Source organism: Campylobacter sp. RKI_CA19_01122 (assembly GCF_025771325.1).
GTDB classification, from domain to species: Bacteria; Campylobacterota; Campylobacteria; order Campylobacterales; family Campylobacteraceae; genus Campylobacter_D; species Campylobacter_D lari_D.
In genome coordinates this window covers 1-57,671 of record NZ_JAKMPZ010000010.1, presented here as the reverse complement: position 1 = coordinate 57,671, position 57,671 = coordinate 1, and the positions used below count along the sequence as shown (strand labels likewise).

At 28.9% G+C, this 57,671-nt stretch carries 56 protein-coding genes and 1 pseudogene (1 of these 57 running past the window's edge); 23 read left to right on the top strand and 34 right to left on the bottom strand.

Annotation, left to right across the window (positions count from 1 at the left end; genetic code table 11):
- The 7 genes in view from L8U37_RS06600 to L8U37_RS06570 are tightly spaced (at most 41 nt apart) and all read right to left on the bottom strand, a layout consistent with a single transcriptional unit that may run on beyond the window.
- Positions 1–117, bottom strand: partial view of a TlyA family RNA methyltransferase gene (locus L8U37_RS06600; RefSeq protein ID WP_263728871.1) — the beginning only. Its footprint begins 606 nt before the window's first position; 117 of the gene's 723 nt are visible here — the first part of the coding sequence; it begins with the start codon at positions 115–117; its stop codon lies off the left edge, out of view.
- Entirely contained in the window at positions 107–2,062 is a 1,956-nt protein-coding gene (ligA, locus tag L8U37_RS06595) for an NAD-dependent DNA ligase LigA (protein WP_263728868.1), read from the bottom strand. Before ligA ends, L8U37_RS06600 begins: the two co-directional genes overlap by 11 nt.
- A gap of 2 nt (positions 2,063–2,064) precedes the next feature.
- Positions 2,065–3,207: a dihydropteroate synthase gene (gene folP / locus L8U37_RS06590; protein WP_263728866.1), complete on the bottom strand. Its 1,143-nt coding sequence runs from the start codon at positions 3,205–3,207 to the stop codon at positions 2,065–2,067.
- Entirely contained in the window at positions 3,194–3,805 is a 612-nt protein-coding gene (locus L8U37_RS06585; RefSeq protein WP_318529656.1) for a DNA polymerase III subunit delta', read from the bottom strand. Before L8U37_RS06585 ends, folP begins: the two co-directional genes overlap by 14 nt.
- A gap of 41 nt (positions 3,806–3,846) precedes the next feature.
- Positions 3,847–4,383 carry a HobA family DNA replication regulator gene (locus tag L8U37_RS06580; protein ID WP_263728863.1) on the bottom strand — a complete coding sequence of 179 codons (537 nt, stop codon included), beginning with the start codon at positions 4,381–4,383 and terminating at the stop codon, positions 3,847–3,849.
- Positions 4,384–5,586, bottom strand: coding sequence for an aspartate kinase (locus tag L8U37_RS06575; RefSeq protein WP_263728862.1), 1,203 nt, complete (start codon positions 5,584–5,586; stop codon positions 4,384–4,386).
- Positions 5,586–6,056: an RNA pyrophosphohydrolase gene (locus tag L8U37_RS06570; protein WP_133319199.1), complete on the bottom strand. Its 471-nt coding sequence runs from the start codon at positions 6,054–6,056 to the stop codon at positions 5,586–5,588. The genes L8U37_RS06575 and L8U37_RS06570 overlap by 1 nt, the downstream gene beginning before the upstream one ends.
- 80 nt (positions 6,057–6,136) lie before the next feature.
- Here L8U37_RS06570 and hemW point away from each other — a divergent pair, with 80 nt between their 5' ends.
- Positions 6,137–7,186 (top strand): radical SAM family heme chaperone HemW, encoded by a 1,050-nt coding sequence (gene hemW, locus L8U37_RS06565; protein WP_263728861.1) that lies wholly within the window; start codon positions 6,137–6,139, stop codon positions 7,184–7,186.
- Here hemW and L8U37_RS06560 read toward each other — a convergent pair.
- Together L8U37_RS06560 and L8U37_RS06555 are read right to left on the bottom strand one after the other, a co-directional pair.
- Entirely contained in the window at positions 7,183–7,500 is a 318-nt protein-coding gene (locus tag L8U37_RS06560) for an ArsR/SmtB family transcription factor (RefSeq protein WP_133319201.1), read from the bottom strand. The genes hemW and L8U37_RS06560 overlap by 4 nt on opposite strands.
- A gap of 8 nt (positions 7,501–7,508) precedes the next feature.
- The gene (locus L8U37_RS06555) at positions 7,509–8,489 is read right to left on the bottom strand and encodes a permease (RefSeq protein ID WP_263728860.1); all 981 of its coding nucleotides are present in this window, start codon (positions 8,487–8,489) and stop codon (positions 7,509–7,511) included.
- Positions 8,490–8,643: 154 nt separating this feature from the next.
- On the opposite strand from L8U37_RS06555, the gene tatB reads away from it, so the two are divergent.
- The 3 genes from tatB to queA are packed head-to-tail and all read left to right on the top strand — an operon-like array spanning position 8,644 to position 10,794.
- Complete coding sequence (gene tatB / locus L8U37_RS06550) at positions 8,644–9,036, top strand: Sec-independent protein translocase protein TatB (RefSeq protein WP_133319203.1); 393 nt, start codon at positions 8,644–8,646, stop codon at positions 9,034–9,036.
- A gap of 2 nt (positions 9,037–9,038) precedes the next feature.
- Entirely contained in the window at positions 9,039–9,779 is a 741-nt protein-coding gene (gene tatC / locus L8U37_RS06545) for a twin-arginine translocase subunit TatC (protein WP_133319204.1), read from the top strand.
- Positions 9,766–10,794 (top strand): tRNA preQ1(34) S-adenosylmethionine ribosyltransferase-isomerase QueA, encoded by a 1,029-nt coding sequence (gene queA / locus L8U37_RS06540; protein ID WP_133319205.1) that lies wholly within the window; start codon positions 9,766–9,768, stop codon positions 10,792–10,794. Before tatC ends, queA begins: the two co-directional genes overlap by 14 nt.
- Here queA and mrdA read toward each other — a convergent pair.
- The 12 genes from mrdA to L8U37_RS06480 all read right to left on the bottom strand — a co-directional run bounded on the left by mrdA (position 10,787) and on the right by L8U37_RS06480 (position 21,492).
- Positions 10,787–12,613: a penicillin-binding protein 2 gene (mrdA, locus tag L8U37_RS06535; RefSeq protein ID WP_133319206.1), complete on the bottom strand. Its 1,827-nt coding sequence runs from the start codon at positions 12,611–12,613 to the stop codon at positions 10,787–10,789. The genes queA and mrdA overlap by 8 nt on opposite strands.
- Before the next feature lies 1 nt (position 12,614).
- On the bottom strand, positions 12,615–13,106 hold the full coding sequence (locus L8U37_RS06530) for a hypothetical protein (RefSeq protein ID WP_133319207.1): 492 nt from the start codon (positions 13,104–13,106) through the stop codon (positions 12,615–12,617).
- Positions 13,096–13,695 carry a ribosome biogenesis GTP-binding protein YihA/YsxC gene (yihA, locus tag L8U37_RS06525; RefSeq protein WP_263728858.1) on the bottom strand — a complete coding sequence of 200 codons (600 nt, stop codon included), beginning with the start codon at positions 13,693–13,695 and terminating at the stop codon, positions 13,096–13,098. Before yihA ends, L8U37_RS06530 begins: the two co-directional genes overlap by 11 nt.
- Positions 13,692–14,150, bottom strand: coding sequence for a lipopolysaccharide transport periplasmic protein LptA (lptA, locus tag L8U37_RS06520; RefSeq protein WP_263662395.1), 459 nt, complete (start codon positions 14,148–14,150; stop codon positions 13,692–13,694). The genes yihA and lptA overlap by 4 nt, the downstream gene beginning before the upstream one ends.
- Complete coding sequence (locus L8U37_RS06515) at positions 14,132–14,638, bottom strand: hypothetical protein (RefSeq protein WP_220566660.1); 507 nt, start codon at positions 14,636–14,638, stop codon at positions 14,132–14,134. The genes lptA and L8U37_RS06515 overlap by 19 nt, the downstream gene beginning before the upstream one ends.
- Positions 14,629–15,117: an HAD hydrolase family protein gene (locus L8U37_RS06510; RefSeq protein WP_133319211.1), complete on the bottom strand. Its 489-nt coding sequence runs from the start codon at positions 15,115–15,117 to the stop codon at positions 14,629–14,631. Before L8U37_RS06510 ends, L8U37_RS06515 begins: the two co-directional genes overlap by 10 nt.
- 4 nt (positions 15,118–15,121) lie before the next feature.
- Positions 15,122–15,961 carry a septal ring lytic transglycosylase RlpA family protein gene (locus L8U37_RS06505; RefSeq protein ID WP_133319212.1) on the bottom strand — a complete coding sequence of 280 codons (840 nt, stop codon included), beginning with the start codon at positions 15,959–15,961 and terminating at the stop codon, positions 15,122–15,124.
- Positions 15,897–17,048 carry a lytic transglycosylase domain-containing protein gene (locus L8U37_RS06500; protein WP_133319213.1) on the bottom strand — a complete coding sequence of 384 codons (1,152 nt, stop codon included), beginning with the start codon at positions 17,046–17,048 and terminating at the stop codon, positions 15,897–15,899. Before L8U37_RS06500 ends, L8U37_RS06505 begins: the two co-directional genes overlap by 65 nt.
- Positions 17,048–17,845 (bottom strand): TatD family hydrolase, encoded by a 798-nt coding sequence (locus L8U37_RS06495; RefSeq protein ID WP_220566657.1) that lies wholly within the window; start codon positions 17,843–17,845, stop codon positions 17,048–17,050. The genes L8U37_RS06500 and L8U37_RS06495 overlap by 1 nt, the downstream gene beginning before the upstream one ends.
- Positions 17,836–19,080, bottom strand: coding sequence for a diguanylate cyclase (locus L8U37_RS06490; protein WP_133319215.1), 1,245 nt, complete (start codon positions 19,078–19,080; stop codon positions 17,836–17,838). Before L8U37_RS06490 ends, L8U37_RS06495 begins: the two co-directional genes overlap by 10 nt.
- A 67-nt stretch (positions 19,081–19,147) precedes the next feature.
- Positions 19,148–20,662: an AAA family ATPase gene (locus tag L8U37_RS06485; protein ID WP_263728857.1), complete on the bottom strand. Its 1,515-nt coding sequence runs from the start codon at positions 20,660–20,662 to the stop codon at positions 19,148–19,150.
- On the bottom strand, positions 20,662–21,492 hold the full coding sequence (locus L8U37_RS06480) for an NAD(+)/NADH kinase (RefSeq protein ID WP_263728855.1): 831 nt from the start codon (positions 21,490–21,492) through the stop codon (positions 20,662–20,664). The genes L8U37_RS06485 and L8U37_RS06480 overlap by 1 nt, the downstream gene beginning before the upstream one ends.
- Before the next feature lie 85 nt (positions 21,493–21,577).
- Between L8U37_RS06480 and aspS the strand changes: the two genes are divergently transcribed.
- From aspS to L8U37_RS06435, 9 genes and pseudogenes are all read left to right on the top strand, one after another.
- Positions 21,578–23,329 (top strand): aspartate--tRNA ligase, encoded by a 1,752-nt coding sequence (gene aspS, locus L8U37_RS06475; RefSeq protein WP_133319218.1) that lies wholly within the window; start codon positions 21,578–21,580, stop codon positions 23,327–23,329.
- Positions 23,326–23,898 carry an adenylate kinase gene (locus tag L8U37_RS06470; RefSeq protein WP_220566653.1) on the top strand — a complete coding sequence of 191 codons (573 nt, stop codon included), beginning with the start codon at positions 23,326–23,328 and terminating at the stop codon, positions 23,896–23,898. Before aspS ends, L8U37_RS06470 begins: the two co-directional genes overlap by 4 nt.
- Before the next feature lie 10 nt (positions 23,899–23,908).
- The gene (gene ppa / locus L8U37_RS06465) at positions 23,909–24,427 is read left to right on the top strand and encodes an inorganic diphosphatase (RefSeq protein WP_263664866.1); all 519 of its coding nucleotides are present in this window, start codon (positions 23,909–23,911) and stop codon (positions 24,425–24,427) included.
- Positions 24,428–24,463: 36 nt separating this feature from the next.
- Entirely contained in the window at positions 24,464–25,498 is a 1,035-nt protein-coding gene (locus L8U37_RS06460; protein ID WP_263728854.1) for a hypothetical protein, read from the top strand.
- Positions 25,499–25,576: 78 nt separating this feature from the next.
- A complete protein-coding gene (locus L8U37_RS06455) occupies positions 25,577–28,189 on the top strand; it encodes a valine--tRNA ligase (RefSeq protein ID WP_263728853.1) in 2,613 nt (870 codons plus the stop codon).
- A gap of 3 nt (positions 28,190–28,192) precedes the next feature.
- Positions 28,193–29,149, top strand: coding sequence for a methionine ABC transporter ATP-binding protein (locus L8U37_RS06450; RefSeq protein ID WP_263661301.1), 957 nt, complete (start codon positions 28,193–28,195; stop codon positions 29,147–29,149).
- 2 nt (positions 29,150–29,151) lie between these two features.
- A pseudogene (locus L8U37_RS06445) lies at positions 29,152–29,808 on the top strand (methionine ABC transporter permease); the annotation flags it as partial.
- A 9-nt stretch (positions 29,809–29,817) separates the two neighbouring features.
- Entirely contained in the window at positions 29,818–31,023 is a 1,206-nt protein-coding gene (locus L8U37_RS06440) for a glycosyltransferase (protein ID WP_263661300.1), read from the top strand.
- 71 nt (positions 31,024–31,094) lie between these two features.
- A complete protein-coding gene (locus L8U37_RS06435) occupies positions 31,095–31,865 on the top strand; it encodes a MetQ/NlpA family ABC transporter substrate-binding protein (RefSeq protein WP_133319226.1) in 771 nt (256 codons plus the stop codon).
- 31 nt (positions 31,866–31,896) lie between these two features.
- On the opposite strand, the gene L8U37_RS06430 is transcribed toward L8U37_RS06435, so the two are convergent.
- Both L8U37_RS06430 and pta read right to left on the bottom strand, forming a co-directional pair.
- The gene (locus tag L8U37_RS06430; RefSeq protein WP_263671581.1) at positions 31,897–33,078 is read right to left on the bottom strand and encodes an acetate kinase; all 1,182 of its coding nucleotides are present in this window, start codon (positions 33,076–33,078) and stop codon (positions 31,897–31,899) included.
- Between the two features lie 8 nt (positions 33,079–33,086).
- Positions 33,087–34,556 (bottom strand): phosphate acetyltransferase, encoded by a 1,470-nt coding sequence (gene pta, locus L8U37_RS06425; RefSeq protein ID WP_318529655.1) that lies wholly within the window; start codon positions 34,554–34,556, stop codon positions 33,087–33,089.
- Between the two features lie 85 nt (positions 34,557–34,641).
- Here pta and flgH point away from each other — a divergent pair, with 85 nt between their 5' ends.
- Entirely contained in the window at positions 34,642–35,343 is a 702-nt protein-coding gene (gene flgH / locus L8U37_RS06420; RefSeq protein ID WP_133319229.1) for a flagellar basal body L-ring protein FlgH, read from the top strand.
- Between the two features lie 14 nt (positions 35,344–35,357).
- Here the strand turns inward: flgH and L8U37_RS06415 are convergent, their stop codons facing one another.
- From L8U37_RS06415 to L8U37_RS06390, 6 genes are read right to left on the bottom strand one after another with little or no spacing between them, the layout of a single operon-like run.
- Positions 35,358–36,758, bottom strand: a complete 1,401-nt coding sequence (locus tag L8U37_RS06415) for a Mur ligase family protein (protein WP_263728851.1) — start codon at positions 36,756–36,758, stop codon at positions 35,358–35,360.
- The gene (locus L8U37_RS06410; protein ID WP_263728850.1) at positions 36,751–37,494 is read right to left on the bottom strand and encodes an alpha/beta fold hydrolase; all 744 of its coding nucleotides are present in this window, start codon (positions 37,492–37,494) and stop codon (positions 36,751–36,753) included. Before L8U37_RS06410 ends, L8U37_RS06415 begins: the two co-directional genes overlap by 8 nt.
- Before the next feature lie 2 nt (positions 37,495–37,496).
- Positions 37,497–37,712: a type II toxin-antitoxin system Phd/YefM family antitoxin gene (locus L8U37_RS06405; RefSeq protein WP_087699049.1), complete on the bottom strand. Its 216-nt coding sequence runs from the start codon at positions 37,710–37,712 to the stop codon at positions 37,497–37,499.
- Between the two features lie 2 nt (positions 37,713–37,714).
- Positions 37,715–38,755, bottom strand: coding sequence for a D-alanine--D-alanine ligase (locus tag L8U37_RS06400; protein WP_263728849.1), 1,041 nt, complete (start codon positions 38,753–38,755; stop codon positions 37,715–37,717).
- Between the two features lie 16 nt (positions 38,756–38,771).
- Complete coding sequence (gene ruvA / locus L8U37_RS06395) at positions 38,772–39,323, bottom strand: Holliday junction branch migration protein RuvA (protein WP_263728848.1); 552 nt, start codon at positions 39,321–39,323, stop codon at positions 38,772–38,774.
- Entirely contained in the window at positions 39,320–41,176 is a 1,857-nt protein-coding gene (locus tag L8U37_RS06390) for a FapA family protein (RefSeq protein ID WP_263728847.1), read from the bottom strand. The genes ruvA and L8U37_RS06390 overlap by 4 nt, the downstream gene beginning before the upstream one ends.
- A gap of 124 nt (positions 41,177–41,300) precedes the next feature.
- Between L8U37_RS06390 and murJ the strand changes: the two genes are divergently transcribed.
- From murJ to rseP, 9 genes are read left to right on the top strand one after another with little or no spacing between them, the layout of a single operon-like run.
- Positions 41,301–42,755, top strand: coding sequence for a murein biosynthesis integral membrane protein MurJ (gene murJ, locus L8U37_RS06385; protein WP_263728846.1), 1,455 nt, complete (start codon positions 41,301–41,303; stop codon positions 42,753–42,755).
- On the top strand, positions 42,755–44,137 hold the full coding sequence (cysS, locus tag L8U37_RS06380) for a cysteine--tRNA ligase (RefSeq protein WP_263728845.1): 1,383 nt from the start codon (positions 42,755–42,757) through the stop codon (positions 44,135–44,137). Before murJ ends, cysS begins: the two co-directional genes overlap by 1 nt.
- Positions 44,130–45,893, top strand: coding sequence for an ABC transporter ATP-binding protein (locus L8U37_RS06375; RefSeq protein ID WP_263728870.1), 1,764 nt, complete (start codon positions 44,130–44,132; stop codon positions 45,891–45,893). Before cysS ends, L8U37_RS06375 begins: the two co-directional genes overlap by 8 nt.
- 51 nt (positions 45,894–45,944) lie before the next feature.
- A complete protein-coding gene (locus L8U37_RS06370; RefSeq protein ID WP_133319237.1) occupies positions 45,945–47,003 on the top strand; it encodes a quinone-dependent dihydroorotate dehydrogenase in 1,059 nt (352 codons plus the stop codon).
- Positions 47,000–48,253, top strand: a complete 1,254-nt coding sequence (locus tag L8U37_RS06365) for a M16 family metallopeptidase (RefSeq protein WP_263728844.1) — start codon at positions 47,000–47,002, stop codon at positions 48,251–48,253. Before L8U37_RS06370 ends, L8U37_RS06365 begins: the two co-directional genes overlap by 4 nt.
- On the top strand, positions 48,243–49,139 hold the full coding sequence (gene dapA, locus L8U37_RS06360) for a 4-hydroxy-tetrahydrodipicolinate synthase (protein WP_133319239.1): 897 nt from the start codon (positions 48,243–48,245) through the stop codon (positions 49,137–49,139). Before L8U37_RS06365 ends, dapA begins: the two co-directional genes overlap by 11 nt.
- Positions 49,139–49,918, top strand: a complete 780-nt coding sequence (locus L8U37_RS06355) for an enoyl-ACP reductase (protein WP_087689753.1) — start codon at positions 49,139–49,141, stop codon at positions 49,916–49,918. The genes dapA and L8U37_RS06355 overlap by 1 nt, the downstream gene beginning before the upstream one ends.
- 38 nt (positions 49,919–49,956) lie before the next feature.
- Positions 49,957–50,487 (top strand): CDP-diacylglycerol--glycerol-3-phosphate 3-phosphatidyltransferase, encoded by a 531-nt coding sequence (gene pgsA, locus L8U37_RS06350; RefSeq protein ID WP_263673177.1) that lies wholly within the window; start codon positions 49,957–49,959, stop codon positions 50,485–50,487.
- Between the two features lies 1 nt (position 50,488).
- Positions 50,489–51,595: an RIP metalloprotease RseP gene (gene rseP, locus L8U37_RS06345; RefSeq protein ID WP_263728843.1), complete on the top strand. Its 1,107-nt coding sequence runs from the start codon at positions 50,489–50,491 to the stop codon at positions 51,593–51,595.
- Here rseP and L8U37_RS06340 read toward each other — a convergent pair.
- The 5 genes from L8U37_RS06340 to L8U37_RS06320 form a co-directional block, all read right to left on the bottom strand.
- Complete coding sequence (locus tag L8U37_RS06340) at positions 51,592–52,422, bottom strand: hypothetical protein (RefSeq protein ID WP_220566632.1); 831 nt, start codon at positions 52,420–52,422, stop codon at positions 51,592–51,594. The genes rseP and L8U37_RS06340 overlap by 4 nt on opposite strands.
- Before the next feature lie 11 nt (positions 52,423–52,433).
- A complete protein-coding gene (locus L8U37_RS08245; RefSeq protein ID WP_259443340.1) occupies positions 52,434–53,231 on the bottom strand; it encodes a methyl-accepting chemotaxis protein in 798 nt (265 codons plus the stop codon).
- Between the two features lie 550 nt (positions 53,232–53,781).
- A complete protein-coding gene (locus L8U37_RS06330) occupies positions 53,782–54,288 on the bottom strand; it encodes a PAS domain-containing protein (protein ID WP_220566630.1) in 507 nt (168 codons plus the stop codon).
- 59 nt (positions 54,289–54,347) lie between these two features.
- The gene (mnmC, locus tag L8U37_RS06325; protein ID WP_263728841.1) at positions 54,348–56,183 is read right to left on the bottom strand and encodes a bifunctional tRNA (5-methylaminomethyl-2-thiouridine)(34)-methyltransferase MnmD/FAD-dependent 5-carboxymethylaminomethyl-2-thiouridine(34) oxidoreductase MnmC; all 1,836 of its coding nucleotides are present in this window, start codon (positions 56,181–56,183) and stop codon (positions 54,348–54,350) included.
- Positions 56,180–57,671: N-acetylmuramoyl-L-alanine amidase family protein (locus L8U37_RS06320; RefSeq protein ID WP_263728840.1), on the bottom strand; the 1,492-nt coding region annotated here is incomplete at its 5' end. The genes mnmC and L8U37_RS06320, both read right to left, overlap by 4 nt.

Below are 57,671 nucleotides of genomic sequence, written 5' to 3'. Positions count from 1 at the left end.
TTTAAAAGAGGTTTTTTTAAACTCGCCATTGAGTAAAATTTGCTTGTTTTCTATAAACTCACAAGCTTTGTTGCGAGAAATGTTTAACTTTGCACTTACAAAAACATCATACCTCATCATCACCGCCTAAAAGAGCGTTAAACTCAGCTTCATTGATGCACTTAACTCCTAAACTTTGAGCCTTTTCAAGCTTTGAGCCTGCTTCACTTCCATATAATACAAAGTCAGTTTTCTTAGACACACTTGAACTTACCTTTGCTCCAAAGCTTTCGATTAGTTCTTTAAAATGATCGCGTGATTTGCTTAAAGTGCCTGTGATAACAAAGGTTTTATTAGAAATATTATCATTTATAATAAGCTCTTTTTTCTCATCTTCTAAATGCAAAATTTCATAAAAATGCTTAATGCGATTTGCATTGACATGGGTAAATTCTTCTAAGCTTTTAGCCATTTGTTCGCCAAAGCCTTCTAAATTTGCATAAGCTTCATAGCTTTGCATAAACCATTCAAAGCCAAAAGATTGAGCTAATTTTTTAGCTGCTACTTCTCCGATATGCTCTATACCCAAAGCAGTGATAAACCTTGATAAGGGGCATTTTTTTGCATTTTCAATAGCACTTAGAAGATTGTTGATTTTTTTTTCTTTAAAACCTTCTAAGCCTTCAAAATCGCTGTATTTTAAGAAAAATATACTTTCTATATTAGTGATTTTTCCTTCTTTAAATAAAAGCTCGACGATATTTTCTCCAAGGCCGTCTATATTTAAACACTTTTTAGATACAAAATGTATGATAGAATTTACAAGTCTTGCTTTACAATCTAAGTTTTGACATTTTAAAAAAGCACCCTCATCTAAAAGCTCACTTAAACACTCAGGACAAAGAGTTGGTTTAGCAATCTTACTTTCTAAACCATCACGCCTTTGAGTAAAAACTTTAGTGATTTTAGGTATGACATCGCCACTTCTTATCACACTTACGCTATCGCCTATCATCACTCCAAGTCTAGCTATCTCATCAAAATTATGTAAGGTTGCAGACTTTACGATAACCCCATCTAAATTTACAGGCTCTAAAACCGCCACAGGGGTAATCACCCCACTTCTTCCAACTTGTAAATTAACCCCAAGTAATGTTGTAGTTTTTTCCAAAGCAGGAAATTTAAACGCGGCCATAAATTTTGGAAATTTCACTGTATAACCCAAAAGCTTACAATGAGCTAAATCATCTACCCTTACAACCATACCATCCATCATCATAGGCTTTTGATCTCTTTTTTCTAAAAGCTCGTGGTATTTTTCCAAAACCCCATCTAAAGATTTCACACAAAAAACAAAATCATCTTTTAAAAAACCAAGACTTCTTATAAATTCCATCACTTCAGAGTGCTTGCTAAATTCTAAAGAATTCTCCCCCACTCCCCAAGGATAAAATTTTAAATTTCTTTCTTTTGTAATGCTTGTATCAAGCTGTCTTAAAGAGCCACTTGCTGCGTTGCGTGGGTTTGCAAATAAGCTCAAGCCATCTTTAGCTCTTTTTTCATTGATTTTTTCAAAATCTTCTTTTAAAATTACCACTTCGCCACGAATTTCTATCTTGTCTTTATAAGGAATTTTTTGAGGTATGTTTGATATTTCTTTTACATTTAAAGTAATATCCTCGCCTACTTCTCCATCACCCCTTGTAGCACCGCTGATTAAAATACCATTTTCATAAGTAAGATTTAAACTCGCTCCATCAAATTTAGGTTCTATGAAAAAATCAAACTCACATTTAGCTCTTTTTGCCCAAGCTCTAAGCTCAGCTTCATCAAAAACATCTTCCATAGACCACATTTTTGCACTATGTGCAAGTTTGTAAAATTCACTTTGTATAGTTGGGGCGATATTTTGCGTAGGAGAATCTTTAGAAATCTTTTCTTGATGAAGCGTTTCAAATGCTTTTAACTCTCTTATAAGTTTATCATATTCTTCATCGCTTGCTAAAGGCTCATCATCTTCATAATAAGCCCTCATCCATTCTTTTGCCAATTTTACCTTTTCTAAATACTCTTGATAAGTCATCACTACTCCAAAGAAAGTTCATCCATAGCTTTTGCAAGTTCAAACATTTGCTTATGTTCATACACATCATGCACTCTTATAATGCTGGCACCATTTTTAAAAGCCTCTAAATGCAAATAAAGCGTACCCGCTAGTCTTTGCTCAACACTTGAGCTAAAATAAGCATTTATCATACTTTTTCTACTAGCTCCGATTAAAAGTTCTTTTTCAAAGCGTAAAAAATGCTCTAAATGTTTGATTAACATCATATTATGCCAAGGACTTTTACCAAAACCAATACCAACATCTAAAATCACATCTTCTAAACCAAGCTCACTTAGCCTTTCTAGCTTTTGCGTAAAAAAATCATCAAGCTCAGCGAGTACATCTTCATAATGCGGGTTATCTTGCATATTTTGTGGGGTATTTTGTATATGCATGAGTGTATAAGTGGCTTTGTATTTTAAAGCTAGTTTGGCTAAATTTTCATTTTTAAAACCGGTAATATCATTAATAAGTTTAAAGCCTTTATTTAAAGCATATTCTAAACAATACTCATCAAAACTATCTAAACTAAAAATACATTTTTCATAAAGTTTTTCTTTATAGATTAAATCTAGGGTATTTTTTAAGCGTTTAAACTCTTCTTCTTTCCCACAATACATACTTCCAGGCCTTGAAGAAACCCCGCCTATATCTATATAATCAGTCCCTTGAGAGATCATGAGTTCGATTTTTTCTAAAACTTCATTTTCTTTAACCCTACTTTGAGCGTTAAAACTATCTTCATTAATATTAATCACACCCATAATTTTTGCATATTTTGGTTTAGCGAAATTAGACTTTAAAAATAGTGCTAAATTTTTAAGCTTAAAATCTTGTAGTTTTTCTTTTTCTATAAGCTTTTTAGCTTGATCTTGCGTTACCATAAGTAAGGCATTAGTATGTTCTTTACCTAGTATAACTTCTTTATGTGTTACAAGTTCAGCTCCAACCCTTAGTGCGTCTTGTTTAAGTATATTTGCAGCAGGTGCTCTTAATTCTTTGATAAGAAAAAAATGAATTTGAGTTTTTTCACTCATAATTTTCTCACCTGCTTTGTGTGGCTTTATATATTTAGAAATTTGCTCAAAGTCTGTGTTAGGATTGATTTTAATGATTTTCATTTTTTCTCTCGTGTAAAATTAAAGCTATGGTGCTTAGTAAAATAGTTGGCTTTGCATTTAATTTAGCTAACTCATAAGCTTTATAAAAAAAATCAATTTCTTCATCGTTTAATTTTATATCTTGTTTAAAACACTCATAGCTTAAAACACTAATTAAATCTAAACATTCATGCTTGTCTATATTTTCATATTGTTTTAATAATGAAGCAATTTGAGCTAGATCCATTTTTTTAAGATCTAAATTTAAAGACATCTTTTCTTTTTGAATTTTATGCTTTTCTATGATAAATCTTGAAAGTATAGTAGGTAAAAAAACATTTTTTGAAGGAGCTACGATGATAAAATACACATTTTTTGGTGGCTCTTCAAAAAGTTTTAATAAAAAATTTTGTGCTTCTTCACGAAAAGACTTAGCTAGTATAACAATAATTTTAGCTTGTGCTTCAGCCATATAACTTTCTTTTATAATAGCCCTTGCCGTTGCTTGAGCGTTTTTGTCATAAGTTAAGTCATTTAATCTTAATTCTAAGTCAGGATTTTTAGGTATGAAAAATCTAAGATTTTTTTGACCATATTCTTCTGTGAGTTTTTCTTGCATAAACTCAAAATCATTATGGATAATGATTTTATTTCTTAGATTCAAATTTCTACCTTAGAAAAAAGCACAGCCTCTAAGCTTTGCTCAAATACTTTATATAAAGAAATAAGCTTATAGTCTAATTCCTTATCGCGTGAGGAAAGATAAAAGCTATTTTGTAATTGCTCATCAAAAAGCCAAAGCATACTTTCTGCTTTAGAATTAGCGATTTTAAATTTAAATCCTGTATTAGTTCCTATATAAAAAAAAGCATAACCATTAGGAAAAGAAATACTTAAAAGATCATTTAGCAAATCTATATCTTCTTGGGTATTGCAAGTCTTATTATAAATTCCTTTTAAAGATACAAAAGGCACTAAGGGCCTTGTAGTGCTAGCATTGATTTGACTTAAAAAATACTCTTCAAACCAAGCTCTTTGCTCATCAGTAATCACAATAAAAGTATAACCTTGCAAAAGCAAAGCTAACTTAGAAGCGATCAAAGGCGACCATTCAAGACGCCTTTCTTCTAACCAACTTGTATAAGTGCCATTTTCTCGGATTTGTTCTAGGGTAAATTTTAAAAAACTATTACTCATTTATACATCTAGTTTATAAACTTCATGCAGTACTCTTACAGCCAATTCACCGTATTTTTCATGCACGATGACTGAAATTTTAATTTCACTTGTAGAAATCATTTGTATATTGATATTTTCATTTGCTAATGCTTTAAAAGCTGCTGAAGCTACTCCAGAATGTGATTTCATACCCACACCCACAACTGAAACTTTTACCACAGCACTATCTGTTTCTATATTAGCATTAGCACCTAAAACTTTTTTCATAGCATTAGTTGCTAAATCAAGCTCATTTTCAGGCACAGTAAAGCCTAAATTTGTAGCTCCATCTAAACCTACATTTTGAATAATCATATCTACATTGATATTTTCATTTGCTAAAGTTCCAAAAATTTCAGCAGCAATTCCTGGTTTATCATCGATATTTCTTAAAGTAACCCTTGCTTGGTTTTTATCTAGTGCTACACCACTAACCAAAGCTTGTTCCATATTTTCCTCCTTAGTAATGATCGTGCCTTCATTTTCATTAAAGCTACTTCTAGTAACTAATTTTACATTTAATTTTTTAGCAAGCTCTACAGAGCGATTTTGCAAAACTTTAGCTCCTAAACTTGCAAGTTCTAGCATTTCTTCATAAGAAATTTTATCTAGCTTTTTAGCCTTTGGTTCAATTCTAGGATCGGTAGTATAGACCCCATCTACATCGGTATAAATTTCACACAAATCAGCATTTAAAGCCCCAGCTAGCGCTACTGCACTTAAGTCACTTCCACCACGACCCAAAGTAGTAACATTACCCATTTTGTCAATACCCTGAAAGCCAGCAACTACTACGATATATCCTTCATCTAAAGCCTTGTTGATATTTGTAGTATCAATGTGTTCAATTCTTGCTTTAGTATAAACATCATCTGTAATAATCCCTGCATTGCGTCCGGAAAATGCAGTAGCTTTTAAACCCATTTCATTTAATGCAATAGCAAGTAAAGATGAAGTTACACGCTCACCACTACTTAAAAGCATATCCATCTCACGACCTGAAGGATTTTTACTAAAATGATGTGCAAAATCAATAAGCTCATTAGTAACTCCACTCATTGCAGAAACTACTACAACTAACTTATCGCAAGTTTTTTTACTTTTTGCCACTCTTTTAGCAACTTCATCGATACGCTCAAGCGTTCCTACACTCGTTCCCCCATATTTTTGTACAACCAGCATTAAATATACCCCCTTTCTTTAAAATATTTTAAAACTCTAATATATATAGGCTTTTTAAAATGATTAATCATATCATACACATCTTCCAATGAAGCAAATTTATAAGCATCAAATTCAGGATTTTTAGTATTTAGATTAACAATAGCTTTGTTTTTTAATCTAACTAAAAAATATTTTTGATTTTGACCATCATAAGGATACATTTTTTGTGCAACCTTAGGTGGAAAATCATAACTAATCCATTCAGGATGTTCGGCTAAAATTTCAATCTCATCTGTACCTATTTCTTCTTTTAATTCTCTAAATAACGCACTTTTAGCATCCTCTCCCTCATCTATTCCACCTTGAGGAAACTGCCATATATTTTCCATATCATTGCGTTTAGCGAGTAAAATTTTACATTCAAAAGGATAAGCTGATGATAGCACTATTGCGGCTACATTTGGCCTATATTTTTTTTCTTTTTCCATGATTTTCTTATCCTTGACTTTTTGATAATATAATTCTAACAAAAAAATACGAATTTATAATCACATTTTAAAGAAGTTTTATGCATTTATATATACATATACCATTTTGCGAAAGTAAATGTTTTTATTGTTCTTTTACTTCACTTAAAAAAAAAGATTTTGAAAAAGATTATCTAAACGCATTAATGCAAGATATAAAATATCAATTAGATTTTTTCAAGCTTGATAAAAATTCCATAAAAACTATTTTTATAGGTGGTGGTACTCCTAGTTTAATGAGTGTTAATTTTTATGAAAAAATTTTTATTTTTTTGCAAAGTTATTTACAAAAAAATAATGAAATAAGCATAGAAGCAAATCCTAACTCAAGCAATTTTTCTTGGCTTAAAGAGATAAAAAATTTAGGTTTTAACCGCATTTCTTTTGGGGTGCAAAGTTTTCATGAAAAAAAATTACAATTCCTTGGGCGTATTCATGATCAAAAAAACATTTTTACAAGTATAGAAAATGCAAAAAAAGCAGGATTTAATAATATAAATTTAGACTTAATTTATGATACAAAACTCGATGATAGTAAAATGCTTGATTATGAAATTTCTAAACTCGCTTTAATTGATATTAGCCATGTGAGTGCTTATAATTTAACTATAGAAGAAAAGACAAGATTTGCTAAAAAATTTCATTATAAAAAAAACGCTCCACGCCTTGCAAAACATTTTATCAAAGCAATTGAAAATCTTGGTTATAAACAATATGAAATCAGTAATTTTGGACAAATTTGCAAACATAATCTTGCTTATTGGCAAGGAAAAGACTATATAGGATGTGGTTTAAGCGCAGTAGGATTTTCAAAAAATCAAAGATTTTATACTAAAAAAAGTTTAAAAGATTATATAGCAAATCCCTGTTTTAGGGAGGTTGAAAATTTAAATTTACAAGATTTGTGTTTAGAGCATATTTTTCTAGGACTTAGAAGCATTATAGGAGTGGATGAAACAAAGCTAGAACCTTTAGAAAAAGAAAAGGCAATGTTTCTTAGCAAAAAAGGGAAATTAGTATATAAAAATGGAATTTTTTATAATACTAATTATCTTTTAAGCGATGAACTAGCTTTGTATATTAGCACTTAAGCTTTGCATTCACAAGAAATTCTTTTAAATTCAGGAAGCTTTATAGAAAGTTCATTGATATTTTTTAATATATCGCTGCAAAAATTATTTAAATTTTCTTTTACTCCATAATACGCCCAAACACCCTGTCTATCTACTTCTAAAAAATTAGCTTCTTTTAAAATTTTTAAATGTCTTGAAAGCCTTGATTGACTCATATTTAAAGAGCTTTGCAAATCACACACACAAAGTTTTCCATATTTTTGTAAAAAAGCTAAGATTAAAATCCTGCTTTCATCATTAATTGCACTTGTTATTTTTAAAAATTCTTGCATAAAATTCCTTATATAAAAAACATTAAAAGTCCAAAACTAATTGCAATAAAAACAATCATACCTGCAAATAAAAACAAAAAGCTTGTTTTAAAAATTCTTTTAAGTAAAATAAGTTCAGGTAAAGAACACCCTGCTCCTGCTATTAAAAAACTCATCATTATACCAAGCGGAATTCCACTGGTAGTTAAAGCTAGTGCTACAGGAATCATAGCAGTGCAATTCATATAAAGCAAAACCCCTATAAATGCTGCTATAAATACACCCAATACCCCATAATCTTTCATATAATTTTGAAAAAAATCTTGTGGAAAAAAGCCGTGTATAAAAGCCCCAATACCCATACCAATAATAATATATGGCAGAATTTTTTTATATTCATTAAAGCTTTGCATAAATAATATTTTGATTTTATTTTCTTTTGTTTTAGTCTTAAATTTTAAAATTTTACTGCTAATTTTAGAATTTTTAACAAAAATAGAACTAGGTTTTTCACAGCATAAACTTTTAGAAGTATCATTAGAACAACACTTTGAAGTTTGTTCTAAATCATTTTTTAAAAAGTCTTCATTAAAAAATCTTTGAGTGTTTATTTTTGAAACACAAAAAGCAATAAACAAAATCACGCTAAATAAAAATCCCACATAAAATAAAGAGATTTTTAAGCCAAAACTTACTACAAACATCACTACTATAATAGGATTAATTAAAGGCGAAGTTATCAAATAAGCTATACATACTCCAAGTGGTACTTTAGCTTTTAAAAATGCATTTAAAAGCGGTATGCTTGAACATGAACAAAAGGGAGTTAAACTACCCAAAAGAATAGCCTTTATATAACTTACAAAAGAATCTTTCTTTAAATGTTCATTGAAAAATTTAGCATAACGCTCATTAAGATAAGCAATAAACATGCTAACTAATATAAATAAAATAGAAATTTCAACAAATAAAATCAAAAAATCTTTAAAAATAAAAAATAACTTTTCCATAATCTTTCACTCCATTTCATTTTAAAATAAGCATAACAAAAATATATTAATATATCAAGATATCTTTATATATTAATATTATAAAAGTAATAGTATTTTTAAGTATTTTTATGTAAAATGCAAACTATATATTTAAGCGAAAGAAGATAAAATAATGAGTTTTGGAGAAATTTTAGTTATTTTAGTTATAGCTATTTTAGTTCTTGGGCCTGAAAAACTACCTTCAACTATAGTTGAAATTGCAAAAATTTTAAAAGCCATTAAAAGTAATATTGATGAAGCAAAAGCAAGTATCAATAAAGAATTAAAAATAGCAGAGTTAAAAGATGAAGCACAAAAATACAAAGATGAATTTTCACAAACTAACGAAAATATCAGAAAAAAACTGAGTTTTGAAGAATTTGATCAACTCAAAGAAGATATTTTAAATAATACCAAAGAGTTAAAAAGTGAAATTAATGATTTAGAAAAAGATATACAAGAACTTTCGCGTGTAGAAGAAAAAACTCAAAAAGATGAAAAAAATACTCAAAAAATGGAAAGCTAAGAATGTTTGAAGAATTAAAACCGCATTTAGTAGAACTTAGAAAAAGATTATTTATAAGCGTAGCTTGTGTTGTTGTAATGTTTTTTGTATGCTTTAGTTTTAATAGTTATATCATAGATATACTAAAAGCACCCGTTGAAGCAGCCTTACCTGAAATTTCAAAACAAATGACTTTCGTTGAATTACAAGAGCCTTTATTTACTGCAATGAAAGTTTCATTTTTTACAGCTTTTTTGATTTCTTTACCGGTTATTTTTTGGCAGTTTTGGAAATTCGTAGCACCAGGACTTTATGATAATGAAAAAAGATTAGTAGTGCCTTTTGTAAGCTTTGCTAGCATTATGTTTGCGCTTGGAGCTTTGTTTTGTTATTATATAGTCATACCTTTAGCTTTTAAATTTTTAATTGATTTTGGGGTGCAAACTCAAGATTTTAAACCTTTAATCAGCATAGGCTTATATGTGGGATTTTTTACTAAACTTGTAGTTGCCTTTGGCTTAGCGTTTGAAATGCCTGTGATAACCTTTTTCTTTGCCAAACTTGGACTTATTGATGATGCATTTTTAAAAAAACACTTTAGGGTTTCAGTTTTAGTAATTTTTGTTTTTTCAGCTATGATGACACCACCTGATATAATCTCACAATTTTTAATGGCCGTTCCTTTGTGCGGGCTTTATGGAATTTCTATTTACATAGCCAAAAAAGTTAATCCTAGTCAAAAAGAAAATGATGAAAACGATTGATAAAGATCTTTTGCTTTCTAGTTATGATTATGATTTACCTAATGAACTTATAGCAAATTTTCCTATCTTACCCAAGGAGAATGCTAAACTTTTAGTTTATGAAAGATGTAAAGATCAAATTTTACATTTACATTTTAAGGACTTAGCTAAAATTTTACCACCTTGTGAAATTATCTTTAATGACACTAAAGTAATAAAAGCAAGAATTTATGGATTTAAAGAAAGTGGTAGCAAAATAGAACTTTTCATTAATCACCCTTTAAAAAATAATGATTTTTTGGTTCAAATTCGTGGCAAGGTTAAAGAAGGACAAATTTTATATTTTGAAAATTCTTTAAAAGCTAAAATCAAAAAATTACACGATGATGGCACAAGAGAAGTAGAATTTTTTAATGATGAAAAAAAATTCAATCATCATGAAGTTTTTGAAATTTTAGAAAAAATAGGCCATATACCTTTACCACCATATATTAAAAGAGCAGATGAAGCACAAGATAACATTAACTATCAAAGCATTTTTGCCAAAAATCAAGGTGCGGTTGCTGCACCCACTGCAAGCTTGCACTTTGATGAAGCAATGATAAAAGAACTTAAAAAAAATCATAATATCCATACTATCACACTTCATGTTGGTGCGGGAACTTTTAAAGGTGTAGAATGCGAAGATATACGCGAGCATAAAATGCATTCAGAATTTTTCTATGTTGATGATGAAACTTGTGCTTTGATTAATTCTTCTAAAAAAATACTTGGTGTAGGTACCACAGTTACTCGTTGTATAGAGTATTATCATAGAAAAAAATTAAAAGAAGGTTTTTGTGATTTGTTTTTACACCCACAAAATACCCCACAAAGACTTGATTTTTTACTCACTAATTTTCACTTACCAAAATCAACTCTTATTATGCTTGTGGCCTCTTTTATAGGTAGAGAAAAAACTTTAGAACTTTACCATGAAGCTATAAAAAACAAATATCGTTTTTATTCTTATGGCGATGGAATGCTAATCATTTAGCTTTTTTCTTAATATATTTTTTATCAATATAACCCAAATCTATAAGTTTTTGATAAATTTTAGCAAGTACAGGTCCGCCTGCGCTACTACCACTTTTTCCATGTTCGATTAAAACTACTACTACATATTGAGGTTTTTCATAAGGCGCATAAGAAGTAATCCAAGCATGAGATCTTAAAAAATACTCTAAATCCTCTTCTTTAATACGCTTTTTTTCACTTTGGGAAATTCCAACTACTTGAGCTGTTCCTGTCTTGGCTGCTATAGTAATAGGAGAATTTCTTAAAAATCTTGCCGTAGTTCCACCATCAACATTGGCCACCTCATACATCGCACGCCTTAAAAGTGGAAGTTTTGATAATTCAAAAGTCGTAAAAACACTTTCATTATTGTCAAAATTTACCTTAGTAACATTATCATCAATACTATGTAAAAAATGCGGTGTGATATTTTTAGCCGTAGCAATCATAGCTGTAAATTTAGCCACTTGCATAGGAGTAGCAAGAAAATCACCTTGACCTATGCTTGTATTTAAAGTTTCACCTTGATACCAAGGTTGATTGTATTTTTCTTTTTTCCAAATTCTATTAGGAACTGTTCCTATAAATTCATTAGGTAAATCTACTCCTGTTTTTGCACCAAAACCTATTCTTTCAAAAACAGAACTAATGATGTCGATACCAACCTCCAAAGCTCCTTTATAAAAATATACATCACAGCTTTCTCTAATAGCATCTGTCATATCTACATAACCATGACCTATAGCCTTCCAACATCTAAATTTTCTACCACCAAGTTCAAAGTTAGAATCACACAAATATTTATGATTTTCATTCACTTTTCCACTATCTAAAAATGCTAAAGCTGTTCCCATTTTTATAACTGAACCTGGAGGATAAAGACCATTAATGAGTTTATTAGTAAAAGGATGGTTTAAATCATTAGAAAGTTTATCCCATTCTTCTTGACTAATACCGGTAACAAAAGGATTGAGATTATATTCAGGAAAACTACCCGCTGCTAAAATAGCTCCACTTTTTACATCCATTACTATAGCAGCGCCTGCTAAATTTTCAAAAATACTAGCCAAGTATTCTTGCAAATCAAGATCAATGCTTAAAGTGATATTACTTGAAGTAGGTTTTTTATAAGAAAGTTCTTCTATTTCTTTATTTAACGCATTTACTTTGCTAACCTTTTCACCCTTTTGACCTTGCAAAATTTCATTATAAGAACGCTCTATACCGCTACGCCCTACATAGCTAGTTAATCTTGCAATTTCATTTTCATTCATATCGTTTAAATTTGCTTTTCCAACATAACCTATAACATGGCTAGCTAAAGCATCATAAGGATAAAATCTTTGAGTAGTAGATTTAACTTGCATATTTTCACGCAAATTAAGCTTAGTAAAATGCTTAATCATAGCATCATATTCTATAAATGGAACTACTTCTATATAATCTTGATTATAATAAGAATCTGCTTTTATATAATTTCGTTTTAATTTAGTTATGTTTAAATCAGGAAAAGCATCTACTATAACTTGCAATTCCTGCTCTAAAAGATTTCTGTTTTTCTTTTTTATATACAAATATGGCTTTATAGAGATTGAAAAACCTAATTTATTTACTGCTAAGGGCCTACCTTTAACATCTAAAATTTGCCCTCTTACAGGTGCTAAAAATTGCGTTTTAATGGCATTTTGTTTAGCTATTTCTTCATAATAAACATTAGATTTAATGCTTATATAATACACTCTAGCAAGTAAAAGTATAAAAAAACAAGCTATAAATCCCATCACCAAACGCATACGCATATTAGATTTTCCCTTTAAAAATAACAAAAGAAATCAAAGCTTCAACGACAAAAAACCATAGATATTCAATACCAAATTTTAAAATTTGACTATTATCTAAATACGCCAAAAATACATCAAAAAGATAGATAAAAATATAAGCACAAAAGGTAAATATAACGAGTAAATAATGGCCTAGTTTTAATTTACTTTTAAACCAATCAACAAAAAGATGATAAAAAACAAAAAAAGCTATCCAAGAACTAAAAAGATAAAATCCATGGATAATATCAATTAATAAAAGATAAAACAAAGAAAAATACCATCTAAAATCAAGCTTATTAAGAGTTCTTTCTTTTTCTTTTAAAAGCACTATCATATAACAAAAAAACACGCCAAACAAAGGAGGCATCCAATAATAAACAGAGCTTAGCACTTGATAAAAAATCAAAGATAAATAAAAAAATAAATAAGAAAAATCAAATCTATTTTTTACTAAATTTCTACTCCTCATTAAAACCTAAGCTCTCTAAAATAATTTTTTGTTCTAATTTATCAATACCACTTTTTTTCAAATTTGAAACTAAAATGGCATTTTTATTTACATTTAAAATTTTTGCTTTTTGACTTTGATTGAGCTTATCTGCTTTTGTATAAACTATTATTTTTTTTTGATCAGCTCTAATAAAAGAATCTAAATACAAATCCAAATTTGCATCAATATCTAAATTTTCATGTCTTGAATCTATTAGATGAATAAAAAGTTTGATAGAACTACGCTCTTTTAAAAACTCATCTAAATTTTTATTCCAAATAGCCTTAGTTTTTTTGCTCACTTTAGCATAGCCAAAACCAGGTAAATCAATAAACATCAATTTAAATTTATCCTCATCTTTTTTATAATCAACTTCAAAAAAATTAATGAGTTGGGTTTTGCCCGGAGTTGAAGAACTTTTTGCTAAATTTTTATTCTTACAAAGAGTATTAATCAAAGAACTTTTTCCTACATTAGAGCGGCCTAAAAATGCAATTTCGGTATATATAGGCTGTGGAGCTTCATTTATTTTAGAAGCAGAAGTTAAAAATTTAGCATTTAATATCATTCTTTTACTTCAAATACAAATTTAGCAGGTTTTTTATCATTACTAACTACTCTATAAGTCATATTTTTTCTATCTACTATGATTTTATCACCTATAAGCTCTTTTTTTGACTGCACTTCTATAATTTTTGCATTACCATTAATTTCATATGTATCTTTAGCTACATTATAAACAAACTCATCACCACTTCCATGATAAATCTTATCTTTCATCATAATTTTAAATTTAGCATCTTTAGTAGCTATATACTTAATGGGTTGTTTATTTTTCATATAAATGACTAATTTTTGCGAATTTAAAATATCTTTACCTTTTTTTACTTCCACATCACCGGTTAATATGCTCGTTTCATTTTTCTCATCCAAATAAAAATCTTTAGCATAAACTTCTATTTTTTGAGCACTAAATGCAAATAAATTTAACAAACACAAAAAAATTATTGCTCTAAAAACCATGCTTTTATTCCTTGAATTTTTAATTCTTTTTGATTTACATCATATAAAAAATTATCCCCAAAAACCTCATTCAACCCTATATATGCCTTAAATTTTTCATTGGAAAATAAAATTTTATTTTTCATATCATAAATTGCTTTTTGAGTAAAAATAGAAGTTTGATTTTGATCAAAATAACTTACATTACCTTCTAAAATAGATTTTTCATCATTTCTTACTAATAAATCCGAACTTAAATTATAATCAAGTGCTTGCACTTTAAAATCATCAAAAATATCTTTATCTTGGTATTTTACCCAACGACTTGCTTGATAACTAGCTTTTGTAACAGATGTATTAAGCTCATAATCAAGCACATCAAAAGCTTGCATATTTGCCACATCTACCTTTTGCGGTTTTATTGCAAACAAATAAGGATCTTGAGTACTTAAAATCACCATAACAAAGGCAAATAAACTCATTAATATAGCAAAAATTTTTATCGCCAAAGTTTATCCCATTGAGCTTGCATATTATTATGTTCAATTAAAATTTCTATCATCTCACTCACTGCTCCATTACCACCTTTTCTGTTTAAAACTTTATCAGTTTTTAAAGCCTTATGCGCATCTTTTGGCTTAAAACTATAAGCAACTGCTTCAAGTAAACTCATATCATTATAATAATCCCCAATAGCAGCACATTGAGAAAAGTCTAAATTTAATTTTTCTAAAATTTCTTTAGCACAAGTTAATTTATCACTAATACCTTGATATACTAGATCAATTTTTAAATCTCTAGCTCTAAAATACACACATTCGCTAGTCCTGCCTGTAATAATAGCAACTTTTTTGCCAAGCTTTTGCCAAGCCTCAATTGCTGCACCATCTTTTACATTAAACTCTTTAATTTCACCATAATTTTGTGTGTAGATGATTTTACCATCTGTTAGACAACCATCTACATCTAAAAAAATAAGTTCTATCATAATTTTACTCTCTTACTATAAACGCACCAGGAAAAGAACCACCATCAACAAAATCCCTTGCTTCTTGCTCACTTCTAAAGCCTTTTAAAAATACTCTATGTAAACCATCTTTAGCACTTGTTTGTATTGTTGAAGTATAAGAATTATAATTTTTATATCTACTTGCTATTAACTCTGCGCCACTTTTATTTCTAAATGCCCCAATTTGCACCATAAAAGCTCCACCTTGGAAAATATGGCCACTATCAGCAATCTCCCCACTGCTACCTAAATTAGAATTAGTATGCACTGAACCTGAATTTGCACTTGTTCCAAAACCAATTACTTCAAGTCTTACAGGAGCCGTTCCTGCTTGAATCATATCAATATCTCTTGCGGCCATATTAGATAAATCTATAATCCTACCTGCTACAAAAGGTCCTCTATCATTTATTCTTACGGTAGTTTGACGATGATTTTTTAAATTAGTTACCTTTACTATAGTATTCATAGGTAAAGTTTTATGAGCTGCTGTATAAGCATGTTGATCATAAGTTTCACCATTGGAAGTTTTTTTACCATGAAAGCCCGGTCCATACCAACTAGCTATACCATCAGCAGTCTCACCTACTTCTACTACGGTTGGATAATATGTTTTACCATTAATAGTATAAGGTTTCATAGTGCCTTTTAAGCCTGTATTATTATGCTTTATACTTTTAAAATCTCTTTCTGGATAATACACAGTAGGTGTGCTAATAGGCACCATACTACAAGCACTAAATAAAACCCCTACACAACTAACGACTAACGACTTTTGTATGAGAGTTTTTTGGTAATTTTTGAGTAGTTTTGATTTTTGCATTGTTATTCTCCTTAATTTTTAACACAAGTTTTTGATTAATATTAATCAAGTTTCCTTTGATTTTATTATATTCTTTAATGCTTTCAACACTAATTTTATGTTTTTTTGCAATAGTATAAAGGCTATCACCCTTTTTTACTATATAAATTTTTGTATGTGGGATAGTTGTATCCACTTTAGCTAGCTTTACATTCTCTAATGCATTTTCTACAGCCACACTTTTGCTTAAAGGAATATACATATAATAATCTTTTTTATCAGGCGGAGTAAAGTCATAATTAAAATGTGGATTATAACGCTTAAATTCATTATAAGACATCTTAGCCACTTTAGCAAGCTCTCTTAAAGAAACACTTGGCGGAACAGGTATTTTTTTAACTTCACTCGATAGAGCATAATTAAGCAAAGCACTATCTTGTGAAATCAAAAAATCATTATTATTAGCCAAAAATGCCATAGTAAGAATTTTTCTAATAAAAATTCTAGTTTCCAATGGTAAATATTTTTTATCAGGATCAAGCAAGATTCTTAAATCATCACTTTTTGCTTTTTTTATAGCTTGGCGTAATTTACCATCACCACAATTATAAGCTAAAATTGCTAAATACCATTTTCCAAACTGCTCTTTTAATTGCTTTAAATAAGCAATGGCTGCATAAGTTGATTTGACTAAATCTCTTCTCTCATCAACATAAGGATCTATTCTTAAACCTAAAGTTTGTGCTGTTGGCTTCATAAACTGCCAAACACCTACTGCTTTAGTTCTAGAAACACTATGAATTTTTAAACCAGATTCTACAATTGCCAAATATAAAAATTCTTGAGGAATATTTTCTTTTTCTAAAATTTTACGGATAATTGGAGTGATTTTATAAAATTCTCTCATAGTATCAACTAAAGTTTTAGAATGCATATTTAAAGAAGATTCTTTAAATTCTAAAAATAACATATCACTAAGATAGCTTGCTTCTATGTCTAAATTTCTTAGAATTTGAGCTTGCTGAGTATAATATTCAGGAGTTACCTGCAAGGCTTTAGCATTTAAACATAATAATACTAATATAAAAAATATAAAGTTTTTTTTCATTATAAACCTTGAAAAAACAAACGATTAGCATTTAAATTCGTAAGTTTTACTACTTCAACTTTAGATAATTTTAAAAGATCAGATATTTTTTGTGCTACAAAATGCGTTAAAATAGGATCATTTACTTTACCACGATGTGGTTCTGGAGTTAAATAAGGCCCATCTGTTTCCAAAACAAGTTTATCTTTTGGAATTTTAGGTAAAATTTCCACTAATTTTTTTGCATTTTTAAAAGTTAAAACCCCGCCTATACCAAAATAAAATCCTTCATCTGCTAGTTGAAGTAAAAGCTCGCTTGCATTAAAGCAATGCAAAACACCGCCTTGTAATTCTTTTGAGTATGTTTTTAGAATATTAAAGCTGTCTTCATTAGCTTCACGCACATGCACAATCAATGGCTTTTTATATTCAATAGCTAGTTGTATTTGAGCTATAAAAACTTCTTTTTGTCTTGTTTTGATAGTATCATCATTAGTATTTAAACGATAATAATCAAGCCCACACTCACCCACTGCGATACATTTTTTATCATCTATAAATTCTTTTAAAACTTCTAAATCAAAATCATCTATATCATAAGGATGCACCCCACAAGAAAAATACACATTATCATAAGTATGTGCTATCTCTCTTGCTCTTGGTAGATCTTTTATATCTGCACCTGGTATAATGATTTTATCTACACCATTTTCAAATGCATGCGTTAACATCTCATCTAAATATCCAAAATAAGCTTGACTATCTAGATGACAATGAGTATCTATGATTTTTTCGCTAAAATCACAATCTAAAAACATACCTCTACCCTATTTTTTCCATTAGCCTTAGCTAAATCTAATGCCTTTTGTGCGTTATTGAGCAAATCTTGCATTTGGCTTCCTTTACTACCAAAAGCAACCCCCACAGAGATGCTATAATCAACCTCGTCTAAAGCTATTAAAACGCTTTCTTTGGAAATATTAACTCTTATATTTGAAAAAGCTTTTAAAGCCTCTTTATTGCTTATATTTTTTAAAGCAATGTAGAATTTACCATCTTCAATTCTAGTAGCTAAATCCATACCACGAATTTGATCTTTAATCTTTTCGGCTGTATGTTTTATCACTCCATCACCGCAATCATAACTTAATTCATAATTAATTGTTGCAAGATTATCAATATCAATCAAAGCCAACGCCATTTCTTCATTTTCTTGTATATCTTCTAAATAATCTAAAAATCTTTTTTCAAAAGTAGCATAATCATCAAGTCCTGTTAATAAATCTTTACCCAAACTATACTCATCTAGCAAAACACATTTTTGCATATAATCTAAACAATTATTTACTCTACAATTAAGTGATTCTTTTTGGAAAGGTCTAATCACATAATCATTCACACCTTTTCTAAAAGCTCTTGCTTCTAATGCATCATCTTTATCCCCAACCATAATCACACCAAGTTCTATTTTAGAATATTTTGAGCGAATTTCTACAAGTAAATCTTCCCCATTAATTACCGGCATAGTAGCATCACAAATTACTAATTTTGTATCAGGATGATCGCTTAAATAGCTTAGTGCCTCTTCCCCATGAGCTGCTGCTAAAACATTAAAAAGCTGATTGTTTAAGTTTTTCTTCATTTCTGCGCGTAAAGTTACATTTGCAATTGCTAAAATTATCTTAGTTTTATTATTTTTTTGAAGCATTCTAATAGAATTTAACATTTCATTAATACAATCTTCGCTTTCTTTTTGAATATAATTAATAATATCTTTTTCCATAAATTTTTTACGAGTTTGTCCGTCATTACTTCCTGTAAGAACAATAGCGGGGATATTTTTTTCTAAAACTACATCAACCACTTCACCATTAGGAGCATCTGGTAAACAAAGATCTACAAAAGCCATAAAATAATCATTTTTCAATAAATCTTTTGCACTATTCATATCAAAAGCAACATCTACCTTTAATCCTAAAGTATTTTCTACTTTTTTTGCTAAAAGTTTAGTTAGCATCTTATTATCATCAATGATTAAAATTTTTTCTTCCATGGTAAAACACTCTCTTTAAATAATTTTAAAAAACTAATTATATCATATTGAAATTTACTTTTTGTTTTTAAAGCAAAGTTCTAGTAAATTCTAAAGCTTCTTGGGTAATATTTTCCCCGCTTACCATTCTAGCAAGTTCTTTTACTCTTTCTTCTTTTTCTATCTTTCTTACCCTACTTTCATTTCCTATTTTTTCTACTAGGAAGTGATTGCTTGCTTTTGATGAAAGCTGTGGTAAGTGTGAAATTGCAAAAATTTGATAAAACTTAGCAAGCTCTTTTAAAACTTCAGCTATACTCATTGCTTCTTTACCACTTAAATTTGCATCAATTTCATCTAAAAATATTATCCCACTAGCTTTATTAGTAACATTACATTCAGTTGCGATAAAAGAAAGTCTTAAACGATTTATCTCACCTGAGCTTAAATTTTTCAAACTAGCTTCATTTATATTTAAATTCACTTCATCTTTACCTAAAATACTCAAAGCACAATCTTTAAGCTCTAATTTAATCTCTTTCATATAAAGTTTTTCAAGATAAAAATTAAGTAATTTTTCAAGCTCTTTTAATCTTTTTTTGCGCAAAGTGCTTAATTTTTGGCTTTTCTCATCTAAAAGTATTTTAGTGTTTTGCACTTTCTCTTCTAATTCTTTTTTTTCAAAACTTAAATTTTCATAATGAGCTAATTCTGCTTTTTTCTTCTCTAAAGCTTCTAAAGCTTCTTCTATACTTCCATATTTTGAAATCAAAGAAGAAAGTTTTTCTATCCTATTAAGCACTTCTTCTATATCAAAATCAAAATCATCAAAACTTTGATTTTCCCACACCACCCTTAGTTCATTTAAACACTCTGAAAAAAATGAACTATCAACATCACTAATTTGCAAAGCTTCAATCACTGCTGATTCTAATTCAAAAATTTTGCTTGCCCTATTCCAAGCTGCATCAATTTTGTCTTTTTTAGAAAGCCTTTTTTTTAAACTCATCAACTCATCAAATTCGCCTATTTTTGGGTTAATACTTTGGATTTTTTGTATTTCAAAGCTTGTAAATTCTTTTAATTCTTCTACCTTTTTTTCTTCTTCTTGAATTTTTTCTAATTTAATTTTATTTTCTATATATTCTTTATAAATATTTTTATATTCATTTAAAAAATCTTTAAATTTCTTATCCTCTTTTGATTGCATAAAATCAAGTAAGTTTAAAAATCTTTCATTTGAAAACTCATTATTTTCCTTAGCTGAAAGATATTTTACAAATTTCTTAGAAAGTAAGGCTAAATTCTTTTTTGAAATAAGTTGATTATTGACAAAATAACGCGAGCTTTTATCTTTTAAAAGTTTAAATACATTTAATTCTTCATTTTCAATGCCAAACTCATCTAATTCAAGCTCATCATTTAATAAAACTTCCACCATTTTAGCTTCGCTCTCACTTAAAGCAAATGCTGCTAAAATAGCCTTAAAAAGCACAGACTTTCCAGCACCACTTAAACCAGTAAAGACAGTAAGCCCCACTTCTAAGTCTAATTTTGCTTGTTTAAAACCTAAATTTTCTTTGATTAAAATACTTTCTATCATCACTTACCCCAATTTAACTTTTCTTTTAAAACTTGGAAATAATCTCTATCTTTTTTATGTATAAAACTAAGTTCTTTCTTGCTAAGCCCTATAAGAATTCTATCATATTCTTTAGGATCAACCACTTCTTGCCCATCTAAATACAGCAAACAATGCTCAACTTTTAATTCAAGCTCAAAACCATAAGGCAAAACAATAGGCCTTTGAGTTAGAGAATGAGAACAAACCGGAGTTAGAACAAAAATTTCACTCCAAGGATGTACTATAGGTCCACCTGCACTAATATTATAAGCAGTTGAACCACTTGAACTAGCTATGATTAAACCATCTCCATAATAAGCATTAAAAAGTTTATTTTCAAAAAAAACTTCCACATTTGCCATTAAAGCATTATCACGAGAAAAAACCGCGTCATTAAAAGCAAATTTTTTAATGATTTTATTCTTTTTACAAAGCGTTATTTGAAGCATTTTAGCTTTTTCTATTTTAAAATCATTTTTAAAAAAATCTTTAAAAAAACTTTCTACTTCATTAAAAGAAAAAGCAGTTAAAAAACCTAAATTTCCTGCATTTATCCCTAAAATGGGCTTTTTTGCTTGATAAGCTTGCCTACATAAAGACAAAAGCGTGCCGTCCCCACCTAGAGAAATTAAAAAATCTAATTTCTGTAAATCTTTAAGATTATTTTTTTTCTGATCTAATAGCACAAGCTCTATATTTTTTTGCAAAAAAATTGTTTTTAAAAAAGCAATTTGCTCATTTAAATTTGTATTTAACCTGCAAAATAAGCCTACTTTTTGAATTTTTTCTATATTTATACATTTTTTCATAAAAAAATTATAACAAAACTTAGCTAAGCAAAAGAATAAAATACTATAATAACAAAATTGAACAAAATTAAGCTAAGGAAAAATTTTGAGAACTCATTATAATACAGAGCTTAACATACAAAATGTTGGCGAGGAAGTAACATTATGTGGTTGGGTAAATTCTTACCGTGATCATGGAGGTGTAATTTTTATCGATCTTAGAGATCGTAGCGGACTTATACAATTAGTATGTGATCCAGCAGATAATCAAGAAGCACATAATATAGCTTCATCAGTAAGAAATGAATATGTTTTAATAGCACAAGGAAAAATTCGTCCACGTGGTGAAGGACTTGTAAATCCAAAATTAAAAACCGGAGAAATAGAAGTTGTTATAAATAAACTTACTATTGAAAATGAAAGCGCTGTAGTTCCTTTTGCAATAGGCGATGAAAGCGTTAATGAAGAATTAAGATTGAAATATAGATTTTTAGATTTAAGAAGCAAAAAACTTTATGATAATTTTGCTCTAAGATCAACTGCTTGTATAGCAACAAGAAATTCTTTAGCAAAAATGGGATTTTTAGAGGTTGAAACCCCTATTTTAACCAAAGCTACCCCAGAAGGCGCAAGGGATTATTTAGTACCATCACGCGTACATCAAGGTGAATTTTATGCCCTACCTCAAAGCCCTCAACTTTTCAAACAACTTTTAATGTGTTCAGGATTTGATAGATATTTTCAAATTGCAAAATGTTTTAGAGATGAGGATTTAAGAGCAGATCGCCAACCTGAATTTACTCAAATAGACATAGAAATGAGTTTTTGCGAGCAAAAAGATATCATAGCCATGGCAGAAAATTTACTTAAAGATATTTTCAAAGCTTGCGGAAAAGAAATTAGCATACCTTTTAGGCAAATGAGTTACAAAGAAGCTATGGAAAATTATGGCTCTGATAAGCCTGATTTAAGATTTGATATGAAATTTATTGATGTGATTGATATTTTTGCAAAATCAAATAATGAAATTTTTGCAAATATCGCAAAAGACACGAAGAAAAATCGTATTAAAGCTTTAAGAGTTCCAAAAGGCGATACGATTTTTTCTAAACGCCAAATGCAAAGATTTGAAGAATTTGTGCGTAAATTTGGAGCAGCAGGGCTTGCATTTATACAAATGAAAGAAGATGGTCCTAAAGGCCCACTTTGTAAATTCTTTAGCGAAGAGGACTTAAATGCTTTAATCCAAAGATGTGAATTAGAAGTTGGTGATGTAGTATTTTTTGGTGCAGGGATTAAAAAAACTGTGCTTGATTATATGGGCAGATTTAGATTATTCCTTGCTGATGAAATGAAAATTATCGATGAGGATAAATTAGAATTCTTGTGGGTTATTGATTTTCCTATGTTTGAGCAAAATGATGATGGAAGCTATTCTGCAATGCACCATCCATTTACTATGCCAAAAAATATTGATGAGCAAGACTTAGAAGAAATTAATTCTATTGCACATGATGTAGTGTTAAATGGTGTAGAATTAGGTGGCGGTAGTATAAGAATTCACAAAAGTCCTATCCAACAAAAAGTATTTAAGCTTTTAAATATTGATGAAGAAGAACAAAGAAAGAAATTTGGCTTCTTACTTGATGCATTAAGTTTTGGAGCACCACCACATGGTGGTATAGCAATAGGCCTTGATAGACTTATCATGCTTTTAACAAAATCTTCAAGTATTAGAGAAGTTATAGCATTTCCTAAAACACAAAGAGCGCAATGTCTTATGACTCAAGCTCCAAGCGAAGTAAGCAATGAACAAATGAGAGAACTAGGTATAAGATTAAGGGAGAATACTAAATGAAACAATTATTTTTAATCATAGGTGCACCAGGTAGTGGTAAAACAACCGATGCAAGCATCATAGCTACAGATGATGCGAGCATTACTCATTATTCTACAGGTGATTTGCTAAGAGCAGAAGTGGCTAGTGGAAGCGAACTTGGAAAGACTATTGATAGTTTTATTTCTAAAGGAAATTTGGTTCCTTTGGAAGTGGTAGTTAATACTATCATCACTGCTTTAAAAAATGCACCAACTAATACTATATTAATAGATGGTTATCCAAGAAGTGTTGAACAAATGCTTGAGTTTGATAAGGTATTAAAAAATCAAAGTGAAGTAATTTTAAAAGGTGTGATAGAAGTTAAAGTTAGCGAAGAAGTTGCTAGAGAAAGAGTTTTAGGGCGTGCTAGAGGTGCTGATGATAACGAAGAAGTTTTTAATAATAGAATGAAAGTTTATTTAGAACCTTTAGAAGAAATAACAAATTTTTATACTAAAGAAAATATCCACCATGTAATCAATGGTGAAAGAAGTATTGAAGCTATCGTAGCTGATATGAAAAATTTAATCAATGATTTATTAAAATAAAGGATAAAAAATGGATATTAGCAAAATCAAAGTTGGAGAAGTACCAAATAAACTTAATGCGGTTATTGAAATTCCTTATGGATCAAACATTAAATACGAACTTGACAAAGAAAGCGGAGCCATCATGGTTGATCGCGTGATGTATTCAGCTATGTTTTATCCAGCAAACTATGGTTTTATACCAAATACTCTTGCAGATGATGGCGATCCTATTGATATTTTAGTATTAAATGAATACCCTATCCAAGCAGGAGCTGTGATTCCTTGTCGTTTAATAGGGGTATTATTAATGGAAGATGAAAGCGGTATGGATGAAAAATTACTTGCTGTTCCTGTAAGTAAAATAGATCCAAGATATGGTAATATTAAATGTTTAGATGATTTACCAAAAGCAAGCCTAGATAAAATCAAAAATTTCTTTGAAACATATAAAATGCTTGAGCCAAACAAATGGGTAAAAGTAAAAGAATTTGCAGGTATTGAAAAAGCAAGTGAAATTTTAGAAAATTCTATTAAAAATTATAAATAATCAAAGTCCTTTTGAGGACTTCACAAAGGATAAAAAATGAAAAGTATTATTGCTTTTAGTATAGCTTTTGTGGTGCTAATAGGCGCTAGTATTGGTTTTTATATGTGGTATTTTGAAGATGATTCAAATACTTATGTATATGATTATAAAAAAAGTAGTTCTTATCAAAGCTACACTCCGCCAAGTACTCAATACAATCAAGAAAGAAATAATATAAGTGATAATACTTATTATCCATCACAACAAATAAATCCAGAGTCTTTAAAAGAAGAAATTTCGGCACAAAATAATCCTATTATAGATGAAAATACAAGCACTCAAGAAGTCGCGCCAACAACCCAAACAAATATAGCTGAAGTTTCTAAAAATGAAACTATTACTCCTAAAGTAGCCCAAGAAGAACAAAAAGTTCTCGTTGAAAACAACAAACAAACAAGCATAAAAAAAGAAAAAACAACAAAATATAAAAATACTATGCAAGAATACATTGCAAAAGGCAAAACTAGCAGATATGAACCAAGATTAAGTAATGATTTTGTTAAAGTTTATGTATTGGATGGAAAAAGTTTAAGTGATTATAGGGTTGATATGTTAAAAGAAATGATTAATCCTGTTAAAATTAATTCTCAAGATTACAATTTAACTATTTTTATCGATATGCTTTCAAATGACAATATGAAATTAAGCATATATAATAAAGATATTGTTTTTGCTAAAAATAAGAAAAAATACAATTATGTAGATGTTAAAATTTCTGATTTAAAATTTTTATTTGAAAGAAATGGATATAGTGAATACAGCAATGAAAATCTACTTGAAAAAATCAATCAAAATCTAGCAAGAGAAGATATACTCAAAAGAGTTAAAATTCAAGGTTATGCAGACGATAGAGGTAGCACTTTTGCAAACTATATGATAGGATTAAATAGAGCAATGAATGTGGCTAAACATTTCTTTAGTTTTACTGAGGTTATAGAAATAGAATCTTTGGGAAAAGACACCTATCCTGCTAAAGATAAGTCTGATTCTCAAAGACAAAATAATCGTAAAGTAGAAATTAGCTTTTTATAACTAATTTCTAAATTTCAAAACTTCTTTAACAATTTTAAGCTAACATAACAATTTATTTTCATTCTCAAGGTAGCAATTATGTATGATAAATCACTAGAAAAAGAATATTATAAAATTTGCGAAGAACGCGGATATTTTGAAATCAATGGTAATGAAAAAATTCAAGAAAAAGGTAAAAACTTTTGTATTATGATGCCACCACCTAATGTAACAGGTGTTTTGCATATAGGTCATGCTCTAACTTGTACTCTACAAGATATCACAACGCGTTATAAAAGAATGGATGGTTACAAAACTCTTTATCAGCCAGGACTTGATCATGCAGGGATTGCAACACAAAATGTTGTAGAAAAACAACTTTTAGCTCAAGGCATTAAAAAAGAAGAACTCGGTAGAGAAGAATTTATAAAAAAGGTATGGGAATGGAAAGAGCAAAGCGGTGGTACCATAGTTAAGCAAATGCGAATTTTGGGTATCACTCCTGCTTGGAGTCGTTTGCGTTTTACTATGGATGAGGGTTTGGTAAATGCAGTAAAAAAAGCCTTTGTGGATCTTTATGATAAAAAGCTTATCGTGCGTGGAAATTACATGGTAAATTGGTGCACTCATGATGGAGCATTAAGCGATATAGAAGTAGAACACAAAGAAAATAAAGGAAAATTATATTATTTAAAATATTTCTTAGAAAATTCTCAAGAATACATCATAGTAGCTACCACAAGACCAGAAACTTATTTTGGCGATAGTGCTGTGATGGTTAATCCAAACGATGAAAGATTTAAACACTTAATAGGCAAAAATGTCATTTTACCTTTAATAGATAGAAAAATTCCTATTATTACTGATGAGCATGTGGATATGGAATTTGGTACAGGCTTTGTGAAAGTAACCCCAGCACATGATCATAATGACTATGAAGTAGGCTTAAGACATAAACTTGAATTTATTACCATCTTTGATGAAAAAGGTATTTTAAATGAACATTGCTTGCATTTTAAAGGCTTAGAAAGATTAAAAGCAAGAGATATTATTATAAAAGAATTACAAGAAAAAGGTTTTGTTGAAAAAATAGAAGATTATACTAATCAAGTAGGATATTGCTATCGTTGTAAAAATGTGGTTGAGCCATATATTTCTAAACAATGGTTTGTAAAAAATGAAATCGCAAAAGAAAGTATAGAAAAAGTTAATCTTGGTGGAAGCAAATTCTACCCTGCACATTGGATTAATAGTTTTAATGCTTGGATGAGAGATTTAAAAGATTGGTGTATTTCAAGACAACTTTGGTGGGGTCATCAAATTCCTGTGTATTACTGTGAATGCTCTCATGAATGGGCAAGCGAAGAAACTCCAAGCCAATGCCCAAAATGCCAAAGCACTAATTTCAAACAAGATCCTGATGTTTTAGATACTTGGTTTTCTTCAGGTCTTTGGGCTATGAGTACTTTAGGTTGGGGTAATAAAGACTGGGGTAAAAATACACTTTGGCATGAAGATGATTTAAAAGATTTTTATCCAAATTCTTTATTAATCACTGGTTTTGATATTTTGTTTTTCTGGGTTGCTAGAATGATGTTTCAAAGCACTAATGCCTTAGGTGAACTTCCTTTTAAAGATATATATTTGCATGCTTTGGTTAAAGATGAACAAGGTAGAAAAATGAGTAAGTCTTTAGGTAATGTCATTGATCCTGTGCAAAGCGTGGATGAATATAGTGCTGATATCTTGCGTTTTACTCTTGCTCTTTTAGCTATCCAAGGTAGAGATATAAAGTTAAGCAATGACAAACTCATACAAGTTAGAAATTTTACCAACAAGCTTTATAATGCAAGTAAATTTTTACTCTTAAATGAAGAAAAATTTGAAGATTTAGATAAAAGCAAAATTCAAACTAACTTGGCAAAATACATGCTATCTCGTTTTGAAGTATGCGTAAAAGAAACAAGAGAAAATTTAGACAACTACCGTTTTAATGATGCGGCAAATACTTTGTATAGATTTTTCTGGGATGAATTTTGTGATTGGGGGATTGAGCTTAGCAAGGCTGAAAAATCAAGCATAAAAGAACTTGGAAGTATTTTTAAAGAAGCATTAAAACTTTTAAATCCTTTTATGCCATTTATTAGTGAGTATTTATACCATGAGTTAAGTAAAACTTCTATCCAAACTCATGATTCTATAATGATTTCAAAATATCCTAAATTTAATTCTAGAAATGAAAAAATAGAAAAATTATTCAATATCATTATAGAAAGTATAGTGAGTTTACGCCGTGCAAAAACCCTAGTAGAACTTGCAAATGCAAAAATTCAAAAAGCTTGTATAAAATTAAACGATGAGAATTTAATGGCTGAGTTAAAAAATTACACTAATTTCATCTCAACACTTGCAAAATGTGAAAACATCGAGTTTATCAATACAAATTTAGAAAAATCCATTAGAGATGTAAGCGAGAATTTAGAAGTATTTATACCAACTCAAGATCTTGATTTAAGCGGTGTTTTAAATAGACTTAATAGTCAAAAAACAAAACTTGAAAAAGAATTTAACAAGCTAGATGCTATGATGAAAAATGAAAAATTTATCTCTAATGCACCTACTGCAGTCGTTGAGCAAAATAAAACTCAACTTGAAAATATTAAAGCTCAACTTGAAAAAATCAATGATGAAATTTCTAATTTAGAAGGCTAATAAGTGATAAAAATACAAAATCTTAAAAAATATTATGGCAAAGAATTAGTTATAAATGATGTTTCTTTAGAAGTTAAAGAAGGAGAAATTTATGCTCTTGTTGGACACAGCGGGGCAGGAAAATCAACTTTACTAAGATGTATTAATGGTTTAGAAAATTATCAAAGCGGTAGTGTGGAAGTTTTTGGTAAAGAAATAGCTACTTTAAAAGAAAAAGAGTTAAGAGTATTTAGAAAAGATATAGGGATGATTTTTCAGCATTTTGCACTTATGAGTAGAAAAAATGTATTTGAAAATGTAGCTATGCCTTTAGAAATTCATAATTTTGACAAAAGCACAATTCAAAAAAGAGTTAATGAACTTTTAGATCTTGTGGGACTTTTAGCTAAAAGCAAAGCTTATCCAAATGAGCTAAGTGGTGGGCAAAAACAAAGAGTAGCCATAGCTAGAGCCCTTGCTTTAAATCCTAAAATTTTACTAAGTGATGAAGCTACTTCTGCGCTTGATCCAAATACTACAAATAATATTTTAGAACTTATTGCCAAAATCAATCAAGAATTTAACATCAGTGTAGTATTAGTAACTCATGAAATGGAGGCAGTAAAACAAATAGCACAAAAGGCTGTATTGCTAGAGCATGGACAAATCATAGGTCAAGGGAAAATCGAAGATTTATTCTTAAAACCAAGTGAAAAAATGCGTGAATTTCTAGGGGAAAGTGATTTTTTACCACTAAATGGAGTTAATGTGCGCTTATACTTTTGCAAAGAAAAAGCAAACCAAAGCATTATTACTCATATGGCTAGAAGTTTAAATATTGATTTTAATATAGTTTGGGGTAAGATAGAAAAATTAAACAACAATGCTTTAGGAAATTTGGTGATCAATATAGAAGCTAAAGATCAAGAAAGAGTTTTAAATTATTTACAAGAAAATGGCGTTATTTGGGAGCTTGTGTAATGAACTTAGAAACAATTTTAAGAAATTTTGAAAATATACTTTATCCGGCATTACTAGAAACTCTTTATATGAGTTTTACAGCCACTTTTTTAGCCTTTTTAATCGCGCTTATCCCTGCAATTGTGCTTACTGTTACTGATAAAGGTGGCTTATGGGAAAATAAAAGCATTTACAGTGTGCTTGATTTTATTATCAATATTTTAAGATCTTTTCCATTTTTAGTACTTATTGTAGTTTTAAGTCCTTTTACAAAATATCTCATTGGTATTAGCATAGGAACAACTGCTACCATAGTACCACTTACCATAGGAATTGCGCCTTATTTGGCCAAAATGATTGAAAGTGCTTTTAAAGAAATTGATCCTGCTATCATTGAAGCAGCAAGATCTTATGGAGCTAGTAAAGCACAAATTATCTTTAAAGTTATGTTTAGCGAGGCTTTACCAAGTATTATTAATGGTATTACTTTAATTTTGATTATTGTTATTGGTTTTTCTGCTATGGCAGGAACTGTTGGTGGTGGTGGTTTAGGTGATGTGGCTATTCGCTATGGTTATGAGCGTTTTAGAACTGATATTATGATTCAAACTGTTGTGGTTTTAATTGTTTTAGTTCAAATCATACAATTTATAGGAAATATTCTTTATAAAATCACCAAAAGATAAACAATGAAACATAAACTTGGTATCTTACTAGCAGCGACTAAAAATTCAAGCTTTACCATAGGAACCTTGCTCATTAATATCATGGATGTTATGGGTGAAAAGGTAGATGTGTTTTACATTTTACATGATGGTTTTAGCTTGAATGATCAAAATATCATGCAAAAAATTGTTAAAAACAAAACAATTAAATTTATTCTTTTTACCCAAGAAGATTTTTTAACCACTCTTGATAAAAATCAAAACGATATTAATAATTTATTTTTCTTAAAAAGATGGACGCATATGGCTTTTGCAAGATTTGAAGCTTTTAAGTTTTTAGATGAATGCGAAAGTATTATCTATCTTGATTTTGATGTTTTACTTTTAAAAAGTATAGATGAACTTAGTAAATTAAGAGCTAGAAAATATCATTTTGGTGCAAGATTAGGTAAAACATTAATTCACACAGCACTGCCTTTAGAAAAAAAATATCTTAATAAGCGTGTATATCAAACAGGAATTTTAGTCTTTAACGATCTTATACCAAATCCTTTACAGTGTTATCAATTCATTTATAATTATCTTTCACAAAATACTAAAAATTGGCAAGATCAAGGAATTTTTTCCTTAATGGTTTATGAAAATCACTTTAAAGTCAAAGATTTAAAAGACAAATACACGGGAAGTACTCATTATCTTACAAATCTTACACAAAATGCTTCTATAGTTCATGCTTGTGGCACCAACAGTCGTTTTTGGAATAGTAAATTTTGCAATCAAACATGGCCTAAATGGCAAGAATATTATGAAAAATGGTTAAAACTTGGAGGAAGTAAATATATAGGCTCTTTTCACAAAGACAACAAGCAATCCATCCAACGCACAAGATATCATTTATCATACAAACTAGGTTATGCCTTTATAGAGTGTGCTAAGAATAAGAAAAAAATTCCTTTTTTACCTTTTACTCTACTAAAGATTTATTACAAACACACAAAACTAGCTAAACAATACCAAAAAGATTTGAAAACAAAACCTTACCTTAAACTTCCACCTTTATCAAGCTATGATGATTACAAAAGCGAAGGTATTAAAAATCAAAATACTTATTCTTATAAAATTGGAAAAGCCCTTATTAATGCTCAAAAAAGTTGGTATAAAGGTGGTTATATAAAATTTATAAAAGAACTTAAATGCTTTTCTAAAGAATATAAAAACAAACAAAAATAAAACTTTTCTCATCTTATTAATATTTTTACAATATAATCAAACATTTTAAAAAACTATAAAAAGGAGTTAATATGAAATTGTTAAAATTGCTCGCTGTAAGCACAATTTTAGGTGCAAGTTTATTTGCTAATGAAGTTATCACTGTAGGTGCAACACCTGTGCCTCATGCTGAAATTTTAGAACAAACTAAAGATTTATTAAAAAAAGAAGGTTACACATTAGAAATTAAAGAATTTAATGACTATGTTTTACCAAATCTTAGTACAGATAGTAAAGAACTTGATGCGAATTTCTTCCAACACCAACCTTATTTGGATGAGTTTAATGCCAATAAAGGCACAAAATTAATTAGCGTTGCAAAAGTTCACATCGAACCAATGGCTGTTTATTCTAAAAAATATAAAAATATCCAAGATCTTCCACAAAATGCTACTATAGCTGTACCAAATGATCCGACAAATGAAAGCAGAGCTTTAGATATTATCGCTAGTACTAAACTAGTTAGTTTTAAAAATATCGCATTAAAAACTCCACTTGATATTAAAGATAATCCAAAAAATATCAAATTTAAAGAGTTAAAAGCAGCACAACTTCCAAGAGCTTTAGATGATGTTGATTTTGCAGTGATTAATTCAAACTATGCTTTATCGGCAAATTTAAATCCTGTAAAAGATTCTATTTTAATAGAAAGCAAAGAAAGTCCTTATGCAAATATCTTAGTAACTACCCAAGATAATAAAGATAATCCTAAAATCAAAGCTTTAATAAAGGCTTTGCAAAGTCAAAAAGTAAAAGATTTTATCAATGAAAAATACCAAGGTGCCGTAGTTCCTGCATTTTAAAACAAACCTTGAGTTTAAAACTCAAGGTTATTTATTTTTTAATAAGTTCTGTGGTAATTTTAGCTATTTCTAATTCTTCTTCTGTTGGAACAATTAAAATTTTAATTTTAGAGTCTTTTTTACTAATCTCACCATTTCTAAGTTGTGTATTTTTATCTAAATCTATATCAAATCCCAAATGTGCTAGTCTTTGACAAACTTTTGCTCTAACAATATTATCATTTTCTCCAATACCAGCTGTAAAAATCAACGCATCTACTCTAGGTAAAATCGCAAAATATGAGCCAATATATTTACTCAAACGATAACAAAACATATCAAGAGCAAGTCTTGCTTTTTCGTTATTTTCTTCAATTTGCGCTTCAATATCTCTAAAATCATTAAACCCACAAATTCCATAAACACCACTTTTTTTATTCATTATAGTATCTAAATCAGATGGATTTAAATTTAATTCTTTTGCTAAAAATGGCAATACAGCAGGATCAATATCACCACATCTAGTTCCCATAATCAAACCTTCTAGTGGAGTAAAACCCATAGAAGTATCTACGCATTTTCCATTTTCTATAGCACAAACACTCGCACCATTTCCAAGGTGAGCGCTAATTGCATTAAATTCATTAATATTTTTACCAAGTATATGTGCAGCTTGTTTACTTACATAAGAATGTGAAGTACCGTGAAAGCCGTATTTTCTAACTTGGTGTTTTTCATAAAACTCATAAGGCAAAGCATACATATAAGCATAATCAGGCATGCTTTGATGAAAAGCTGTGTCAAAAACTGTCACATTGGGAACTTTTGGAGCTGCTTTTATCATAGTTTTAATACCTATTAAATGTGCAGGATTATGTAAAGGTGCTATATGAGAAACCCTATCAATTTCTTTTAAAATTTCATCATCTACTAAACAATGTTTAGTTAAATTTGGACCTCCATGAACTATCCTATGTCCACACCCATCAAGCTCATTTAAATCATGTAAAATTCCACTTTGAGCAAATAATTCATTTACTAATTCAATACCTTGCTCATGATCTTTAATTGCTAATTCTTTTTGGTATTTTTGACCACTTTTTAGATCTTTTAGTTCTATTTTAGAGCTTTGCTCGCCTATTTTTTCCACTAAACCAGATGCTAGGGCTTCATCTTTTTCAAAAAGCTTAAATTTAATTGAAGATGAACCTGAATTTAAAACTAATATTTTCATTTTTCTCCTTATTCTTGTGCTTGAATAGCACTTAAAATCACAGTATTAACAATATCTTCCACCAAGCAACCTCTACTTAAATCATTAATTGGCTTTTTAAGACCTTGTAAAATCGGGCCAATAGCTAAAGAATTTGCTGTTCTTTGCACTGCTTTATAGCAAATATTTGCCGCATTTAAATCAGGAAACACATATACATTTGCCTTTCCTGCTACTTTAGAATTTGGCATTTTACTTTTTGCTGTTAGCATATCATATGCTGCATCAAATTGTATAGGACCTTCTAGCTCAAGTTGAGGATATTTTTCTTTAGCTATTTTAGTAGCTTCTTTAATTGCATCCACGCTAGCCCCACTCCCACTATCTCCACTAGAATATGAAAGTAAAGCCACTTTAGGTTCAAGTCCAAAAGCTTTAGCACTATTTGCACTCACATAAGCAATTTCAGCAAGTTGTTCAGGGGTTGGATTTGGCATAACAGCACAATCAGCAAAAACCAAAACCTTATCTTCTAAAGACATAAAAAACATACCAGAAACCAAACTCACATCAGGTTTTGTTTTGATAATTTGCAAAGCAGGACGAATAGTTTCAGCAGTAGTTGTACTTGCACCACTTACCATAGCATGGGCTTTTTGAGTATGCACAAGTAAAGTCGCAAAATAAGTTTTATCTTGCACGAGTTTTTTAGCTTCTTCTTTACTCATGCCTTTGCTTTTTCTAGCTTCATATAAAAGCTCTTCAAATTCTTCATTATATTGAGAATTTTTAGGATTTATAATACGCACACCATCGATATTGATATTTAAACTATTGGCTTTCGCACAAATTTCATTGCTATCACCTAGCAAAATCAAATCAACAATTTCATTTTGTATCAAAAATTCACTAGCTTTTAATACTCTTTCATCAAAACTTTCAGGTAAAACTACTATTTTTTTATCTGCTTTTGCTTTTTCAAAAAGCTCATAAGAAAATCTTGCCTGAGTTTTATAAGTATATTCTTGTAATAAATCTTGAGTAAAATCTTCATTTTCTTTTAACAAAACAAAGTCGCTAAGCTTTTGGCTTAGTAAAAAATTTAACATAGTATGATTTTCATCTTGACTTTTTGCATACAATGGAGTGTTTAGCTCTTTAGCTAAGGCTATATTCAAATTTAAATCCCCCATCAAGCCAAAATCATCTACTCCAACTACTATAGTAAAATCATTTTCTTTTTTTGTTTTCTCAAAATCTTCAATAATTTTTTTAAAAAAATCATTTAAATTTTGAGTGAATTTACCTTGATACTCATTTTTTTCAAAACTACTAAAAAAATCTATTTTAAGATTTCTTTTTGTGCAAAATGAAGTAATTTTTTCTTTATTTTTTTCACAAAAAACAGGAAAGTAAAAAGCTATTTTACCTCGTACCTTTTCTAAACACTGCTGCAAAAATTTTTCATCGATGCAGTTTAATAAAAACATAGATTTCATTTTTTCCTCTTTATTTAACAAAATAATTGTTTTTTATAATATAATTATTTTAAAATTCATCATAATAATATAAGGTTATAAAGCTATGAAATTTAAAAATGTTAATTTTTACTTGTTACCTTTTGTAATGTTTGGCTGTAGTGCCACAGTTGATCCACATATTAATATGAAACCACCTACTTATGTAGAAGAACTAGCTCCTAAGCAAAATCATAATACTCAAAGCAATCCTGGATCGCTGTTTGGTAAAGGAGATAACCCTTTATTTTCTGATAAAAAAGCAATGAATGTAAATGACTTGGTAACCGTAGTCATTAGAGAAAATGCTACACAAAATTCACAAGGCTCTAAATCTACAAGCAAAAACAACAATGTAAATTTAGGTGGTGGACAAATAACTACAGGTGCCGGACTTAGCAAAGTTAGAGATTTTGTTAATGACTATACAAATATAGGCTATACCACAGCAAGTACTTCACAATATCAAGGCACAGGAAGCCAAACTAGAAGTGAAAATTTCCAAACTACAATTTCTGCTAGAGTAATTAAGGTTTTATCTAATGGAAATTATTTTATAGAAGGAAGTCGTGAGCTTTTAATCAATGGAGAAAAACAAATCATTCAACTAAGCGGGGTTATAAGACCTTATGATATTTCTCAAGATAATATGATAGATAGTAAATATATAGCTGATGCAAAAATTCTTTATAAAACTGAAGGCGATATAGACAAATCTACACGCAAGCCTTGGGGGACAAAATTTATGGAGACCATTTGGCCTTTTTAATAAGCTAAATGGTTTTACATAAAACTTGGTGCATCATTGGAAAATAAAATCAAATCCCCATTTTGAGTTAATCTTGATAAAGTTTGCACAAGTTGAGATTTTTCTTTCAATACATAAAAATCTAATGTGATATGTTTTTGTAAAATCACGCTATTAGTCTCTGAAGTAATAATCACAAAATCAAAACATTCATTAATAATTTTACATAATTTTATATTTTCTTCTTCATTAACTTCAACTATACCAGGAGTTACTAAAACTCTTCTTCCTTGATAGCTTTTACAAAGCTCATAGCTTTGACTCATACCCTTAAAATTTCCATTAAAGCCATCATCTATGATAAATTTAGGCTCTTTAGAAATCACTTGCAAGCGATGTTCTACTGCCTTTAAATTCAATACGCTTTTTGTAATATTTTCTATTTTAATTCCTAAATAATGTGCAAGCAAAATACACACACTAATATTATAAGCATTAAAAGCACCTAGTAAATTTGCATGAAAGTCATAAATATTATCATCTAATCTTATTTTAAAATCCAATCCTTCCAAACTTGCCCTAACATCACTTAAATACTCATCATAAAATTCATTTTCATATAAGGTGCTTGAGTGTAAAAAGTATTTTTCTAAACGCTTGGATTTTAAAGCTTGCAACTTAGCTTTGCGGATATTATCTTGAGTTTTAAAATATTCCAAATGCGCCAAACCAATCTCACCTACTATGCAAATTTGAGGATTTAAAAACTCTGTAATTTCTAAAATATCATTTTGCTCTCTTGCGCCAGCTTCTACGATATAAATTTCAGTATTATTTTCCAAATTTTCATTGATATCTTTTACTATACCCATAAAAGTATTAACACTTCTTGGAGTCTTATAGCACTTAAACTCATCTTTTAAAAGTTCGTATAAAAAATTTTTTATACTTGTTTTTCCAAAACTTGCAGTTATTAGAATAATTTTTAAATTTGGATTATCACAAATCTTTTTACTTGCTTTTTTTATAAAACTTTTCTGATTAATTTTTTCCACAAAAAAGCTTAATAAAAATGTAACTACTAAAGCTTCTAAACCGATCCAAAAAAATGGTATAAAAATCAAGCTAAAAAGTAACAAAAATAAAAAATAACGCTTAATCCTAGCAGTAAAAACTAGCTTTTTATCTAAATTTTTATATAAATATCCACCATATAGTAAAGATAGAGCAAAAACTATAAAATATAAATAAAAATTTCCACTATACAAAGAAAATACAAAAGCAAAATAAGGAATTATTAAAAAATACAAATGCCATAAGGGTTTGGAAAAGTGTAAAAATATGCGTGAAAATTTATAAGAGTACCATTGTAAGGCTAAAATCAGATAAAATCCAAGTAAAAAATTCAAACTTAAAAAAGCTATCATACTAATCATTTTTTAAAAATTCCTCATGTATTTTTTCATTTATAAAATCAGCATGTTTTAAAAAGAAAAAATGATCCCCATCTAATGCAAAAAATTTCCCTTTTTGTGCTAAAGAATGGATAATTGCTCCGCTTTTTAAAGGTGTAGCCTTATCTTCATTACCCCAAAAAATCAAAATAGGATTTTTAAGCTTTTGAAATTCATTTTCTAAATTTTCATTAACAACCTTTTTAAAGGTTTCATACATCACTTCATTCATGCCTTGAGCGTCTTTACTAATAAAAAATTTCCTCCAAAAATCCCCATAAGGGAGATTTTTTAAAATTTTAAACAAGGTTATTTTAAACTTCACTTTAAAACTTTTTGGTAAAACCACGCCTGCACTAGAAAGCAAAATCAAACCTTGAAAATTAGCATTTTGGCACATAATAGTCGCAACTTTTCCGCCAAAAGAATGCCCCATTAAATAATCTGTTTTTTGCTCTATCGTAGTTAAAAAGTCTTCTACAACCTTTGCATAAGCATAAGAATCCATAGGTGCATCTATACTTGAATTTCCAAAACCAGGTAAATCTAAATAAATTTGCTTAAAATCACTCAAAAGCTTTTCAAAAGCTTGTTTCATAAGCTCTTTATTAGCACCCCAACCATGTAAAATAAGAATTGTTTTTTCACATTTTGGATTGATGATTTCATAACTTAAATTATAAAAATACCCATTAGAATATACTCTAGTTTTTGCCATTTCTAGCCTTTTTTATCTTTGTAAATCTTTTCTAAAAGCATCACAGCTTCATTTAAACGCTCATATTCTTCAAAGTTCAAAAGTACAGCTTCAAATTTATTGTTTTTCACAATCACTACTCTACCGTTTTCGCTCTTTTTTGTTTTTTCAAGCATAGTGCTGAAATTTCTTACCACTTCAGTTGCAGTATAAATTTCATCTTTGCTAAAAGTAGCCATGGTTATAGCTTACCTTTTTGTCCATTAATGCTGTGAATAAAAGCATAATCAATCTTAATTTGCTTTTCAAATTCTATATTTTTAGCTAGACTATTAATTACATTAGTAAAATCTTCAAATAAATAATTTGCTAAAGATCCTGGATTTGGATTGATCTCATTTAAATAAACCTCATCATCTATCACAAAAAAATCACAGCGAATCAAAGCTCCTTTAAATAAAGGATTATAAATTCTAGTAAAATTATCCCTTAATTTTTGTTTTAATTCTTCACTAATATTTGCTTCACTTACTTTAGAGCTTTCTGAAAAACCTAAATATTTTTGTTCAAAATCTAAAATTTCATTTTTTCTAGGCTCTTCAATAATAGAAAATTCCATTTTTTCATCTATCATACAACCTGCTAAGTTATATTCTTTAATATTACTTACAAATTGTTCTACCACAATATCCTCATCAAATTCAAAAGCAACATCTTTGGCATACTTAAGCTCGCTTTCATCTTTAACTATGCTTATACCTATACTACTACCTAATCTTGCAGGCTTTAAAATACAAGGAAAATCCAAAGATACATTTTGCTCTTTATGCAAATTTAAAACCTTATAATCAAGTGTTTTCACCCCTACGCTTTGTGCATAAAGTTTAGTTAAAACCTTATTAAAAGATAAAACACTAGCTTCTATGCGTGGGCCTATGTATTTTATACCATAAAAATCAAGCAAAGCAGCTATTTTACCATCTTCACCATCTTTTCCATGTATGATATTTATCGCTATATCAATGTCAAGTTTTTTCTCACCTAACATAGTTTTTATAAAAAACCCACCCTGCTTTAATACCAAAGCTTTTTCTTTTTTATAAGCACCGCTGCTAAAAGTTTTTGCATTCATTTTTTCTTCATCTATAAGAAAAAATTCCTTATTTTTATCACAAAATATAAATTTTTTTTGTGCTTTGAGTACTTTTTTTAATACCACAGCACTTACAATGCTAATTTCATGCTCATAAGAATTTGCGCCAAAAATTACACCATATATCATTATATTTTTCCTTTTATTATGCTAATTTTTTCAAAGCCTCTTTAATAAGCTCACTAGTATTTTTACTCTCACAAGTTCTTAAAACCTTTAAAATATTTTCTTGTTTAAAACCAAGTGAAAGTAAAGCTGCCAAAGCTTGTGCTTGGTCTTGATTAGAATTTTCTATATTGATTTTTGTATCACTTAACTCAGCTATAATTCTTTTTGCACTCTTTGGACCAATACCAGGAACTTTTTTAAATACACTCTCATCGCCACTTTGCAAAGCTGCATAAAAAGTATTAGTATCTAAGCTTGAGCAAAGTGCCATAGCAGTAGTTGCTCCTATACCACTAATTTTGATTAATAATTCAAACATTCTTTGCTCATTTATATCTAAAAATCCATACAATTTATGAGAGTCTTCTTTGATAATTTGAGTGATTAAAAACTCAACCTTTTGATCTTTTTCAAAATTACTTGAGCAAAAAAGCGAAACAAAAACACCATAACTTACCCCACTTGAAGTTTTCAAAACTACAAAAGTAGGTTCTTTTTTACTCACTATTCCTTCAATTGCCACTATCATTTAGTTTCTTCCTTGTAATTGCTAATAGCACGAATTTCAAAAACTTCCATCTCATTTTCTGTATCAATTTTTTGAAGCTCAAAACATTGAATTTTTTCTTCATCATGAGGATAATAGCTTAATTCTTTTCTAGGATTTAACAAAATGAATTTAATTTCATTTAAATCCATCCATTTTCCACTTTTATTAATAATCTTAGATTTTAAAAGTTTTTCTTGAATTTTTTTAAGCTTTTCTATATTTGCTTTTTCTTCTTCTTTTAAAGATTCTATTTTATTGGCAAAAATACTTAGATTTTCAATCTTTTGATTAAAATCTTTAATAGTAGCTTTATAAGCTTGCGGTATAGCTCTTTTTGCACTCATTAATTCTTTTACTTTTTGCTGTAAAATTCGTATGGAGTCTTTACTTATATTGATTGTGTGTTTAGTCTCTTCTATTTCTTTAGCTAAATTTTCTTGTTCTTTTTTTAATCCATCAACATGTATTAGTATCTCTTCTCCGCTTTTTTCTTCTCCAAAAGCTTTAAGATCTTGAATTATAAATTTATTTCCACTGCCTTGAATTTTTTCAACATGGATTAAACTTTTAGCACTACATAAGCAATTTCCGCCGAGTTCTTGTATGTAAATTTCATCAGCAATAATCTCTCCACCCATAGCCTTTTTAATATTTACTTTTTTAGCCTTGATAGAGCCATTTTCCAAAGTTTCAGCAAAAACCTCCTCAGCCTCACAATATCCTCTTAAGATATTAACCTCAACCTTTTGTCCTATGATAGTGCTTTTATGATGCATATTGCCTTTAAGAATTATTTTTTTACCTCTTAAAACAGAATCTTGAGCCATATTACCAGTAACTTCTAATTCCTGAGCCTCAACAGTAATTCTAGGACCTATTGCATCTTCTAGAGTGTTTGTATTTTTAATCACAATAATAACTTGCTTATCAAAACCCGCCCAAATAGAACCTGTACTTTTAAAATCAACCTTACTAAATTCTAAATAATTTTCTATCTCATAAATGGATTTTCTTTGTATAACAAAACCATCTTTTTTAGCAATATATTTTATACTCTCATCATCTTCTTTAACTTCAAATTTATCAGAACAAATAACTTTTTCTTTGTTTATTTTTGGTGGAAGTGCTTTTAAAATTTTAAATCTTAAATCCTTGCCATCACTACCCTCTTTTGGCTTAATTCTCTCAATAGCCACCTCATCTTTTCCTATAGGCGCTACATAGTTTCTATTCATCACATCATTATACTTTTTTAGATTTTCTAAATAATGATATTTTATTTCTTCATTTGTAGGCTCTTGCGGATTAATTCCTTTACATACTTCAAATTCAACTTCAAAATCAAATTTTTGCTTTTCTTTAACTTTAGTATTAAAATCAATAATTTGCTTTTTAAAATCAAAAATTCTAAATCCAAGCAAATATTTTTCTTTTATCATCGCTTTATAAATAGCTTCTAAAAGCTCTAGAGCTAATTTATCATGAAAAGCAATAGTTTCACTAGCTCTAACGCTGGCTTTTAATAAAGTACAAAGCTCGTTAGTATGTAAACTAACTTCAAAAGTTGAAATGCGTGCAAATTTTTTAAAATAAATTTCTATTTTATATTCTTGTTCTATATTTAATTCATGATTTAAAAATTTCTCATCTTCTTCAAAAATTTTCAACTCTTTTTCATTAACTTTTATCCATTCTTGATTATCATAAGTATAAGAAGTACTAAAACTTAACAACCTAAAATCAAGTTCATCAACTTCACATTTATTTTCAGAAGCAAATATTAAAAGCTCTCTATAAGGGTCTTTAGTGTATAAAATTTTCTTTTCTTCCATAGCTTAAGCTTCCTTATTATATATAAAATTTTGATTTTAGCAAAAATAAAATCAAAATTTAGTTAAAATTAGCTCTATTAAAAATTTTATAATACTCAAACTAATGTTTAAAGAATGAAAATTAATGAGAAAAAATATTGTTTTTAAAAATTTCATCATCAATGCCTTAGGAATTTTATTTTCTAGGATTATGGGCGTTTTAAGAGATATTGTTTTAGCTTTGTATTTAGGAGCTGGAATTTATAGCGATATTTTCTTTGTGGCTTTAAAAATGCCTGCTTTTTTTAGAAGAATTTTTGCAGAAGGGGCCTTTGGACAAGCTTTTTTACCAAGTTTTTTAAAAGCAAGTAAAAAAGGTGCTTTTTGTATAAATGTTTTATTGCAATTTAGTATTATAGTGTTTTTAACCTGTATTTTAGTGAGTTTTTTTGCTGAATTTTTTACAAAGATTTTTGCTTTTGGCTTTAATAAAGAAACAATTATCTTCGCTGCGCCTTTGGTTTCTATTAATTTTTGGTATTTGTTTTTTATTTTTTTGGTAACTTTTTTAGGCTCTTTATTAAATTATAAACAAAATTTTTTCATCACTTCTTTTTCTGCTTCATTTTTTAATCTTTTTGTTGTGATTGCAGGTTTTTTTGTCAATCAAGATGAGCCTTTAGAGGCCTTGTATTATTTTTCATATGCGACTGTCTTAAGTGGTTTAGCTCAACTTATATGGCATATTTTTGCTTTAAAAAATACTAGAATTTTAAAAAGCATGTATTTAAGCATAAAACTTAAAAAAACAAAGACCAATTTAGATAAATTTCATTCTACTTTTACCCATGGACTTTTAGGCTCTTCGGCAAATCAAATTAGTTCATTATTAGATACTACTATAGCTAGTTTTTTAATGGCTGGAAGTATTTCGTATTTGTATTATTCTAACAGAGTTTTTCAGCTTCCTTTAGCTCTTTTTGCAATCGCTCTAAGTCAAGTAAGCTTTCCAAAAATACTAAGACATTTAAAAGCAAATGAAGAACAAAAAGCCTTAGCTTTTATGCAAAAAGCTTTTGAATATTTAAGTGTGCTTTTGATTTTAGCTAGTATAGTTGGGATTATCTTAGCTAAAGAAATTGTGGAGTTTTTATTTCAAAGAGGAAATTTTAATCAAGAAGATACAAAAATCACTGCATTTTTATTACAAGCTTATCTTTTAGGACTTTTACCTTTTGGTTTGCAAAAACTTTTCTCTTTGTGGCTTTATGCTAAATTTAAACAAAAAATAGCCGCTATAATAGCCTTTAAAACACTTTTTATTTCAGCATTTTTTAGTATAGTGATTATTTTACTTATCAAAGAAGAAGCCTATAAGAGCTTAGGCGTTGCATTAGCTTCATCTATTAGTGCTTTTTATTTATTATATGCTAATATTAAAGAATTTGGCTTTAAAAATCTTTGGGGTATTTTTAGGGTTAAATTTTGGCTTATTAGTATAGTATTTTTAAGTTTATCTGCTCTAGGCTTATTTGAAATTAAAGATATTTTAATACAATTTTTAATTGGAATTTATCATTTTTTTAAAGGTTTATTTTAATGGTTTTTTTTGATAGTGTTTTAAAGAAAAAATGCGAATTTATCCCAAATGAGGCAAAAAAAGCAAACATTTATCTATGCGGACCTACTGTATATGATGATGCACATTTAGGACATGCAAGAAGTAGTGTTTGTTTTGATTTTTTAAGAAGAGTTTTACTAGCAAGTGATTATGAAGTGATTTTTGCTAGAAATTACACTGATATTGATGATAAAATTTTAAAAAAAATGCAAGAAAGTGGTAAAAGTTTAGAAGAAATTACAAATTTTTATATTAAAAGATATGAAGAAGATATGCAAGCGCTTAATATCTTAGAACCTGATTTTAAACTAAAGGCTACAGCTTATATTGAGCAAATGATTATATATATAGAAAAACTTTCGGAATTAAACCTAGCTTATAAACTTGAAGATGGAATTTATTTTGATACCAGCAAAGATGATAAATACTTTTATATCTCTAAAAGAAATTTAGAAGATAATCAATCACGCCTAGAAGAAAGCGTGGCTAAAAAAAATGATAGCGATTTTGTTTTATGGAAATTTGATGAAAAATTTTATCCTGCAAGTTTTGGCAAAGGAAGACCAGGCTGGCACACAGAATGCGTTGTGATGATAGAAAGTATTTTTAAAGATAAACTTGATATTCATGCAGGAGGCATAGATTTACTTTTTCCTCATCATGAAAATGAAGCTTGTCAGTGTCGTTGTAAAAACAATCATGAGCTGGCTAATTTTTGGCTGCATAATGGCTTTGTGCAAATTAATGGTGAAAAAATGAGCAAAAGCTTGGGAAATAGCTTTTTTCTAAAAGATTCTTTAAAGCTTTTTAGTGGAGAGGTTTTGAGATTTTATCTTTTAAGTGTGCATTATAGAGCGCATTTTAACTATGCTTTGGAAGACTTACAAGCTGCTAAAAAAAGGCTTGATAAATTTTACCGTTTAAAAAAACGCTTAAATTTAAATGCTTTTATAGATGAAAAAACTACCATAGAAAGTGAAGTAGCTAAAAATATCTTAGAAGTTTTAAATGATGATTTAAATGCCTCTAAAGCCTTGGCTTTACTTGATGAGTTTATCAATGAAAGTAATATTTACTTAGATCAAAACCTAAAAGACAAAGCTTATAAAATACAATTAGAAAAAACCTTAAAAGAACTCGCTTTTATTTTTGGTATAGGTTTTATGGATACTATAAAATATTTTCAATTTGGCATTAGTGAAGAAAAATGTCAGGAAATAGAAGAAAAAATCACTCTACGCAACAAGGCAAAGCAAGAAAAAAACTATGCCTTAGCAGATCAAATTCGTGATGATTTAGCTAAAGAGAATATTCTTTTAATGGATACACCAAATGGTGTGGTATGGGAGAAAAATGGATAAAAATTACAAAGAAATGAAGCTTAAAGAGGTTTTTACTCGCTTTAAGCCTTATTATAAAGATTATTGGTTTTATTTTGTTTTAGCTATTATTGGCATGCTTTTAACTAGTGGTGGAACAGCAGCTAGTGCATATATCATAGAGCCTATTTTAAATAAAATTTTTATAGAAAAAAATGTTGATTTGCTTTATTATATGCCTTTGCTTGTTGTTTTAATTTATGCTTTAAAAAATCTTGGTGCTTATATGCAAGTTTATTATATATCTTATGTTGGGACAGATATTTTAAGAAGATTAAGAGAATTAGTTCTTGGCAATCTTTTGCGCTTAGATATGAGCTTTTTTCATAAATACAGAAGTGGAGAATTAATCAGCAGATGTACTTCTGATATTGGAGCTTTACAAAATATAGTTTCTACTATAATACCTGAAATTTTAAGAGAAAGTTTAACCGCGATTGGACTTTTAAGTGTGGTAATTTATCAAAGTCCAAAACTTGCTTTTTTTGCTTTAGTTATTTTACCTTTAGCAATTTACCCTCTTGCTATTTTTGCTAAAAAAATCAAAAAAATAGGACGCAATACTCAAGAAAAAAATTCTGATCTTACTTCAAGATTAAGTGAAATCTTTTCTAATATAGAACTTATTAAAGCTTCTAATGCAGGTAAAAATGAAATGCAAAAATTCAGCCAAACTAATAGCGAAGTTTGCAAACTTTCCTTAAAAGGCATTAGAATTGAAGCTTTAAGTAGCCCTTTAATGGAATCTATGGGTTCAATTGGCTTTGCAATAGTAATTATAATAGGTGGTAAAGAAGTAATTGATGGAAGTTTAAGCATAGGTTCTTTTTTTAGCTTTACTACAGCTTTATTTATGGCTTATACTCCTATTAAAAGACTTTCTTCACTTTATACAAGATTGCAAAGTGCAGTAGCAGCTAGTGAGAGAACTTTTTATTTAACTGATTTAGAACCACAAATTAAAGGTGGCGATGAAAAACTTACAGAAAATATCCAAAATATTCATTTTAAAAATGTCTCTTTAAGCTATCAAAAAGATAAAATGGTATTAAAAGATGTAAATTTTTCTTTTGATAAAGGAGAAATTCTAGCCTTAGTTGGATCAAGTGGTGGAGGAAAATCTTCTATTATCAATCTTTTGATGTATTTTTTTGAAAAAGATAGTGGTGAGATTTTAATCAATCAAAAAGACATTAGCTCTTTTGATATTATTAGTTTAAGAGAAAATATTTCTTTGGTAACTCAAAATATTTATATATTTAATGACACTATAGCTCAAAATATTGCTTATGCTAAAGAATATAACGAAACACGCGTGATAGAGGTTTTAAAACAAGCTAATGCTTATGATTTTGTTCAAGAGCTTGGTGGCATACATACTGAATTAAAAGAGCATGGAAAAAATCTCTCAGGTGGACAAAAACAACGCATTGCCATAGCAAGGGCTTTATATAAAAATCCTCAAATTTTAATTTTTGATGAAGCAACTTCAGCACTTGATAATGAAAGTGAAAAAGCCATAGTAAGAACTATAGAAAGCTTAAAAAAAGATCGCTTAATACTCATCATCGCTCATAGGCTTAGCACTATAGAAAATGCTGACAAAATTGCTGTGCTTGATAAAGGAAAAATAGCTTCTATAGGAAATGATGCTTATTTAATGCGACATTGTGAAATTTATCAAAAATTAAAACAAAAAGTACAAAAAACTGATAAAGTTAAAGAAAATGAAAACTAAGAATTATCATTTTTTTAGTAAAATATGCTATTTTGTAAAAAAAGGAAAAATATGACTTATGAAAGTTTAAAACCTTTAATATATAAATTAGATCCAGAAAATGCCCATGCTTTAGCTGAATTTAGTATGCGAACGCTAGATTGTATATTTCCTGGAGGGCTTAGTTTTTTTGCAAAAGATTGTATAATAAATGATGAAATTTTAAATCAAGAAATTTTTAATTTAAATTTTTACAATCCTGTGGGCTTAGCAGGTGGCTTTGATAAAAATGCAACTATGATAAGACCGCTAAGTGCTTTAGGTTTTGGCTTTTTAGAATATGGAACTTTCACCCCAAAACCTCAAAATGGCAACGAAAAACCTAGACTTTTTAGACTTGTTGAACAAGAAAGTATTCAAAATGCTATGGGTTTTAATAATAAAGGTAAAGATGCTATCGCAAAAGAAGTAAAAAAAGTCTATCCTTTTAGCATACCTTTAGTAGCAAATATAGGCAAAAATAAAATCACTCCAAATGAAGAAGCTATTAATGATTATATTATTTTATTAAAAGAATTTAAAGATTTGTGCGATTTGTTTGTGATTAATATATCCTCTCCAAATACCAAAAATTTAAGAGATTTACAAAGTGAGGAATTTGTAAACACCCTATTTAATCAAGCAAAAGAAATCACAAAAAAACCTGTGATTTTAAAAATTGCTCCAGATATGAGTATAGATAGTGCAATTTCACTTTGCAAAAGTGCTATTAGTGCAAAAGCTGATGGTATTATCATGGCAAATACTAGTATAGATTATTCTTTAATTGATAATACAAGAACCTTTGGTGGAATTAGTGGTAGATTAATCACTCAAAAAAGTGCGACATTTTTTAAAGAAGTAGCTAAAGAAATTTATCAAGATACTATTTTAATAGCAAGCGGTGGTATAGATAGTGCTGAACTTGCTTATGAACGCATTAAAAATGGGGCTAGTTTGGTTCAAATTTATACAGCTATGATTTTCAAAGGACCAAGCATTGTTAAAAATATCAATCAAGGATTAATTGAACTTTTAAAACAAGATGGTTTTAATCATATTAGTCAAGCTATAGGAGTTAATTTTAAATGATTAATTATAAAAAAATCACCCTTGAAAATGAACTTGAAATTTACACTTTACCTGTAAATAAAAAAAGCGGGGTTATAAGTGTAGATATTTTTTATAAAGTTGGCTCAAGAAATGAAAAAATGGGAAAAAGCGGCATAGCTCACATGCTTGAACATTTAAATTTTAAAAGTACAAAAAATTTAAAAGCAGGCGAATTTGATGAGATAGTCAAGGGTTTTGGTGGAGTGGATAATGCAAGTACTGGTTTTGACTATACGCATTATTTTATAAAATGCTCTAGTGAAAATTTAGACAAATCTTTGTGGCTTTTTGCTGAATTAATGCGTAATTTAAATTTAAAAGATGATGAGTTTCAGCCTGAAAGAAATGTAGTTTTAGAAGAAAGGCGTTGGAGAACTGATAATAATCCTTTAGGATATTTATATTTTAGATTATACAATCATGCCTTTTTACACCATCCATATCATTGGACTCCAATAGGCTTTTTTAAAGATATACAAAATTGGAAAATAGAAGATATACAAGATTTTCATCAAACTTTTTATCAACCCAAAAATGCTATTTTGCTTGTGAGTGGCGATATTAATGAAGATGAAGTTTTCAATCTTGCTAAAAAACATTTTCAAGATATAAAAAACACCAAAGAAATCCCTATAGTTCATGAAAAAGAACCTGAACAAGATGGTACTAAACGCGTGATCTTACACAAAGAAAGCGATACGCAATTACTAGCACTTGCATACAAAATTCCTGCATTTAATCATGAAGATATGCCAAAACTTTGCGCATTAAGTGAGCTTTTAGGAAATGGAAAAAGTTCTTTAATAAGTGAAATTTTAATTGATAAATTAGAACTAATCAATGAATTTTATGCCTATGCAAGTGAAAATATAGATGAGAATTTATTTATATTTATTTGTGTTTGTAATGAAGGTATAAAAGCAGAAGATGTTGAAAAAGAGCTTTTGAAAATTCTTGAAGATGTAAAAAATGCCAAATTTGATGATGCTATCATGGAAAAAATCAAAAATACCGTAAAAAGCGATTTTATTTTTTCACTAAGCAATGCAAGTAGCGTTGCAAATATTTATGGATCTTATCTTGCAAAGGGTGATTTAAAACCTTTGCTTGATTATGAAAAAAATATAGAAAATCTAAGCAAAGATGATTTAATTCATTGTGCTAGAAAATACTTCAATGAAGACAAATCTACAACAATAATCTTAAAAAGGGGCGAAAATGGACAATAACATCATCATAGGAGCAATGACAGCTTTAATAACTCCATTTAAAAATGGAAAATTAGATGAGCAAACTTACCATAAACTCATCAAAAGACAAATCGCAAATGGAATTGATGTAGTAGTGCCTGTTGGAACAACCGGAGAAAGTGCCACCTTAACCCATGAAGAACATAGAATTTGTATAGAAATAGCACTAGATGCATGCAAAGGAAGTTCTTGTAAGGTTTTAGCAGGAGCAGGAAGCAATGCCACACATGAAGCTGTAAGTTTGGCTAAGTTTGCACAAGAGCATGGAGCTGATGGAATTTTAAGCGTTACTCCATATTATAACAAACCCACACAAGAAGGTTTATATCTTCATTATAAAGAAATAGCAAAAAGTATAGATATACCTGTACTTTTATATAATGTCCCAGGAAGAACAGGGTGTGAGCTTCAAACAGAAACTATTATAAGATTATTTAGAGATTGTGAAAATATTTACGGAGTAAAAGAAGCTAGTGGAAGCATTGATAAGTGCGTTGATTTGCTAGCACATGAACCTAGAATGATACTTTTAAGCGGGGAAGATGCGATTAATTATCCTATACTTTCAAATGGCGGTAAGGGTGTGATTTCAGTTACTTCAAATTTACTTCCTGATATGATTTCAAAATTAACTCATCTAGCTTTAAAAGAAAAATACATTGAAGCTAAAAAAATCAATGATGAGTTATATAATATTAATAAAATTTTATTTTGTGAAAGCAATCCTATACCTATTAAAGCGGCAATGTATATAGCAGGTTTAACCCCTACTTTAGAATATCGTTTGCCACTTTGCAAACCTAGTGATTGCAATTTAACAAAAATAGAAGCGATTATGAAAAACTATAATATAAAAGGATTTTAATGGATACTTTTTTTCAAAATAAAACTTTAGTAATTAGCGGTGGAACAAGAGGGATTGGTAAAGCTATTGTATATGAGTTTGCAAAAGCAGGGGCTAATGTAGCTTTTACTTATAATTCTAATGCAGATTTAGCTCAAGAAATTGTGAAAGATTTAGAAAATAATTATAAAATCAAAGCAAAAGCTTATGAATTTAATATACTTGAACCGGAAACATATAAAGAGTTGTTTGAAAAAATCGATCAAGATTTTGATAGAATAGATTTTTTCATCTCTAATGCTATCATTTCAGGTCGTGCTGTTGTAGGTGGATATACTAAATTTATGAAATTAAAGCCAAAAGGTATTAATAATATTTTCACAGCAACCGTAAATGCTTTTGTTGTTGGAGCACAAGAAGCGGCAAAAAGAATGGAAAAAGTTGGTGGGGGTAGTATATTATCTATTTCTTCAACAGGAAATTTAGTTCATATTGAAAATTATGCTGGCCATGGTACAGCTAAAGCAGCGGTTGAAGCTATGGCAAGATATGCTGCAACCGAGCTTGGTTCTAAAAATATCCGTGTAAATGTAGTTAGCGGTGGACCAATTGATACTGACGCGCTTAAAGCATTTACAAATTATGAAGAGGTAAAAAATGCAACTATCAATCTTAGTCCGCTAAACCGCATTGGACAGCCACAAGATCTAGCTGGCGCATGTTTATTTTTATGCTCTGATAAGGCAAATTGGATCACAGGCCATACTTTGATCGTAGATGGTGGTACCACCTTTAAGTAATATTACCTTAAGGGTGCTTTACAAAGGATTTTAAAAGTATGAATTTACCCAATATCTTAGCTTTTATAAGGATATTATTAGCTCCACTTTTGTTTTTTTTACTTATTAATGATTTTGAAAATATCCATCCTAGTTGGGTAAATTATTTTGCTTGTGTTATTTTTAGCATAGCTGCTTTAACTGATTTTTTCGATGGCTATATTGCAAGAACTTGGAATCAAACTACTAAACTTGGAGCTATTATAGATCCTTTAGCAGATAAAATGCTTATTCTAGCTGCATTTTTAGGGTTATTACTTACACAAAAAGCTGATCCATGGATGGTTTACATTATCTTAGTAAGAGAATTTTTCATCACCGGCTTTAGAGTGGTTATGGTAAGTGAAAAATTTGATGTAAGTGCTTCTTTTGCAGGTAAAATAAAAACAACTTTTCAAATGATAGCTATTATATTTTTAATCATGCAATGGCCTTTTGCCAATACATTGTTATTTATTGCTTTAGTGCTTACACTTTATTCAGCTTTTGAATACATACTAGCTTATGTAAAACATTTAAAAAAGGTATAAATTGAAATCATGTTTATTTTTATTTATTATCTTAGCTATTGGCTTTAAATTTTATTCTTTTAGTTTTTTAATAACACTTTTAGTGATATCTTTTTTAATTTTTTTTCACGAATTAGGACATTTTTTAGCTGCAAAACATATGAGAGTTGATGTAGAAATTTTTAGTATAGGTTTTGGAAAAGCTATTTTTAAAAAAACTTACAAAAATACAGAATATCGCTTATCCGCCCTACCATTTGGTGGTTATGTTAAACTTAAAGGACAAGATGATTTAAATCCTAGTGAAAAAAATTATGAGCCAAATAGCTATAACACTTTAAGTCCTTTAGCTAGAATTTATATACTTTTTGCGGGACCATTTTTTAACTTTTTTCTAGCATTTTTACTTTATATAGCCATAGGTTTTTTAGGTGTGCAAAAACTTGCACCTGTTATTGGCAATATAGCACCAAACTCAGCTGCACAAAAAGCAAATTTACAAATTGGTGATAAAATCCTAGCTATAGATGGAGTTCAAATTCAAAGTTTTGAAGAAATTGGCAAACTTGTTCACGCAAAACCAACCCTACTTAACATAGAACGCGATAATAAATTTATCAATATCACTTTAACACCGCAAATTGACCAAGGCTATAATGAGTTTTATCAAAAAGTTCAAAAACCTCTTATTGGTATAGCACCTAAGGGTGAGTTTGTTACTATTTATCACTCAGGAATTAGTAGTTTAAAATATGCTTATGAAGAAAGCATAAATGCTTCTTTGCTTATTTTTAAAGGTCTTACTAAAATCATCAGCGGGGAATTAGATGCTAAAAATATGGGTGGAATCATCACTATGGTGGATATAACCTCCAAAGCAGCAAATACTAGTATAGTAGTTTTATTTTTAATCACAGCTTTAATTTCCATCAATCTTGGAGTACTAAATTTACTTCCGATACCAGCACTAGATGGAGGACATATACTTTTTAATCTTTATGAATTAATTTTTAAAAAAGAAGTACCAAAAGTATGTTTTGAATATCTTAGTTATTTTGGTATGGCTTTGCTTTTAAGCTTAATGGTATTTGTAACTTACAATGACATTACTCGTTTTATGAGCAATTAATAAGTCCTAGTAGCAAAATCATAGCGATTAAACTCGGCTATACTATTTTTACGATAAAAGCTATTATAAAATTGCTTACTTAAACTTTGCTCATAATTTAGTCTAAACTTAACCCACATTGCCGTTTGATCTTTTGCACTTGTTTTTTCATCTTGATAATTAAGCGATAAATCCAAAATAGAAATTGGAGAATAAGTAATGTTATACTGATTTTGTGTTTCTTTCATGTTAGAATTTACATTTAAAACATTTAAATAAGGTAAATCAAATATAACCCCAAACTCTGTACTATCATCACTATTATTTTCTTTTATATCATAATGATTAGCATATGCTTTAAAATATTGACTAAATTGCAATTCAGCGCCAAAACTATTTTTTGCATAAGCTTGTTTATATTGATCATTAAAATAATTAAAACCCAAATTGATTTCATCAAATTCATAACGATTAATAATTCCCAAAGAATAAGCTTGCTCTAACTGCCCTATTCTTGCTTGTTTTTCTAAAAGTAAAGTAGCATTATCATAATCTAAAATTGAGTTGATATTTTTAATATTTACATTTAAAGCGTTATAATCTAAACTAGCTTCTGTTTTGTCCTTTGAGCTTAAATTTAAAACCTGCGCTAAAGAATTACTAGCAAAAGTACCAAAATCAACATTTTGAGCTTGATACTCTTGCGGTTTTTGAAAAAATACTTGTTTGGAAATTGCATTTGTTTTTTGTTCTTTAGTTATATTAACATCACCCTCACTTAAGCTTTCTTCTAAATTAGAAGCAAGCACATTTAAACATATACAACTTAAAAAAATGTATTTTTTCATTTAACCTCTTATTAAATATGTTTTTTATGCTCTATTTCGCTTATCATTTTTTCATTTATATCTTGAATTTGCTTAATATGTGCATAAATTTTTCTTTCCTCTTTGACTATTTGATTGTTTCTTATACAATCAAATAATTTTTCTATATAAGAATTTAAATTTTGATTTAAAACATAAATATTACTTGTAGAATCAAATTTGGCTAAATTTTTATCTTCTATATCTTCTATTTTGGAATTAATCACACAAGAGCAAGCTAAATATGTTTTTAAACAACACTCTAAATAAAGCAATATTTTATTAGTATCAACACTTGTCTTAGAAATCTCATCTAATAAAATTTTAGCTTTCTCATCAACACCGGTAAACACCTCTTGGAATTCTTCTAAACTTGAGTTAGATTTTTTAGCAACTTTATAAGCTTCATTAGTTATATTTTTAATATTACTCATTTGCTCTATTGATACTTTAATCATCACAGAAATTTCTTTGGCGGCCTCTTGAGTTTTTTCAGCTAAATGTCTTACCTCATCTGCAACTACCGCAAAACCTCTACCATGCTCTCCTGCACGCGCTGCCTCAATAGCTGCATTTAATGCTAAAAGATTTGTTTGCTCTGTAATATCTTCTATAATAGATATAAAAGAAGAAACATTATTAATTTGCTGTGAAAAAGTATCCATTAAAGTATGAATTTGAGTGATATTTTCACCTAAATTTTGCAAATCGACTGAAATTAATTCTGCATTTTTGGCACTTTTTGAAGAATGAGTAGAAATATCATTTGCCTGCTCATATATATCATGCATAGTGCTTGCATTATCATTTAATTTCACATTAATCAAAGCTAATTCTTTTTGCAAAGAATCTGACATATCCTTAGAAACATTTTCAACGACAATACTTCTTATGGATAAATTTTGAGTTTTTTCTATTTCTAAAGTAGCTTCATTAATAATTTTAGCATTATATGCAAAAGTACCCATTAAGCCTTCTAATCTTGCTTTTCTATAAAATCTTTGTTCTTTTACAGCTAAAATAGCATTAAGAATTTCTCTATTAAAAGCCTCCATTTGATCAGCTAAATCATTCACAACCCAACTTAATTTTCCTACTCCAGATTTTGGAACAGCTATATGAGTAATTCTTGCTTCCAAATTTCCTTTTGTAAGCTCATTTAAAACTTGAGTAATCCTTAAAACTTCCTTATTTCTATAATAAGCACTAGCAAGTCCAAATAACACCACTAAAGTTCCAATCACACAAAAAATAAAACCAAAAATATTATTTTCTACTATTTCCAAGATTGCCATCAAACAAAATAAAAATAAAGCAAAATAATTTACAGATTGATTGATATTATATTGATAAAACCAATTCTTCATAACTCATCCCTTTTGTATTTAAATAATCATCAAGTTTCTTCCTTGATGCACCTTTTCCACCTTTTTGCTCTTCAATCAAAAGCTCTTTGTATAATTTTTCTATTTTTTCAACTGCTTCTTTTTTGGGTTTTAAACGCATAGAATAATACCCAACAACTTCTCCTTTGGAATCAAACGAAGGACTGACAAAAGCCAAAACCCAATAAAATGATCCATCTTTTGATAGATTCTTAACATAAGCTATAATCTCTTTTTTGCTCTTAAGTCTTTCCCAAAGTAATTCAAAAACAACTTTTGGCATATCCGGATGACGCACTATGTTATGAGGTTTTCCCAATAATTCTTCCTCACTATAGCCCGAAAGAGAAATAAAGATTCTATTGCAATATATGATTTTTCCTGTAGTATCTGTTTTGGAAATAATCATTTGTCCGTCATTGAAAAATTTTTGATTATTATTTGGCAAAATTTTTCTTTTCATATACCCTCCTTAAAATATTAATTTTAATATACCAATATATAAAATTAATAAATCAAGGATTAAATAAGTCCTTTTTTAAGCTTTCTAATTAAGAATCTTGCAGGATGTAAGGCATGTAAAAATTCTTTTTTTATTCTTGGCTCATCAAAAATCAATGAGCTCATCACTCTAGCACAAACAATAGCACTAGCAAAAGCTCTAGATCCATGAGCAATAGAAAAATACAAAGGAATAAAATCATTTGGTATGACTTGATTTTTATTTTTATGCCATAAAAGTGCTTTATAATTTTGCATATAAAAATTTTCATCATAGGCTTGACCTACTATGGCAAATCTATCACTAGAATATGATCTAAATCCTACTTTACCGCCCATTATCTCTAAATTTTCATCATGTAAAAACTCTTTTACATTTTCAATATTTTGCAAATCATCATTTTTTAAAAGCGTTGTATCTTGATTAAGCCTATCATAACTTGCGCCAATAAGTTGTAAATTAAGCTCCTCATTAATAGGACAAATATATCCTTTAGAAGATAAGGCATGCGGGTTTTTTAAAAATGGTTTTAAATGAGTACATTGACCTCTTACACTACTTAATTTCATATATTTATACTCTAAAAAATTCTTAACATCAGCACCTTGAGCATAGATTAACACATCATAATCTTTTAAAATTTTTTGATTATTAAAATTTAAAAAAAACTTTTCATTTTTATAAGAATAATCTTTAAATTCATACTCAAAAAATACCCTAGCCTTGCTTTTTTGCAAAAGTGTCTTCACAAGCTCTTGAGGTTTTATACAAAATCCATCTTTTAAAAAGGCTTGATTGTTAATAATTTCAAATAAAACATTATCTTTTTGACTATCAAAACGCTCTTGCATAAGCTCATTATGAGCAAATTCATAAACCCCTTGTGGAATTAAATTTAAAATTTGTCTATAAAATCTACTTGCTTCTAAAAAAGCATATTGTGAAAACTCGCCCAATAAAACATCGGGTTTTAAAATCAAAGAGCTTAAAATTCCATTGATATTTCCAGAAGCGCCTTTTCCTAATGAATTTTCTTTTTCAAAAACATCTACTTGAACATTTCTTAAAGAAAGCTCATAAGCCATGCTTGCTCCGGCTATACCTGCTCCGATAATAGCTATTTTTTGAATCTCTTTTTTTAAAGATGGGGTATTAAAATATGCAAATTTATCTTCAAATTCTAAACCATTAAAAATGGCTTGTATCATTTCTCTTTTTCTAAAACCTTTTATCTTTTGCACTTGAAAATTGTTGTTAATTAAAGCCTTTTTGAAAACACTAGCAGAAGAAAAAGTTAAAACCTTAGCATTTATTTTTGAGTTTTTAGCAACATCGTTTATAATATTATCATCAAACATATCTTGATTTTTAGAAGGTGAAAAACCATCTAAATACCAAATATTTGCCTTAAAGTCTAAATTTTGTAGATTTTCTTTAGCATCACCAAACACCAAATCTAAAAAACAATCTTGAAAATAAAACCTATAAACTCCATCCTTGCATGGAGGATAAAAATTTAAAAATTGCTCTAAAACTTCTTTAAATTCCTCATAAAAACCAAGTTTTTTATAAATTTCTCTTAATTTATCTTTTTCTATATAAAAATTTTCAAAGCTAAGATAAAAAAGTCTTTGATTATGTTTTTTTTCTTTTAAAAAACGCTTTAATGTAAGAAAGAAATTTAAGCCTATACCAAAACCAAGTTCTGCTACAATAGTTTGTTTGTTTTCAAAGTCAAAAGCATTTGTATATATAAATTTGCTTTCACTTAAACCATCACTAGAATTAAAATAATAATCATCAAAATCCAAAGAAAAAGGCGCATTATTTTTTATAATAATATTTGCTTTTTTCATTGATTCTTATAAAAATAACTTTCAATTCCATTGGCAATACCAATGGCTAATAATTCTTGGAAATTTTTATTTGTCAATCTATTTCTTTCACTAGGATGGCTAATATAACCTGTTTCAATCAAAATCGCTGGCATTTGTGCTCCTACTAAAACCCAAAACGGAGCCTCTCTAACCCCACCATCAACAACTTTATATTTTTTTCTTACATTGCTCAAAATTTTTTTCTGCACATCGATAGCTAATTTATTTGAAGCAACTATTTTTTCACGATTTAAAAAATTTAAAAATGTTTGCTTGGAAAAATAATTCATTTCTTCAAAATCTGATTGATTTTCTGCTTCAGCAGCTTTTTTACTTCTTTCGCTTCTTGCAGGAGATAAAAAGAAAGTTTCAATTCCTTGTAAAGTCTTAGCTCTTTGTTTATTTGGTGCTGCATTTGCATGGATAGAAATAAACAAATCTGCCATTTTCTCATTAGCCATGGAAGTTCTATCTCTAAGGTTTATAAATTTATCAGTACTTCTTGTGTAATAAATTTTATATCCTCTTTTTTTTAGCTCATTTCCAAGTTTTAAAGCCACACTTAAAACTACATCCTTTTCTCTAACACCCTTATCTCCTAAAGTTCCTGGATCCTTACCTCCATGACCTGGGTCAATTACTATAATTTTGCCTGATTTTTTGATAGTAGCTTTTGCTGCTTTTGAAGTATTTTTTACTGGCGTTTTTTTAATCTTTTTCTCAAATCCTACAAATAGCTCATCATCATCCAAATCAAGACTAGTCTTAAAATCACTAGTAGAATTTAAAACAATTCTTACTGTAGTTTTATTAAACTGCACTATTGTGATAGATTGATTTTTATTAATATCAATTTTTTTTCTATCGCCTTCTAGAATGGCTTCAAAACTCACAATAGAACGATACATTTTACCATCTTTAAAAGAGTTGATTTTAATATCTTCAATATCAATATCATTGTTTAATTTTAAATTAACACCACTTTTATCTTTACTTGATTTTAAAATATATAAAGGTTCATTTCTAACAACTTCTTTTTTAACTTCTGTTTTTTTAATCTCGCTTTGTTTTTTAACTATAGGTTTAGGTTCTTCTTTTTTTTCTATTTTTTCAAGTCCCATAAAAAGACTTTGATCTTTAAGCTCTATTTTTACTTTTAACTCTTTTTTAGAACTCAAAACTAAACGCATGCTAGTTGGATTAAATTGTGATACAATAATATCAAAATCTTTAAATTCAAGATTTCTCTTTGGCCCTTTTAAAATTCCATCAAAATCTGCAACATAACGAAAATTATCACCTTTTAAAGTAAAATTTTTTATATCTTTTTGGCTAATTTTTTCACTCAAATCAAGCAAAATACCATTATCTAATTTTTTAACATCAAGAATAAAAAGCTCTTTTTGTGCCGAAGTTTTTTTATCTTCTTTTTTATCTTCTTTTTTATCTTCTTTTTTATCTTCTTTT

What these genes read in the sequence shown, in the direction of transcription:
- L8U37_RS06460 (WP_263728854.1), top strand. Translation starts at nt 24,464, where the DNA reads ATGAAAAGTATTATTGCTTTTAGTATAGCTTTTGTGGTGCTAATAGGC.
- L8U37_RS06485 (WP_263728857.1), bottom strand. Translation starts at nt 20,662, where the DNA reads ATGATAGAAAGTATTTTAATCAAAGAAAATTTAGGTTTTAAACAAGCA.
- L8U37_RS06490 (WP_133319215.1), bottom strand. Translation starts at nt 19,080, where the DNA reads ATGGAAGAAAAAATTTTAATCATTGATGATAATAAGATGCTAACTAAA.
- tatC (WP_133319204.1), top strand. Translation starts at nt 9,039, where the DNA reads ATGTTTGAAGAATTAAAACCGCATTTAGTAGAACTTAGAAAAAGATTA.
- ligA (WP_263728868.1), bottom strand. Translation starts at nt 2,062, where the DNA reads ATGACTTATCAAGAGTATTTAGAAAAGGTAAAATTGGCAAAAGAATGG.
- L8U37_RS08245 (WP_259443340.1), bottom strand. Translation starts at nt 53,231, where the DNA reads ATGCATGATATATATGAGCAGGCAAATGATATTTCTACTCATTCTTCA.
- ruvA (WP_263728848.1), bottom strand. Translation starts at nt 39,323, where the DNA reads ATGATAGTGGCAATTGAAGGAATAGTGAGTAAAAAAGAACCTACTTTT.
- hemW (WP_263728861.1), top strand. Translation starts at nt 6,137, where the DNA reads ATGCATTTATATATACATATACCATTTTGCGAAAGTAAATGTTTTTAT.
- yihA (WP_263728858.1), bottom strand. Translation starts at nt 13,695, where the DNA reads ATGATATTAAATGCTAAATTTTTAACTTCTGCTTCTAAAATAAATGAA.
- L8U37_RS06580 (WP_263728863.1), bottom strand. Translation starts at nt 4,383, where the DNA reads ATGAGTAATAGTTTTTTAAAATTTACCCTAGAACAAATCCGAGAAAAT.
- L8U37_RS06410 (WP_263728850.1), bottom strand. Translation starts at nt 37,494, where the DNA reads ATGGCAAAAACTAGAGTATATTCTAATGGGTATTTTTATAATTTAAGT.
- L8U37_RS06495 (WP_220566657.1), bottom strand. Translation starts at nt 17,845, where the DNA reads ATGTTTTTAGATTGTGATTTTAGCGAAAAAATCATAGATACTCATTGT.
- pta (WP_318529655.1), bottom strand. Translation starts at nt 34,556, where the DNA reads ATGAAATCTATGTTTTTATTAAACTGCATCGATGAAAAATTTTTGCAG.
- dapA (WP_133319239.1), top strand. Translation starts at nt 48,243, where the DNA reads ATGGACAATAACATCATCATAGGAGCAATGACAGCTTTAATAACTCCA.
- L8U37_RS06470 (WP_220566653.1), top strand. Translation starts at nt 23,326, where the DNA reads ATGAAACAATTATTTTTAATCATAGGTGCACCAGGTAGTGGTAAAACA.
- cysS (WP_263728845.1), top strand. Translation starts at nt 42,755, where the DNA reads ATGGTTTTTTTTGATAGTGTTTTAAAGAAAAAATGCGAATTTATCCCA.
- lptA (WP_263662395.1), bottom strand. Translation starts at nt 14,150, where the DNA reads ATGGTTTTTAGAGCAATAATTTTTTTGTGTTTGTTAAATTTATTTGCA.
- L8U37_RS06370 (WP_133319237.1), top strand. Translation starts at nt 45,945, where the DNA reads ATGACTTATGAAAGTTTAAAACCTTTAATATATAAATTAGATCCAGAA.
- L8U37_RS06530 (WP_133319207.1), bottom strand. Translation starts at nt 13,106, where the DNA reads ATGAGGAGTAGAAATTTAGTAAAAAATAGATTTGATTTTTCTTATTTA.
- folP (WP_263728866.1), bottom strand. Translation starts at nt 3,207, where the DNA reads ATGAAAATCATTAAAATCAATCCTAACACAGACTTTGAGCAAATTTCT.
- L8U37_RS06455 (WP_263728853.1), top strand. Translation starts at nt 25,577, where the DNA reads ATGTATGATAAATCACTAGAAAAAGAATATTATAAAATTTGCGAAGAA.
- L8U37_RS06405 (WP_087699049.1), bottom strand. Translation starts at nt 37,712, where the DNA reads ATGGCTACTTTTAGCAAAGATGAAATTTATACTGCAACTGAAGTGGTA.
- L8U37_RS06355 (WP_087689753.1), top strand. Translation starts at nt 49,139, where the DNA reads ATGGATACTTTTTTTCAAAATAAAACTTTAGTAATTAGCGGTGGAACA.
- L8U37_RS06375 (WP_263728870.1), top strand. Translation starts at nt 44,130, where the DNA reads ATGGATAAAAATTACAAAGAAATGAAGCTTAAAGAGGTTTTTACTCGC.
- murJ (WP_263728846.1), top strand. Translation starts at nt 41,301, where the DNA reads ATGAGAAAAAATATTGTTTTTAAAAATTTCATCATCAATGCCTTAGGA.
- L8U37_RS06390 (WP_263728847.1), bottom strand. Translation starts at nt 41,176, where the DNA reads ATGGAAGAAAAGAAAATTTTATACACTAAAGACCCTTATAGAGAGCTT.
- L8U37_RS06500 (WP_133319213.1), bottom strand. Translation starts at nt 17,048, where the DNA reads ATGAAAAAAAACTTTATATTTTTTATATTAGTATTATTATGTTTAAAT.
- L8U37_RS06505 (WP_133319212.1), bottom strand. Translation starts at nt 15,961, where the DNA reads ATGCAAAAATCAAAACTACTCAAAAATTACCAAAAAACTCTCATACAA.
- ppa (WP_263664866.1), top strand. Translation starts at nt 23,909, where the DNA reads ATGGATATTAGCAAAATCAAAGTTGGAGAAGTACCAAATAAACTTAAT.
- L8U37_RS06570 (WP_133319199.1), bottom strand. Translation starts at nt 6,056, where the DNA reads ATGGAAAAAGAAAAAAAATATAGGCCAAATGTAGCCGCAATAGTGCTA.
- queA (WP_133319205.1), top strand. Translation starts at nt 9,766, where the DNA reads ATGAAAACGATTGATAAAGATCTTTTGCTTTCTAGTTATGATTATGAT.
- L8U37_RS06555 (WP_263728860.1), bottom strand. Translation starts at nt 8,489, where the DNA reads ATGGAAAAGTTATTTTTTATTTTTAAAGATTTTTTGATTTTATTTGTT.
- flgH (WP_133319229.1), top strand. Translation starts at nt 34,642, where the DNA reads ATGAAATTTAAAAATGTTAATTTTTACTTGTTACCTTTTGTAATGTTT.
- L8U37_RS06480 (WP_263728855.1), bottom strand. Translation starts at nt 21,492, where the DNA reads ATGAAAAAATGTATAAATATAGAAAAAATTCAAAAAGTAGGCTTATTT.
- L8U37_RS06435 (WP_133319226.1), top strand. Translation starts at nt 31,095, where the DNA reads ATGAAATTGTTAAAATTGCTCGCTGTAAGCACAATTTTAGGTGCAAGT.
- L8U37_RS06440 (WP_263661300.1), top strand. Translation starts at nt 29,818, where the DNA reads ATGAAACATAAACTTGGTATCTTACTAGCAGCGACTAAAAATTCAAGC.
- pgsA (WP_263673177.1), top strand. Translation starts at nt 49,957, where the DNA reads ATGAATTTACCCAATATCTTAGCTTTTATAAGGATATTATTAGCTCCA.
- L8U37_RS06585 (WP_318529656.1), bottom strand. Translation starts at nt 3,805, where the DNA reads ATGCAAGAAAAACTCACAGAAGAATATGGTCAAAAAAATCTTAGATTT.
- L8U37_RS06430 (WP_263671581.1), bottom strand. Translation starts at nt 33,078, where the DNA reads ATGAAAATATTAGTTTTAAATTCAGGTTCATCTTCAATTAAATTTAAG.
- L8U37_RS06510 (WP_133319211.1), bottom strand. Translation starts at nt 15,117, where the DNA reads ATGATAGAACTTATTTTTTTAGATGTAGATGGTTGTCTAACAGATGGT.
- L8U37_RS06330 (WP_220566630.1), bottom strand. Translation starts at nt 54,288, where the DNA reads ATGAAAAGAAAAATTTTGCCAAATAATAATCAAAAATTTTTCAATGAC.
- mnmC (WP_263728841.1), bottom strand. Translation starts at nt 56,183, where the DNA reads ATGAAAAAAGCAAATATTATTATAAAAAATAATGCGCCTTTTTCTTTG.
- L8U37_RS06340 (WP_220566632.1), bottom strand. Translation starts at nt 52,422, where the DNA reads ATGAAAAAATACATTTTTTTAAGTTGTATATGTTTAAATGTGCTTGCT.
- L8U37_RS06400 (WP_263728849.1), bottom strand. Translation starts at nt 38,755, where the DNA reads ATGATATATGGTGTAATTTTTGGCGCAAATTCTTATGAGCATGAAATT.
- L8U37_RS06415 (WP_263728851.1), bottom strand. Translation starts at nt 36,758, where the DNA reads ATGATTAGTATGATAGCTTTTTTAAGTTTGAATTTTTTACTTGGATTT.
- L8U37_RS06560 (WP_133319201.1), bottom strand. Translation starts at nt 7,500, where the DNA reads ATGCAAGAATTTTTAAAAATAACAAGTGCAATTAATGATGAAAGCAGG.
- L8U37_RS06575 (WP_263728862.1), bottom strand. Translation starts at nt 5,586, where the DNA reads ATGCTGGTTGTACAAAAATATGGGGGAACGAGTGTAGGAACGCTTGAG.
- mrdA (WP_133319206.1), bottom strand. Translation starts at nt 12,613, where the DNA reads ATGCGTATGCGTTTGGTGATGGGATTTATAGCTTGTTTTTTTATACTT.
- tatB (WP_133319203.1), top strand. Translation starts at nt 8,644, where the DNA reads ATGAGTTTTGGAGAAATTTTAGTTATTTTAGTTATAGCTATTTTAGTT.
- L8U37_RS06365 (WP_263728844.1), top strand. Translation starts at nt 47,000, where the DNA reads ATGATTAATTATAAAAAAATCACCCTTGAAAATGAACTTGAAATTTAC.